Below are 55,674 nucleotides of genomic sequence, written 5' to 3'. Positions count from 1 at the left end.
ACAAGATCGAGATGAGCAAGATCGACGGCGAGTGGCGGATCACCGAGCTGCCCGCGGGTGTGGTGATGGACAACGACGACTTCGTCAAGTCCTATCACCGCTACGTCCTGCACTACATCGACCCTGGCAATTCGCTGCTCGTCCCGGATCCGCGCTGGATCTCGGTGCCGCGCGCCCAGCTCACCGAGCGACTGATCGGGATGCTCGCTGAGGGACCGCAGTCCGCGATCGCCCCGGTGGTGCGCAACCAGTTGGCGCAGCCGGTGGCGTTGCGCGGTCCGATCACCAAGGCCAACAACGAACCCGGCGATGTGGGTGTCGGCATCGGCGGGGTGCGCATCGACTTCGCCGGCCTCGGTGGGCTCGGCCAGCGCGAGCGCGAACTGCTCGCCGCGCAGGTGGTGCTCACGTTGTCCGGCGCCGAGATCCTCGGTCCGTATGTGCTGCTCGCCGACGGTAAACCGCTCGACGACCGGTACGCGGCCACCGGCTGGTCGGTGGCCGATGTCGACCAGTACAGCGCTTCGGCGCCCGGCCAGAACCGGATCGGCTTGCACGCGCTGCGCAACGGGACCCTGGTGCAGGTCACCCCCGACGGGATCGTCACGCCGAGCGGTTCGTTCGGCGAGGCGACCAATCTGCAGTCGGTCGGCATCTCGGCCGACGGCCAGTTCGTCGCCGCGGTCGCCGACTCCGGCAAACCGATCCCCGAACCGGCCCGCACGCTGCTCATCGGCAACTACGGCGCCAAGGCGTTCGCGGTCGCCGAGGGCGGCACCATCGCGCGCCCGTCCTGGACCAGCGACGGCGGCGCCGCCTGGACGGTGATCGACGGTGAACGGGTGATCAGAGCGGTCACCGATCGCACCACCGGCAACGTCTCCACCGAGGACGTCGACATCTCGGCCCTGGTCGAAGGCGCGGGCGCACCGCGGACGCCGATCAGTGAGGTGGTGATCTCGCGCACCGGCGTGCGCGCGGCACTGATCGCCGACGGCAAGGTCTACGTCGCGGTGGTGCAGCGTCGCCCCGACGGCAAGTACGCGCTCACCTCCCCGCTACCGCTGGCGCTCGGCCTGAGTTCGCGCGCGGTCTCGCTGAGCTGGATCACCGGCGACACCATCATGGTCGCCCGCGAAGGCAATGTGGACCCGGTCTTCACCGTCTCCATCGACGGCTCCCAGTTCAGCGCCGTGACCTCACAGAACCTCACCCCGCCGGTCCGGGTGGTGACCGCGGCCCCGGCCACGCAGTACGTGGCCGATTCCCGGGCCGTCCTGCAGCTACAGACCGCCGATCCCACCCGCAACGACCGTTTCTGGCGCGAGGTCCCCGGATTGACCGGAGAACGCGTCGTACCGGTCCTGCCGAGCTGAACTTGTCAGTGCCCACTGCCATACTCGCTCGCTATGAAGGCGCTGCTGGATCTGATCCTGCCCGACCGGTGTGGGGGCTGTGGTTCGCTCGGGGAGCAATGGTGTGCCGGATGCGCCGCCGAACTCGGTCGGGGTCCGATTCGGGTCCGGCCACGCGCTGATCCGGGGGTGCCGTGCTGGGCGCTCGGCCCGTACTCGGGTGTGGGTCGGCGGGCGGTGCTCGCGGCCAAGGAGCACGGCAGGCGCGATCTTGCCGCGCCCCTCGGCCTGGCACTGGCCCACGCGCTGGCCCGCCTACGGGCACCTGATCGTCCGCTGCTGCTCGTACCCGCCCCGACCAGAACCGCCGCGGCCCGTCGCCGTGGCGGGGATCCGGTGGCGCGTTCGGCCGTGATCGCGGCGCGGTGGCTGCTCGATTGCCGAACCGCGCCACTGCTGCGGATGGGCAGCGGCGTGCGTGATTCGGTGGGCTTGACGCCGCGTGAACGCACCCACAATCTGCGCGGCAAGATCATGACCGTCGCCGATCCGGACGAAGGTGCCGCTCTCGGTGCGAATGCGCAGGTCGTGCTGGTCGACGATGTGCTCACCACCGGCGCCACCGCCTGTGAATCGATACGTGTTCTTAGCCGAATCGGCATAGTTCCGCGCGCGGTTTTGGTGACCTGTGCGGCTTGACTGAGGAAAGTTCGCGTGAACAGTGGCGGACTTGCTCGTGGCGGACTAGCGTCGCGAACACACACCGAACCGCAAGTCTGGGAGGTGGTGCCGCGGATACAGGTGCCGGGCGAATCCCGATCGGCACAGCTCAATCCCGCCGCCCTTCGTTTCTGTCGAGCGGCCATATCCGGGAGGTACGCGTGACGACTTCTTCACAGGCACTACAGGACGGTGCCACCGAAACGATCGAATTCGAGACCCCGAACGCCGAAGTGGTGGTCTCCGGTCGCAACGTCGAAATTCCTGACCACTATCGAATCTATGTCGCGGAGAAGCTGTCTCGGTTGGAGCGCTTCGACCCGTCGATCTTCCTCTTCGATGTGGAACTGTTCCACGAACGCAACCGTCGTCAACGCAAGGCCTGTCAGCGCGTGGAGATCACCGCGCGCGGCCGCGGACCGATCGTGCGCGCCGAGGCATGCGCCGACAGTTTCTACGCCGCACTCGAATCCGCCGTCCAGAAGATCGAGAGCAGGCTGCGCCGGACCAAGGACAAGCGGCGCGTGCACTACGGCGACAAGACGCCGGTCTCGGTCGCGCAGGCCACCGCGACACTCGTCGACGACTCGCTGTTCGCTCTGCCGGACGGTTCCGCCGCGCACGACCACGACGACGCGGCCGACGACACCGGCCCCGGCCACATCGTGCGCACCAAGGTGCACACCGCGACACCCATGTCGGTGGACGACGCCCTCTACCAGATGGAATTGGTCGGCCACGACTTCTTCCTGTTCCACGACAAAGAGACCGATCGCCCGTCGGTGGTCTATCGCCGACACGCCTTCGACTACGGCCTGATCAAGCTGGCCTAGAACTGTCACGGATCCGGGCATCCGCTACGAGCGGGTGCCCGGATCATGCTCAGCGGCTGAAAGTTTCGTGATGCACGGCCTCGCTCAGCGAGCGTCGTGCCCGCCAGCCGAACCGTTCCAGATCCGGTACCTGCTGGAATTCGCCGACCGGCCCCACGCACAGCCAGGCCACCGGCTTGATCCCGTCGGGTAAGCCGACGAGTTCGCGCAGGAATTCCGGCTCGTAGAACGACACCCAGCCCACCCCCACCCGCTCCGCGGTCGCCGCGAGCCACAGGTTCTGGATGGCCAGCACCGTCGAGTACACACCGGTCTCGGGCACACTCGCGCGGCCGAGTACCTGCGGCCCGCCGCGCGAATCATCGTGGGTGACAACGACACCCGTGCCGCTCTCGATGATCCCGTCGATCTTGATCGGTTCGAAGGTCGCGGCCCGCTCGGCAGGCAGCGACGCACCGAATTCGACCCGCTTGTCCGCCACGTGCTCGGCGAAACGGCGCAGCGTCTCGGGCTGACGAACCACCACGAAGTCCCACGGCTGTGAGTTCCCGACGCTGGGCGCGCGATGCGCGGCGTCGAGAATTCGCAGCAGGGTCTGCTCGTCGACCGGCTCGCCGGTGAACTCGGCGCGCACGTCACGACGCAGGCGGATCGCGTCGTAGACGCTCAGTTGGTCGGCACTCACGCCGACCATACAACCGCAGCCGGGTCAGGCCACCGTGCGGCGGGCCAGCTTACGACCGGCCGCCAGCGCGGTGCGCAGACCCTGACGACGCCCGGTCACCGGGTCGATCGAGGGAGCGGTGTTGCCGGCGAACAGCCGCTCGGACTTGGTTTCCGGCGCGTCGTCGGTGGTGTGGCGCAGGTACTTGTTCGGCAGCGAGAGCTTGAGGATGGTGCGCCACGACTTGAAGTACTGCACCGGCAGCGAACCGGTGGTGTAGGGCAGGTCGTACTTCTCGGCCAGCTCACGCACCCGCACCGCGATGGCGGCGTAGCGGTTGCTCGGCAGGTCGGGGAACAGGTGGTGTTCGATCTGGTGGCTGAGGTTGCCGCTCATGAAGTGCAGCAGCGGGCCGCCGCTGATGTTGGCGCTGCCCAACATCTGGCGCAGGTACCACTCGCCCTTGGTCTCGCCCTCGATGTCGGCCTTGGTGAACTTCTCGGCGCCGTCGGGGAAGTGTCCGCAGAAGATGATCGCGTTGGTCCACACATTGCGCACCACGTTGGCGGCGATGTTGGCGGTGAGCGTGGTGACGAACGACGGGCCGGTGAGCAGCGGGAAGACCACGTAGTCCTTGAGGGCCTGCTTGCCGATCTTCTTCAGCACCACCGCGCGGTCGGCCTCGAACTGCTTCCACTCGGGGGAGTCCTTGGCCCACTTCTTCTTGGCGACCTTGCCCAGCTCGAGGTGCTGGATCGCGACCCCGTACTCGAACAGCGCCTGCAGGATGAGGTTGTAGATCGGGTTGCCCAGGTAGAACGGGATCCAGCGCTGGTCACGGGTGACGCGCAGCAGGCCGTAGCCGATGTCGTCGTCCATGCCGAGCACGTTGGTGTACTTGTGGTGCAGGAAGTTGTGGGTGATCTTCCAGTGCGCCGACGGGCCCGCGTTGTCCCATTCCCACGCGGTGGAGTGGATCTCCGGATCGTTCATCCAGTCCCACTGCCCGTGCATGACGTTGTGCCCGATCTCCATGTTCTCGATGATCTTGGCGGAGCCGAGCAGGGCGACACCCGCCAGCCAGGCCGGGGGCAGGAAGCTGGCGAACAGGACGGTGCGCCCGCTGATCTCGAGTGCGCGTTGTAGGCGGATGACATTGCGGATATAGCGCGCGTCGTCCGCACCGCGGGAGGATTCGATTTCTCGACGGATCGCGTCGAACTCCGTTCCGAGAGCTTCGACATCCGCTGCGGTGAGGTGCGCGTATTCCTTGACATCCGAGATCGCCATGGCGGCTACAGTACCGTAAGTTACGAGAGCGTAGGTTGGCGATTTTCGGGCCGAATTGTGTGATAAGTCCTATTGCGTAATCGAGACGCAAATGTTATCGGGCTCGACGAGCCATGCGACGTGCGGCTTTGTCACGCAGCACCCCGCGCTCGTGCACCGCGCGCTCGCCCAGCGCCCGCTTGGCCTCGCGCAACGCCAGCTTCTCCTGCCGCGCCCGCGCCTTGAGCGCCGACTTCGCCTCGCGCAGCACTTCCTTCTCGTGCCGTGCCTTGATCTCGAGCGAGACCTTCGCATCGTGCAGCGCCGACCGCAGCCCGAACCGCTTCCCGGTCTCCGGATCCACCCGCAGGCTCTCGGGCAGCGAGATACCGGCGAACTTGCGCTCCGAGGACGTCTCGGGCGCGTCGTCGGCGGTGCGCTTGAGGAACCGGTCCGGCAGCGCCAGCTTGTGGATGGTGCGGAAGGCCAGCAGGTACTGCTTGCCCAGCGACCCGGTGGTGTAGGGCAGGTCGTACTTGTCACACAGCTCGCGCACCCGCACCGCGACTTCGGAATACCGATTACTCGGCAGGTCGGGGAACAGGTGGTGCTCGATCTGGTAGCAGAGGTTGCCGCTCATGAACGCCATCACGGGACCGGCCTTGAAGTTGGCGCTGCCCAGCATCTGACGCAGGTACCACTCGCCCTGGGTTTCCCCGTCGAGCTGTTCGGCGGCGAACTTCTGCGCCCCGTCGGGGAAGTGCCCGCAGAAGATCACCGCGTACGACCACAGGTTGCGTACCAGATTGGCAGCCGCGTTGGCCTTGAGCGTGGACTTCCAGGCCGGGCCGGTGAGTGCCGGGTAGATCACGAAATCCTTGACGACCTGACTCCCCGCCTTGCGGTAGAAATCGAGATCGGGCGGCGAGGTGAGGGTGCCCGCCTCGATTCCGGCCAGCTCCTTCTCGATGCCGAGATCGTGCAGCGCGATACCCCACTCGAAGGTCGCGGCCAGCAGCAGATTCGCGGCGGGCTGGGCCAGATGCAGTGGGCGCCACTGCTCGTCACGCGTCATCCGCAGAATGCCGAAACCGAGATCCTCGTCCTTGCCGAGGACATTGGTGTAGGTGTGGTGCGAATAGTTGTGCGCGCGCCGCCACTGTGCCGACGGGCCCGTCTGGTCCCACTCCCAGGTGGTGGAGTGGATCTCGGGGTCGTTCATCCAGTCCCACTGGCCGTGGCTCACATTGTGGCCGAGCTCCATGTTCTCGATGATCTTGGCGACCGAGAGCATCGCGGTACCGCCGAGCCACGCCCACCGGTTACGGCTGCCGAACAGCACCGCGCGCCCGGCGACCTCGAGGGCGCGCTGGGCCGCGATGGTGCGGCGGATGTACCTCGCGTCGCGTTCGCCACGCGAGGTCTCCACCTCGCGGCGGATCGAATCGAGTTCTTTCCCCAGGGTCTCGATGTCAGCCGCCGTCAGATGGGCGAAGGCCTGGATATCGGTGATAGCCACCGGGGGTCCTCCTGTGTTTAATAGCGGCGCAGCCGCGGGTTTTCGGCCTCGTAACCTCGATCTTCCCTCCCTCCGGGCACTCCTTCGTCGCACCCTCCGGTCAGTCCAGATCGAGGCGGCCGAAAACCGCGGCTGCGCCGCATGAAAGCTCGGCGCTCACTGGCTGTGTCCTTGTGAGTGGTCCTAGCGGGTGCCCTCAGGTGTTGATCGAAGTCAAGGGCCTGAGCGATTGCCGTCGGTCAAGGGTCATGGCCGACGCATGCTTCGAGGATACCCGGTTCCGGCTTCGACAATCGGTTAGATGTCCAGCGTGCAGTCGCCCGCGGCGGCGGAGATGCAGGTTTGGACCTTGTCGCCGGGTTGACGTTCGTCACCGTTGCGCAGATCGCGGGCGTGTCCGGCGGACAGAGTGACCACGCAGGTCTGGCAGATGCCCATGCGGCAGCCGAAGGGCAACTGCACGCCGACGGACTCACCGGCTTCGAGCAGGCTGGTTGCGCCGTCGACGGTGAGGGTGCGTCCCGTGGTGCCGAAGGTCACGGTGCCGCCCTCGCCGACCGCGGAGCGTTCCACCTCGAAGCGTTCGACGTGCAGCTTGTCGGCCACACCCGCGCTCTTCCAGTGGTTCTCGATCGCGTCGAGCATCGGGGCAGGTCCGCAGGCCCAGGTCTCGCGCTCGCGCCAGTCGGGGTAGAGCTCGTCGAGGCTGGCCAGGGAGAACAGGCCCTGTGCGTCGGTGAGCTGCAGGTGCGAGACGAAGCTGGGGTGTTTGTCGTGCAGGGCGCGCAGTTCGGCGCCGAACATCACGTCGGCGTCGGTGGGCGCGGAATGGACGTGCACCACATCGTGGACGCCGTCGCGGCGGTCCATCGTGCGCAGCATCGACATCACCGGGGTGATACCGCTGCCCGCGGTGAGGAACAGCACCTTCGCCGGCGGCGGCTCGGGGAGCACGAAACCGCCCTGCGGCGCGGCAAGGCGCACGATGGTGCCCTCGGCCACTCCGTTGACAAGGTGGCTGGACAGCTTGCCCTCCGGCATCGCCTTCACCGCGATGGAGATGAGCCGCTTGCCGCCCTCCCCGGTCCAGTCGGGCGGGCAGGTGAGCGAGTAGGAACGCCAGTTCCAGCGGCCGTCGATCAGGATGCCGATGCCGATGTACTGCCCGGGCCGGTACTTGAAGTCGAAGCCCCAGCCCGGCTTGATCACCAGGGTCGCCGAGTCGGCGGTCTCCTTGCGCACCTCGACGATGCGCCCGCGCAGCTCGCGCGCCGACCACAGCGGGTTGGCCAGGTGTAGGTAGTCGTCGGGCAGCAGGGGAGTGGTCACCCGGGCTACCGCGCCACGCAACACGTTCAGCTTGCCGCCACGATCGGCGACCTGCGCCGCCGGTGCTTCGAGCCATTCCCGGAACTTATTGAGGACCATGCGCTGCGATTTCTCCCTGTCGTACATTCGAGCCACCGTGGGGGTGACTCGCTCGCAGCAAGGTTACGGCATCGTAGGTTCAGCGCCAGTTGTGAACAGTGAGCAACCGCAACGACCCGCGACAAACAGTTGTTACAACAGCTCGAGCAGGAACGGCACTTCTTGGGGCGCGTACCAGGCGAGCTGGTGGTCCTCGGCGTCGCCGAGGACGAATTCGGCGTCGGTGTCACCGAGGTCGGCGGCGTCGATGACGTCCACGGCCTTGGCCACCTGCGGCTCGGCTTCGGCCAGATCCACATGCACCGCCGCGACCTGCTTGAACGTGACCGGACCCGTCAGCTTCACCACGGCGTCGTCGAGATCGGGCCGCAGTTTCGCCCCGGCAACATCGGCCGCGATCACCGCGCGCCGATACACCGGACTACCCGGGTTCGCCGCGTCGCCTTCGCTGTCGACGACCTCGTCGAGCCCGTCGCGCTCGGCGCCGATCAGCCGCATGGAGGCCCGTGCGGCTTCCTGCATCGCCACTTCCGCGAGTTCCTCGTCGTCGCCTGCGGCGTAGGCCTCGCGCAGGGCGGGCGTCACGGCGAAGGCGGTCCCGCCGAGCGGGAACAGCTCCTGGTCGTCGACGAGCTGGCGCAGGATCGGGATCGTCGCGGGGATATAGACGCGCATCGTGTCGTTCTCAGAGACAGGCACCGAGCAACTCCTCCATCGATTCGTGTACCGAGGCCGCGAGGACATCGATGTCGGCCATGGCGTCGCGGTCGGCGTTGAGTCCGTAGAAGACCTGACCGTCGTACGAGGTGAGTCCGAAACTCAACGTCTGATTGCGCAGCAGCGGCGATACCGGATACATCTCCAGCATGCGCGCCCCGCCGATGTACATCGCGGTCTGTGGTCCCGGCGCGTTGGTGATCACCAGATTGAAACTGTTGTCGGCGAAGGTACTCGCCGCCCGCACGCTCATCGCGTGCAGGCTCGCGGGCGCGAACCCGGCCAGGTGCACGAGCGTGCGCGCCCGCACCCCGCGACGCGTGCGGCCCGCGGCCTCGGTGGCGTGCGAGATGTGTGAAAGGCGCATCGTCGGATTCGGTTCGCCCACCGGCAGATCGATGAGGAACGAGGACACCTCGCTGGCCGGGGTGAGCTGGTTGTCGCCGTCGACGTAGACCGACATCGGCACCACCGCACGCAGATTGGTCGACTCGATCAGCGCCTCGTTACGCGAGAGCAACCAGTTGCGCAGCGCCCCGGTGACCACCGCGAGCACCGTGTCGTTGATCGAGCAGTCGAAATGCCTGCGGATGGTGCGGTAGTCCTCGAGGTCGGTGCGCACCACGTCGAAGCGGCGGCTGCGTGAGGTGCGGGCGTTGAGCGGGCTGTCCGGCGCCGCGCCCGAGGTCGCCGCGCGCACCACATTGGCCGCGGCCTTCACCGCCATCCGCGTGCCGCGCACCACCCCGAAGGCGTTCGATCCGGCATCGCGCATCACGCTGTAGGCCTCGCGCGGCTGCGCGGCCAGCTGTGACAGCGCCCCCGCCAGCAATTCCACATCCGACGGTTCGCGCGGCGCCCGCCATGCGTCGTCGGCCAGCTCGCGCGGCAGCGGCGAGTTGTCGAGGATCACGTGACCGATCTCCAGGGCGGTGTCACCGTCCACCAGCGCCGAATGCGACTTCGTGAACACCGCGGCGCGCCCGTCGGCGAGCCCTTCGATCAGATACATCTCCCACAGCGGTCGCCCCTGGTCCAGGGGGCGTGACGCGAGCCGCGCGACCAGGTCGTAGAGCTGTTCGTCGCTGCCGGGACCGGGCAGTGCGGAGCGGCGGATGTGATAGCTGATGTCGAAACGACTGTCCTCGACCCAGACCGGCCTGCCCATAGCTAGGGGGATCTCGCGCACCTTGCGGCGGTAGCGCGGCACCATCGGCAGTCGGGATTCGACCAGGTCGACGAGGCGCTCGTAGTCCAGTGCCTGGCCCGATGCGTCAGGGGCGGAGTTGTTCAGGATCGCGAGAGAGCCGATGTGGATCGGATTGCTGCTCGATTCGAGCCGATAGAACGACGAGTCCTGCGGCGTCAATCTCGTGATCACGCGCTCCGATACTCCTTCCGGTGCCGTAGCACGCTTCGCGCGACATCGCGCTGATCGGGCTCGCGCTACATCCTACGTCACGGCAGTTGAACAGCAGTGCCGGGCAACGAGGCTCGCGGAGCGTCGTGACCTGGGGCAATGACTGCCCCGGTATGGCGGGCACGGGTACACGCCGCCGGGTACGGTGGTCTGCGGACTACCATCGCCGTTGAACACAACTCCGACCAGAGGACTGACGAGACCCGTGCCTGCGCTGACACTGACGAGGTTGCTACGGATTGGTGAAGGTCGCATGGTCAAGCGGCTCTCGAACCTCGCCGATGAGGTCATCGCGTACGGCGACGAGATCGAGTCGTTGACCGACGCCGAGCTGCGCGCCAAGACCGATGAGTTCCGCGAGCGCTACGCCGCCGGCGAAACCCTCGACGACCTGCTGCTCGAGGCCTTCGCCGTGGCGCGTGAGGCGTCGTGGCGGGTGCTGAACCAGAAGCACTACAAGGTCCAGATCATGGGTGGCGCCTCGCTGCACCTGGGCAACATCTCGGAGATGAAGACCGGTGAGGGCAAGACCCTGACCTGTGTGCTCCCCGCCTACCTCAACGCGATCTCCGGCGACGGCGTGCACGTCGTCACGGTCAACGACTACCTTGCCAAGCGCGACTCCGAGTGGATGGGCCGCGTGCACCGTTTCCTCGGTTTCGAGGTCGGCGTGATCCTCGGTGGCATGACCCCGGCCGAGCGCCGCGTGGCCTACGCCGCCGACATCACCTACGGCACGAACAACGAGTTCGGTTTCGATTACCTGCGCGACAACATGACTCACTCCCTGGACGATCTGGTCCAGCGCGGTCACAACTTCGCCGTGGTCGACGAGGTCGACTCCATCCTCATCGACGAGGCCCGCACCCCGCTGATCATCTCGGGCCCGGCCGACGCCTCCTCGAAGTGGTACGCCGAGTTCGCGCGCATCGCGCCGCTGCTCAAGAAGGATGTCCACTACGAAGTCGACATCAAGAAGCGCACCATCGGCGTGCACGAGGCCGGTGTGGAGTTCGTCGAGGATCAGCTCGGCATCGACAACCTCTACGAGTCCGCGAACTCGTCGCTGGTCAGCTACCTGAACAACGCCATCAAGGCCAAGGAGCTCTACCAGCGCGACAAGGACTACATCGTCCGCGACGGCGAAGTGATCATCGTCGACGAGTTCACCGGCCGCATCCTGGTCGGGCGCCGCTACAACGAGGGCATGCACCAGGCGATCGAGGCCAAGGAGAAGGTCGAGATCCAGCCGGAGAACCAGACCCTGGCCACGATCACCCTGCAGAACTACTTCCGCCTCTACGACAAGCTGTCCGGTATGACCGGTACCGCCGAGACCGAGGCCGCCGAGCTGCACTCGATCTACAACCTCGGCGTCGTCCCGATCCCGACCAACCGCCCGATGGTCCGCAAGGACCAGGCCGACCTGATCTACAAGTCGGAAGAGGCCAAGTTCGCCGCCGTCGTCGACGATGTGGCCGAGCGGCACGAGAAGGGCCAGCCGGTCCTGATCGGTACCACCAGCGTGGAGCGCTCGGAGTACCTGTCCAAGCAGTTCACCAAACGCGGTGTGGCGCACAGTGTGCTGAACGCGAAGTTCCACGAGCAGGAAGCCCAGATCATCGCCGAGGCCGGTCGCCCCGGCGCGGTCACCGTCGCCACCAATATGGCCGGTCGTGGTACCGACATCGTGCTCGGCGGCAACGCCGACATCCTCGCCGACCTGGTGCTGCGCAAGCAGGGCCTCGACCCGGTGAACACCCCCGACGAGTACGAGGCCGCCTGGCACGCGACGCTCGAGCAGGTCAAGAAGCAGACCGAGGATGACGCCGAAACCGTGCGCGAGGCCGGCGGTCTCTACGTGCTCGGCACCGAACGCCACGAATCGCGCCGTATCGACAACCAGCTGCGTGGTCGTTCCGGCCGTCAGGGCGACCCGGGCGAGTCCCGCTTCTACCTGTCGCTGGGCGACGAGCTGATGCGCCGCTTCAACGGTGCCGCCCTCGAGGCGATCATGACGCGCCTGAACCTGCCCGACGATGTCCCGATCGAGGCCAAGATGGTCTCCAAGGCCATCAAGAGCGCCCAGACCCAGGTCGAGCAGCAGAACTTCGAGATCCGCAAGAACGTTCTGAAGTACGACGAGGTCATGAACCAGCAGCGCACCGTCATCTACGGTGAGCGCAACCAGATCCTGCGTGGCGAGGACATGGAGGGTCAGGTCCAGAACATGATCACCGACGTGGTCACCGCCTACGTCGACGGCGCCACCGCCGAGGGTTACGTCGAGGACTGGGACCTGGACAAGCTCTGGACCGCCCTCAAGACCCTCTACCCGGTGAGCCTGGATCACAAGGAACTCGCGGGCGAGACCACGACGGGCGACGCGGGCGAGCTGACCCGTGACGAGCTGCGCGCCGAACTCCTCAACGACGCGCACAACGCCTACGACAAGCGCGAAGAGGAAATCGACGGCCTCGCGGGCGTCGGCGCCATGCGCAACCTGGAACGCCAGGTCCTGCTCTCGGTCCTGGACCGCAAGTGGCGCGAACACCTCTACGAGATGGACTACCTCAAAGAGGGCATCGGCCTGCGCGCCATGGCCCAGCGCGACCCCCTGGTCGAATACCAGCGCGAAGGCTTCGACATGTTCGCCGCCATGCTGGAAGGCCTGAAGGAGGAGTCGGTCGGCTTCCTCTTCAACCTCCAGGTAGAGGTCCAGCAGCCCCAGCCCGAAGGCGTCTCCATCGACAAGGGCCTGCGTTCCCCCGTCGGCGCCCCGGTCCAGGACGCCCCCGTCCAGGCCCCACCGGCCTTGCGCGCCAAGGGCATCACCGACCAGGCCCCCCGAGCCATGAACTACTCGGGCCCCGCCGAAGACGGCCACGCCGAATCCCACTCCGACGCCCAGGAATACGGCGGCCAACAGCAATCCGGCACCCGCCGCGAACGCCGCGTAGCCGCCCGCACCGACTCGAAGGGCAAGCGCCGCCGCTGAGTCGACACCGATCCGACGAAGGCCCCCGCCGTGCGGGGCCTTCGTCGTACCCGCACTCGCACAGTGAGCAACGTGCTGGAGGCGTGAAAGATGCTCCGCCCGTGGACGTGTGGTACCAATTCGAGATGCGGTGGTGGCGGGGGATTGTGGTTTCGGTGGGTGTCGGTGTTGTCCTGAGCGGGTGCTCGCCGCGCCCGTCGACGCTCGACAAACAGGTCGAGGTGTTCGCGGACTTGCCACTGACGTGTGCGGAGATCGATCCCGCGGCGACGGGTGCGCTTCGACTCTTCGGCCGTGGGCTGTCGAGGCACGCGGAAGGTCTCACCGGCGAGCCCCGATCGCATGACAGACTCGGACAGTCGTTGCGCTGCCTCCAAACCTTCGAGGATCCGATTCCCGAGGGTGCCGACCTGCCGACGACCGGGGCCATGCGGCGATCGGTGGTCATCGAGGTACAGCGCAGCACGTTCCCGCATAGACCATGGGAGACCACCACCACGATCGCTCCCGACGGGCGTTCGTCGGACGTCATCGATCGGGCACAGCTCCCGGGCGTTGGGCAGGACTCCACCACCTGGTTCACCCGCGGTCGTGAGGGCGATATGTCGGCACACACGAAGACAAGGATCGACAACCTCACGATCGGAATCACGACATCGGGGGCCGACTGGCACGACAGTTCGCTCACTGCTCGTGACTCGCCGGAACTACGCGCGGACCTGCGCACCGGTGCCGACGCCATCGCACGGGAGATGGCCGCGACCCTCCCCGCACGGCTGCCGCGTGTAACGACCGGCGCGTTCGAATTGCTCCCGACCCCGGCCGTCGAGCCGACACTCCGCGTATCGACTCCGACGATCACCGCTTGGGACCCCTGTGCTCTCGCGGGTCCGATCGCGGTGGGCGCGGGACTTCCCGGCGACCGTACCGACGTGGCCGGAATCGAAACTCGCGGGTGCTTCTGGTCGACCAGCTGGGGATTCGTGCAGGTCCGTTCGCGTGCAATGGATTTCGAACAATCCATCTACCGGTCCGAGTACTCCGGCGCGCCGAAACCCGTCACCTTCGCCACCCGCACCGCGATCCAAGTCGAGTATCCCAGCGACTCCCACGAACGCTGTACACATGCCTTCGACACGCCGTTCGGCACCACCGAGGGCCGCCTCGTCGGTGTGGTGACCATCGAGGCCCACGTCGTTCGCGGAGCCTCACGACAGCGTGCCTGCGATCTGCTCACTCCGCTCAGTGCGGGATTGACACCGCACCTTCCGTCATCACGGTGATCCGTACCGATTCGAAGGGCGAGCGCGGCAGCTGATCGCAGCCGGCGTGTTCGTATTTCGCCTGCTGATGCCTGACGGCCGACGTCGTTACGGACTGTCCAGTGCGTCCAAGGTGATCGCCAACGTCACCGGGGTGTCGAGGACGAGCGCGGTGCGGTGCACCCGATGCGGCATGTACCGCATCCCCGACCAATCGAGCCGGTACTCCTCGATCCGGTCGATCCGGTTCCAGCTCTTGTCGAAGTGGACGATCAGATAGACCGGAATTCCGGCGCGGGCATAGAGCTGGCGTTTGACTCCGGTGTCGGCATCGACTGTTGCGCGAGAGGCGATTTCGGCGACCAAGGAGATGTGCTCACGCACAGTGTTGACGTCATAGGGCTCGCAGTCGCGGACGAAGATGTCCGGGTAACGAACATTCAGCCGTTGGTCGGCGGGTGCGTCGTCGGTATCGGCAAACCGAACCGCCACGTCGGAACCCACCCGCAGGCAAGGTCCTGCCGGGTCACGCGCGTTCTCGATCGCCGCGGCCAAACGGCGCACAACCCGACTGTGGGCCTCGCTTTGGGCCATTGCCCGAATTACTAGTCCGTCGATGATCTCGAAATCGCCAAAGGTGGTGCTGAGCGAATCGGGCTCGGCCTCGAGGAACTGCTCCGGGGTAATCCGTTGCGCCTCGTCTGGGTGCGCTGCGGTCATGCTCAGCTCCTCGTCCTCGACGGCTCCGACGAGCCTACCGTGGCGTGATCGCCGGGTGCGTGTTCGATGCCTGCCGCGTCCAGCCGCATCGAGCTGGTGAGAGCCGGGTCTACTCGGCCTTGACCGTTCGATGGCGTAGATGCGGCCATCGGGGGTTTCGAGGATGAAGTCGATTTCGCGGCCGTCGCGGTTGCGGTAGTGCATGATCTCGAAGGCGTCGCAGGTCAAGCTCTTCAGTTTCAGTAGTTCGGCGAAGACGAAGGTCTCGACAAGCGCGCTCAGTGGGCGCTGACCTGGCCGACTGAGGGAGGTCGCGTCGGTGTTGGTGAGGTTCGCCGCCAGGCCTGAGTCGGTGAGAAAGACCTTGGGGGCCTTGGTGAGTCAGGTAACGAGGTTGGTCGACCACGCCGGTGCGATCGCCACGAGGAAAACGGTCTCCAGGTACTGCAGGTAGGTGCTCACCGTGTCGGCGCTCAGCGACAGGCCGCAGGCCGGTTTTCCATGCTCTGACGAGAGTACTCGGGATCTGCCGGGAACTTATTCGAGATCTGCCGGGGCTCTATTCGGAATCTGCCGGAAACCGATCGGGGATCTGCCGGGCTCGCCATCGGATATTCGCCGCAGCGAGAACAGTCATAGACTGGATGTGCATGTATTATTGCATGCATGGTCGCCTTGCAGATTCGGGACGTTCCTGAGCCGATGCGTGATCAGTTGGTGGCGTTGGCGCGGCGGCGGGGGCAGTCGTTGCAGGCTTTTCTCTTCGATCTGGTTCGTGATGAGGTTCGTCGTCAGGACAACCTGGCGGTGCTCAAGCAGTTCAGTCCGGTGACGTGGGATGTCGCTTTCGCCTCGCAGGATGTGGTGGTGGCGCTGGATGCTGAACGCGCTGAGCGTGATTCGGTGCTCGGTGGGCCGGAGATCGGGGAGTGATCGTGGTCGATGCTTCGGTGTTCGCCCATGCGCTCTTGAATCCCGAACCGCTCGGTGACAGTTGTCGCGCGGCTCTCGAAGCCGACAATCGCTGGATCACGCCTCAGCACTGGACCGTGGAGGTTCTCTCGGTGATTCGCCGTTTCACGCGTGCGGGCACGATCAGCGCCGAGCAAGCGGCCCGAGCGGTGACGGCTGTGGAGAAACTCGAACCGGAAGTCCCGGTTACCCGCGTCCTCGTGCGCAGGATCTGGGAACTGCACGACAACCTGACCGCCTACGACGCTGCTTACGTCGCGGCCGCGGAGGCCTACGGTTGTGAACTGCTCACCACTGATTCGCGATTGGCGAACGCGCCGGGGGTCAACTGCGCGGTGCGGGTCCTGACGGCGTCGGCGGGTGCTTCGCCGCGATAGCCGACCTCAACTCGCCCGGTGGATGGGGTGGACTCGGGAGAGGGCGCGTTTGGCTTCGGCCAGGGAGATCATCTGGTCTTCGTCGTCTATTTCGGCGACAGCCGCTTCGGCCCATTCTCGCAGGAGAGTGGAGACGCCTACTCGGCGTTCGTCGGCTAGGGATTTCAGGCGGGTGTGTAAGCCGAGGGGCAGGCGCATCGACGTGGTCACCATGATGTCTTCGTTGACGGGCAGACGTGGTGGGGCGTCGGTGGGCTCGTCGGTGAAACTCAGCCGATCCATGAAATCGGCGAGTTCTTCTCTGCTGGACGGAAGTCCCGGCTCGCTCATGATTGGCTCCCACTTTCCCACTGCTCGAATTGCGCCAGTTCCTCGGCGCGCATCGTGCGTGCGCCGATGATCACCCACGTCCAGTCCTCCCGCTGTCGCATCACCACGATCAGCGGGCGGCCTGCTGTGGTGCGCCCCCACACCGTCAACACGGTCACCTGGCCGTCGAAGGCCGGGCGTGGCCACCGTCGTGACGCTGCGAGGACCTGCCGAACCTCGCTGGGTTCGATGCCGATCAGGTGAGCGATCGCCCAATCAGGCCACTCGAAACCCATAAGTCCATAATACGCACGTAGTAACGCCATGTGAAAGGGCTGAGTATCGAGCGGGCATCGGTTCGCTACTCTCGCGGTGACGCAGTTGTCGACACAGGGGAGGGCTGCGGTGAGTGAGGTGATGCGGCCGTTGTCGGCGTCGGAGCGCTGGTTCTGGCTCGTCGACCAATTGTCGCCGGCGAATTGTGTGGTCCGCTTGCGGGTGCGGGGCCCGATCGGCGCCTACCGCCTCGAAGAGGCGACGGACGCACTGCTCACAGAATTTCCCCTGCTTCGGACAACGGTGGTCGAGGGCCCGCGCTTCGCCCCGTCCGCCGACCCGCACCTGCCGGTCCTGCACCGCATGGTCGAAGACCCCGACGAGTGGCGCTCGATCTTCGACGAACAACTCGCCGAACCCATCGATCTCGCGACATCACCCGGCCGTCTCATCGATTTAGCCTGGCGTCCAGGCACTTCCGACGAACACCACGACCTGATCCTCGCCCTGTCGCACGTCCTGCTCGACGGCCGCTCGATGGCAGCACTGGTCTGGCGAATCCTCGCCTACGCCTTCGGATCTCCGCTCCCGACCGCCACCCGCGAACCGATCCCGCCCCCTGACGACCTCATCCCACCCGCGCACACCCGCCTCCTACGCTGCCTGCGCACCAACATCACCGGCCAACTCACCGCCATGGCCCGCCGCCCGACCGGCCTCCCGGGCACCCCGCCACCACTACCGATTCGCCGCACCCGCACCGTGATTCGGCACATCGAGGGAGATACTCTCGCCACCCTCCGCGCCCGCTGCCATCAGCACGGCGTCACAGTCAATGCCGCCTTGACCGCCGCCCTGGCCAACGCGCTCGGCCACCTCGCCCCCCGCTCCTCCGGCGTCGCGGGCATCGGCATCCCGGTAGACGTCCGCACCCGCCTGCTCCCACCCCCGGCCGACGACGAGCCAGGCATGTTCACCGCGGTAGTCCCCACGTTCGTCCCCTACGGCCCGACCAACTTCCTCTGGGACGCGGCCCGCGCAGCGAAAACCCAACTGACTCAACAATTAGCGAAGCACACAGACCTCACCGCCCTGGCCGCGATCCGCTACGGCTGCCCCCGCTCGATTGAATCCGGCAGACGCACAATAGAACTCATAGACCGCCGCGCCCCCTGGAACGTCACCCTCAGCAACCTCGGCAACCTGACCCCACCCGAAACCCCTGAGCCACTGGACATCACCGCGCCCACAGTCGCCGGAACGAACTCCTGCGCCAGCGCCCTGACCGTAGCCGTAGCCACCCTCGACGCCACGATGTCGATCACCTTCTGCTACGTCGACACCATGCTCCCGCGCACTACCATCGAATCCCTGGCCGACCACACCATCCAGTCCGTCACCCGCTGAGTTGGCAGCTACACGGCGACAATGTTGAGTAGCGGCCCGACCCCCTTGAAGTCATCGGGATTTCGGGTATAGAGCGGCAGCGCGTGCTGGACGGCTGTCGCCGCGATTTGCAGGTCGGCGACCCGGCGGCGGGGCTTGCGGCCGATTTGTTCTACGAGCAAAGCCAGCGACCCGTAAACGTGGGCCGCGTCGACATCGAACGGGAGCGGGTCGAACGACCGGACCACCCATTGAAACCGCAGTTGGCGCTGCGCCTGGCGCACCGGATCCTTGGCGGCGTGGATTCCGGTCGCGAGTTCGGCCACGCTGACGGCGCTGATCGCGGCATCAGCGGCCGCGGGCAGGCTTGATTGAACATCGCTGTAGTCGATGAGGACCGATGTGTCGAGAAGGATATGGAGTGGTTCGGCGGACTCACTCACCGTCGGGCATCTCCGGGTCGATCATCGCGTCCAGATCGGCACGCCACTGCTGATAATCGACACGCGGCAAGCGGGCACTCGTCCGCGCCAGCTCGGAGACGGGCACGAAGGTGCGTCGGACGAGCGGCTCGAGCTTGGCTACAGGGTTACCGTTGCGAGTGATGATGAAGCTTTCGCCTGCTTCGACCGCCGCGAGCACTTTTCCGCTGTCATTGCGGAGGTCGCGCTGCTGGATTTGCTTCATAGCGCAAGTGTACGCGCGAGCGCTACGCCGTGTACAGAATGCTACAAGGGCACTCAGGCGATCTGTTCGCGCACCATGTCCCGCAGCGCCGCTCGGTCCGGTTTGTTCGTGCGGCCGCTGACCGGAATTCGATCGACCACCACGATGTCGTCGGGGACGGCGGTGGTGTCGATGAGCTGGGGCAGACGGTCGCGAAGCACGGCTGCGATGTCTGTGGAGTCCGGTTCGGCGACGACGGCGAGCACGATTCGCTCGTCGCCGATCTCGTCCGGCAGGCCGACCATGATGGCCTCGCGCACTCCGTCGATCGCGACGATCGCGGGCTCGTACAGGCCGGGGTAGATGTTGGTTTTCCCCCGGATCATCATGTCTTTCTTGCGGCCGGTGAGGACCAGTTCCTTGCCGTCCCAGCGCGCGAGGTCGCCGGTGGCGATCTCGGTCATGGGCTCGGCGCCGAGGTATCCGCGACAGAGATTCGGGCCGGACAGTACGAGTTCGCCGTCGTCGGCGATTCGTGCCTCCACGCCGCGCACGGGAGCGCCGAGGAGGTCGCCGTCGTGGGCGAGCTTGGCGGCGCCGGTCGCGACCGCCACGGGCAGGATCTCGGTCATCCCGTAGACGGCGAGAAACTCGGTGTCGGGCAACGACTTCTGTGCTCGGCGCAGCAGGGCGGACGTGACCGGAGCGCCACCCAGCGCCACCTGACGCAGATTCGGCGGCGCTGGAACCGCGGCGGCCTCGATCGCGTCGAGGGCCACGGCCAGATCGGCCGGGGTGTAGAACGCGTGCGTGGCGCTGCGCAGATTCCGGGTGAACCGCACCGGGTCGATATGTGTGCCGAAGCGCGGATACCGCGGCATCGCCCACCTGGCCCCCGCCATCAACGCGGGCAACCCCATCATGAGCTGCTCGGTGTGCAGGAACGCACCGGGTGCGAGACTGGTTTTCCCGGCCATCGCGGCGAGCCCGGCGCTGAGCGAAGCACGGGTGTGCACAACGGCTTTCGGCTCGTCGGTGGTACCTGAGGTGAACACGATCAATGCCGCCGCATCGGGATCGGCGGCGGGCAGGGCGGGCTCGCGCGCATCACCGGCGAAACGCCGCAACGGAATCGAGCCCAATGGTGTTCCGGGTACCCACACGCCACTGTGGATATGTCGAACGTCGAGGGCGCCGAACCGCGGCAGTTCCAGCCCCCTCTTCCTCCCGAACCCGGCAAGTGGCCCACTTGCCGCGTACAGCAGTGATTCCGTTGCCGCCCAACTGGGTTCGACCATCTCGACCCGCTTGGCGAAAAGCTCCGGCCCCACACCGGGGTCGACGAACACGATCGTCCCACCGGCGGCGATAGTGCCGAAGATCAACAACACCGACGACACACCGGGCCGGATCGAGAACAGCATCCGATCACCGGGCACGAACCCCGCTTCGCCGAGATTGTGCGCCACCCGCCCGATGGAATCCACCAGTTCCCGATAGGTGAGCGCCCGTTTGCCAACCGCTCCGAGCGCGGACGCATCCGGAATCCGTTCCGCCTGTGCGGCAAGCTTTTCGAGAAAATCGGTCACCGGTGTCCTCATCTGATATCGACGATGTCGGGCCGATACCGATGATCGGCGTACCAGGCGAGTGTCTTGCGAATACCCCAGGCGCGCACCCGCCGATTCGAGCCGTACACCCGCACGTCCCTGCGCAGACCGTAGTCGGTGGTGATCGTGCGCACCGCGTTGACCAGTGCTCGATCCTCGTGCAGGTCCTCGATCGCGGTGCGCGGGAATCCGCCTGCGGCACCGTACAATTCGGCGGTGATTGCCATATTGCAGCCCGGCGTCATCACATACGGCCCGAGATAGCGCGGATCCCGATTTCCCGAACGCACCTTGCCGAACGTCGACGCCACTTCCAACGCCACCCGAATGATCGTGCGGTCGATCCACGACACACCTTCGTCGGTGCGCGGAATCAGCTGACCGCTGACCAGTCGCAGTCCGGAGTCGAATCCGGCTCTGATCCGTCGTGTCCAGTCGGGGGCGGGCAGGCAGTCGGCGTCGGTGCGCGCGAGATAGGTCGCGCCTTGCGAAATCGCGTGGCGCATACCGGTATCGGCAGCAGCGCCGGTGCCCTTCACAGCCTCTTCGATCACCACGATGCGCGGTACCGGATGTGCCGCGGCGAAGGCGCGGACCACGTCGACGGTGCTGTCGGTCGAGTTGTTGTCGACCACGACCACGGTGAAATCGGTGTCCTGTTGCGCGGCAATGGCTTCCAGCGTCTTGCCGATGCCGAGTTCCTCGTTGAAGGCGGGAATCACCACCCAGAGATCACTCACGCATCCTCCAACAGTCGATCGAGCCCGCCGACCTCATCGACCCAGCGGTGGAAACTGTCCAAGCCGGTCGCGAACGGCACCGTGGGCTGATAGCCCACCCCGTCGCGCCCGTCACCAGCACTGTCATCGCGCCACGCCATGTCGTCGACGAACTCGCGAGCAGCAGGAGAACCGAACTGTCGCGCCGCGCGGGCCTGGCCCGAACCCGGCGACGGCATCGATCACCGTTCGCCCTCGCCCAGCGTCTTCCACCAGGTAGCCCCGAGCAGCATCGTCATCACGGCCGCACGACGACCCGAGATCCCCCGCTCAGCGGCCACTTTCCGGGCCGCCGGAATCTGCGCGGCGTGCACCCCGACGCTCAACACCACATCGATCCAGAACGCCACCCGCAACCACCGAGCCCGGAACGGCCGCACCACCCCGACGATCAGGAACACCCACCCGATCACCGGAATCGACCGCAGAGCCAGCACGGCCCCACGGCTGGGCACACCCGCCGGAGTGTCGGAGGACGCACGGTGCCGACCGTGCCCGGTATTCACCGGATCAGGAACAACATGCAGGGAGCGGGTCACCGCACACCAACCCCTCGATAGGTCACCGCCGCGGCGGTGGGGCCGCCATCGGCGGCGACGAACAACAACGGTCGATCGGCAAGTCCCGCGTCCCTGGTCGCCACGAACGCGGCGGTCAACGCGGAAGTGTGTGCGTCCCCGGCGAACTCATCGGTCACCACCGCGCCGACGCCGAGTTCCGCGGCCAGCGCTGAGGCGTAGTCGGGTGTCGGTTTACCGCACACCAGCACCACCTGCCCGGCGTCGAGACCGTCAGCGGCCAAGGCGTCGCGCGCGGCGATGGCGGCATGTTCGACCAGTTCAGCTGTCCCGGTGAGCAATTCGACGGTCAGCGAAGAGCGGCCCTCGGCCCCCATGGCGGACAACTTCACATACCCCTGCGGATCGGGCAGCGCGTCACCGGCACTCACATGGACTCCGCCGAAACCGGCTGCGTCAGCGTAATTCTCGAGCACGAATGCCGCCCCGACGGACTCGAAGACGAACTCCGCGTCGGCCCGCTCGGACGGATGCGCGTCACCCGACACCACCACCACGTGTCCCGACGGCAGGTCGGCGAGCAGCGAAGCGGCCACCCCGATCGCGTTCACCACCCCGCAGGCCCCGTTCATCAGGTCGAACGACAGGCACGGCACGTCACCGCGCCGATAGTCCAACCCGATCCCCGCCGCCTGCTGGATCAGCGCCGCGACCGCTGGTTCCACGAGGTTCGCGTCGCGGTAGACCCCCACGTTGATCAGCGCGTCGACCTGCTCGGGCCGACAACCGGCCCCCGCGAGGGCGTCGCGTGCGGCTTCGGCCGCCTGTCCTACCGAGCTGACCCCGCCACTGCGTGTCGTGGCCGAAGAAATGATGATTCCCATACTGTCCTATACCCGCAGATCGCCGATTGTCACCGACAAGAATCCGGCGACCACCCCGGAGGCGGCCGGTACCAGCAGTACCTTCGACCCCGGCGCGATCATTCCCTGCCGTAGTGCGTCGTGCAAGACCACGAAATGCGAGGTCGACGCGGTGTTGCCGTACTTTTCCAGCACCGCAAGGCCCGGCGGCATCGCCGCGTCGAATTCGCGCTCGGCGATCTTGTTGATCAATTCCACGGCAGGACCGCTGAATTGGTGATGGATCAGGTAGTCGTAGCCCTCGGCGGCGAAGCTCGAACCGCGCGCGGCGAGGAATTCCTGCTGGCGCGAGGTCCACAGCAGATACCGCGACTCGTTGTGCATCGCCCGGTTGTCGGTGTAGAGCGCGACGCCCGGCCCCTGATCGCTGGGCATCCCGAGGCACAGCTTCGCGAACGCGGCGCTGGTGTTGAGCTCCACGTAGTCCAGGCCCGGCCCGTCGGTGCCGTCGAGCACCACGGCCGCACCGGCGTCACCGACGGTGAGCGAGGCGAACTGCGGGTCGTACTTCTGCGAGATCTCGCGCACCGCGGTATCGGCGATCGGCGTGATGCATTCCCCCGACACCACCATGCCGCGTCGCACGGCACCGGATCGAATCATCCTGTCCAGCACCAGAACTCCGGTCATCATTCCGGCGCAGGCATTGGACACGTCGAAGTGGATCGCACGGTTCGCCCCGAGCGCGGTGCGCAGCATCAGGGCGAAGGACGGTTCCATGCAGAAGTCCTCGCCGCGGGTCCGGGTGATCGAGCAGGAGATGATCACGTCCAGATCGGCGGCGTCGTAGCGGGAGTTGTCGAGTGCGCTGCGGGCGGCGGCCATGGCGATGGTGAACGAGTCCTCGGATTCGTCGCGCACCCGGCGGGCCTTGACCCCGCTGACCTTCTCCAGATCCAGTGGCGCGTCGACGGCCAGCTGGGCCAGCAAATCCGCCGTGGTCACTTCTCTGGTCGGCAGGTACGCGCCGAGTGCTTCGATTGTCGATCTCACCATGCTCGTTCACTTCCAGATCTTGCCTGATGCACAGATCACCACCAGCGCATCTCGCAGATCCTAGCCATAGACCTTCACTAATCGGACCCGCTCGATTAGATTGTGCCGGGGTGTGGAGCGCTGCCCGACGCCATGAACTAACCCTACTCGCCGCAGGTCAACCCTGGTTGCCTGGATTATTGCTGCTGGGCAGGTTCGCGCGGCCGATCCGCAATGTGCCCAAGCTCGGCTGGTTCGTCGCCGATCCGCTGGTGGCCCGCCAGATCTACAACGACAGCACCCATTTCAGCATCGTCTCCGAGGGTGCCGCCGGGCACTGGTGGGCGCAGATCATCGGCGACTGGGTGGAGGACCTGTTCGAAGGCCCCGGTCACACCGACCTGCGGACCAAGGTGCGCGACCTGTTCACCCTCAGCCACACCGACGCCCTGGTCGCGCGGGTGATCGGCCCCGACCTGGCCGACCTGCGCGAACGGCTCGCCGCGGGGGAGACCGTCGACATCGCCGCCCGCGCGCAGATCCTGGTCGGCCGCAGCGTCTCCGACCTGGTCGGGATGCGGCCCGAAGACATCGCCGCGGCCATCGGCGGCGACGACACCGAAGACGAGGACGCACTGTTCCTGCGGCTGTTCCATCACGTGGAAGAGCTGGTCAACCTGGGTTTCGGGACCATGGCATCGACCACACTCGACCCCGTCGCGGTGGCGCGCGCCCGCGAGCTGGCCGGTCAGCTCGCCGTCAACGTCCCCGCCGCGTACGCCCGCGCCGACCCCGACACCACCCTGGGCCGCTGCCGCCAACTGGGCCTGGACGTGGAGCACGCGGGCGGCCTGGCGATCCTCATGGCCGTCGCGGGCACCGACACCCTCGCCAGCGCGATGACCAGAATGGTCGCGATCATGCACGACACCGACCAGCACCGCGCCCTGCTCGCCGCCCCCGACCGCCTGCCCGACGCCGTCCGCGAGACCCTGCGCGTCACCAGTCCGGCCTACCTCGTCGGGCGCTCGGTCACCGCGGATGTCCGGGTCGCCGACCGCGAGCTGCGCGCGGGCGAGCACGTCAAGATTCTCACCTGGACCATCAACAATGCCGCGGGCGAGTTCCGGGTCGACCGCGACTACAACCCCGAAACCCGCCAGCTCTGGTTCGGCGGCGGGCGGCACCTGTGCCTGGGCGCGCAACTGGTCCACTCCGAGCTCACCGCGCTGCTCGAGGCGCTCACCGCGGCGGGTCGCCCGTGGGAGATCGTCGAACGACGTTACCGGCGAAAGGTTTTCATCCCCACCTACGAGACCCTGCGCATCCGCCTCGCCGTCTGAGGTCACCTGATCTTCTTCGCCCGGATAGGATTCAAGTGATTTGGGGTCGGCCGATGGTGTGCCGGGCCGGCTAGGAGGGGGCATGTCGGAATCTGGCGAGCGGGGAGAATCCGGCGCACAGCCACTTCCGCGGAATCCGGTACCGCCGCAGGCGAATTCGTACGCGGCACCGTTCGCGGCACCGCCGAATCCGTACGCGCAGGGTGTGTACCCGAATGCGCAACAGAACTACTATGCGCAGCCGCCCTACGGTGGTCCGCAGCCCTACGGATATGCCCCTGGTCAACATCCGCCGCAGTTCCACGCGGTCGCACCCCCGCGTGCCAGCAAGACGCCGATAGTCCTTGCGGCACTTGCTGTTCTGGTGGTTCTCGCGGTCGGCATCGCGGTGGCAGTGGTGTTCGCGACGAGCGGGAACGAATCCTCCCCGGAGCGTCAGGCCCGCTCATCGTTGGCCACCGCGCAAATGCGTCTGCTGCACACTCCCGCGGTGCGGTACACCGGAACCGTCACCGGGGGCGCGGCCGGATCGCCGACGCTGACCGTGGATCTGATCGTCACCAACGTCGGCGAAGCCACCGGCACGGTATCGGTCGGCAACGCGCACATGGACTACCTCGGCGTCGGCGGCAAGTCGTTCCTGCAGGGGGAGGAGAGCGCCTGGATCGCGCTCGGTGTGCCTGCGGGCGTGGCCAAGGACTATGTCGGCCGACCGATCCTGATCGGTCCCGACGTGTTCGGCGTCGACCTGGCGACCACCCTGGCACCCGCCCGCCTCGCGCTGATCCTCGACCCGGCCGCGGCCCACGACAAACCGGTTCAGCTCGGCACTCTGCTGGTCATCGGCGGACACGAGTCGACCCCGATCATCAGCGGCGGTCTCACGATCTACCTGCGCGACCTGGGGGCCGACGGTACCGCCGACCAGCCGATCATCGACCGCATCGTCAACAATCCGTACGATCACCGAGTCGGCAAGGCCGACCTGCCACGGTTGACCCTCGACACCGAGCACCTGCTCTCGGCCGACGCCGCTGCCGTCTACGCCGGACTGCCCGGTCGGATCGACGCACTGGACAGGGCGCTCGATTCGCGAGTCAGCGTCGACGGCACCCTGAACGGACGATTCCTCGAGAACCCGTGCCTGGGCACCTGCACGATCGAATTCACGGTCGCGAACACCGTCGACTCCACCTCCGATATCCGCATCACCGCGCTCTCCTACGACTACACGATCACCGTGGAATCGCAGTTGAACATCAGTACCGGTGCCGATTGCGCTGGTGCGGGCACCATGGCGCCCAACAGTTCCACCACGATCCGCTGCACCGCCACCTACGACCCGTACCAGATCCCCGCGGGCACGACCCTGCCGATCAACGCGTTCGCCAAGGTGAGCATCCGTGCGTTGAACCCGGAACAGGTTCGGGCGCTGAAGGAGCAGGTCGGCGAAAACGGGTCCGCGGCGAATGGTTTGTCGCCGGAGGTCGAGGTGTCGGTCGCCGAGGATTGGACGGCCTACACCGCCGCGGGCGGCAAGCTCTCGAAAAGCGAATGGACCACTGCCCGAACTGAACTGGGCGACCGCGCGAATCGATGACTCACTCCCGGTGCAGTCGCAGTCGTCGCGAGAGATCGGAGACGAACACCCGCTCCGGGTCGACCCGATCGCGCACCCGACGCCATTCGTCGAGTCGCGGGTACATCGCCTCGATCATCTCGGGTGTGGTTCGCGATTCCTTCGCGAAGTACAGGCGTCCGCCCGCTGCGCGCACGCGCTCGTCGAGGTCGATGCAGAAGCGGTCGAGTCCGCTGGTCAGCGGGAAGTCCAAGCTCAGCATGTAGCCGGGATGCGGCCACGACAGCGGTGCCGGATTGCTCGCACCCATGCGTTTGAACACGTTGAGGAACGAGTGGTGGCCCGATTCGGCGATGGCTCGCACCGCATCGGCCAGTTGTTGCTCGGCCCCGAACGGCATAGAGAACTGGTACTGCAGGAACCCCCGCTTGCCGTAGGCCCGATTCCATTCACCGAGCAGGTCTAGGGGGTGGTAGAACTGCGTCAGATTCTGGATGCGACCGCGCGCTCGGCGGGGGAACAGGCGGTGCGCGGCCTCGGCGGCGATCCGGGTGGTCACCGAATTGACCATCCCGTTCGGGAAGATGTCGGGCACTGTGAACAGTTGCGGCGCATCGAAATTCAAGGGTCGGCCGCGTAGTTTCGCGGGCAGCTGATCGACCGTCGCGAGCGAGCCGCGACTGAATCCGGCCCTGCCGAGTTTCGCGCCGGTGGAAATGGTGTCCGGCACCGACATCGAATAGTCGTAGCCGTCATCGGAACCGCCGGTGAGCAACTCCATCGTTTCGTCGAGATCGCGTGTGCGGTCGTTGTCGACGATGAAATACGCGGTCTCGGTGTGCTTCAAGCGAACTCGGGCGCTGACGATGATGCCGGTCAGGCCCATCCCGCCCACCGTCGCCCAGAACAGCTCGGCCTCAGCGCCTTCCGGTGTCAGCGTGCGCACCGTTCCGTCGGCGGTCAGCAGGTCCATCGACACCACGTGATTGCCGAAGCTGCCCTGCGAATGATGGTTCTTCCCATGGATATCCGCGCCGATCGCGCCACCGACGGTCACCTGCCTCGTGCCTGGCAGCACCGGAATCCACAGCCCGAACGGCAGCGCGGCCTTCATGAGCGTGTCCAGGCTGACGCCCGCGTCGACCTGGACGATCCCGCTGTCGGGGTCGATGCTGTGGATGCGATCCAGGGCGGTCATGTCGACGACCAGCCCGCCCGCGTTCTGTGCCGGATCGCCGTAACTGCGTCCGAGACCACGCGCGATCACGCCGCGCGGTCCCGCGGTCCGCACCCGTTCGGCGATCACCGCGACGTCGGGCGTGCGCAGCACTTCGGCGACGGTCGGTGCGGTGCGCGCCCAGCCGCTGAGACTGCGGCATCCGCTGACTGGATTCCCCTGCGTGAATGTCACAGGGGCTCACGCTAAAACGGTTTCCTGTGGACAACCTGAGGTAATCGTGCGGTTATTGCGGAGATGCCCGCTGGGTGGTGAGTGCGCCCTCGTGCATCGTCGCGATGCGGGTGCAGGCGGCCGCGAGAAGGGGTTCGTCGTGGCTGATCAGCAGGACCCCGAGCTCGTCGGCGGCATGGGCCATGACCAGGCGGATGATGGTGGCGGTGGTGGCCGCGTCGAGCATGGCGGTGGCCTCGTCGAGGATGAGGTAGCGGGGGTGCTGGGCGAGGGCGCGGGCCAGGCAAGCGCGTTGGAGTTGACCGTCGCTGAGGGCGTGCGGACGGCGGTCCAGGAGGTCGGGGGTGAGACCGACGGTGATGGCCAGCGCTGCGAGGTCGGGGACGGTGGTGCGACGGATGCGGGCGGGTTCGGCGATGATCTGGGCGAGGGTGAAGTGCGGATTCGTTGCGGCACGGGGGGATTGGAAGACCATGGCGATGCTGCCGCGAGCCCGTCGGGGTCGGTGGCCGTCGACGGTGACCGTGCCCGACGTGGGGGTGAGCAGCCCCGCCATTGTCCGCGCGAGGGTGGTTTTGCCTGAGCCCGAATCGCCGGTGATCCCGACGATCTCGCCCGGGGCGACCCGCAGGTCCACCTCGCGGATCACGGGGTGCGCGCCGTAACCCGCGGTGAGGGAATCGGCGATCAGCATGGGGACCTCAGCTGGCGAATCATGCGCTGTCGCTGCGGAATCAGCTGCGTCGGGCCACCAGCGTAAGGGCAGATCTCGGACAGGTTCGTCAGCGTGCGCGGGGGATGCGGGAGCGGGTGGAGGCCGCGTTCGGGCAGGGCGGCGAGCAGGTCGCGGGTGTAGTCGTGCCAGGGATCGTCGAGCACGTGCGCGGCAGGGCCGACTTCCATCAGGCGGGAGGCGTACATGACCGCGACGGTGTCGGCGATGTCGGCGCGGATCAGGTGGCCCAGGTCGTGGGTGATCAGCAGTACGGCGGCACCGTCATCGGCGCACTCGCGCAACAGTTTTCCGATCTGATCGGTGCGTGCGCGATCGAGTCCGGAGGTCGGTTCGTCGGCGATGATCACCTCGGGGTCCCCGGCAAGCGCCGCCGCCACGGCTGCTCGCTGAGCCATGCCGCCGGAGAGTTCGTGGGGGTACAGGTCGAGTGCGGTGGGGGACAGGCCCGCTCGTGCGACGAGGTCGGCGGGGGTGTGCGTGGTGCCGAGCGCGGAGATCGCTTCCGCGAGTTGGGAACCGACGGTCCGTACGGGGGTGAACGAGGTGCTCGGCGATTGCGGGATCAGCGCGACACGGCGGCCACGATAGGAGTGATCGCCTGCGAGGATGTCGACCGTTTCGGCGGCTGAATTCGGCACGGTCGAGTCGGTGCGTTCGAGGGCGCGCGGGGCTCGGCCGGTGTGTACTGCGGGAAGGCGGGCGGCGGTACTGTTCGGCCGCACCCGGGAGTGGTCGTCCTCGGGCGCGCGGCGATCACCGTCGGTGTCTCGTGCGAGCAGGCAGATCGTCCCGGTCGTGACGGCTTCGCGGGGCAGCACGCCCATCACCGCGCTCGCGACAATCGACTTCCCGCAACCTGATTCGCCGACGAGCGCTGTTATCGCGCCTGCCTCGATGTCGAGGGACAAGTCGGTCACGGCGTGCACCACATCGCCGCGCCCCACCGGAATCCGCACGGTCAGTGCGTCGATCGACAAGCGCTTCATCGCGGCATCCTCGACGGTTTCGGCGGAGCGAGCAGGCCGCGCAGCGACGACCCCGCGACGGCGACCGCCACCGTCGTCAGCACCAGGAACCCCGCCGGGAACACCAGCGTCCACCACCCACCCAGCAGCAGCGACGTGCGCGCTTCCTCCAGCAGCGTGCCGAGGCTGGGTTCATGCGGCGGCAACCCGAAGCCGAGGAACGACAGCGTCGACTCGTGCCAAATCGCATGGGGCAGAAGCAGAACCACCGCGATCAACGCCTGCGGGGCGACAGCGGGCAGCAGATGCCGCAGCAGCAGATGCGTGCGAGTCGCACCGGCGAGCACCGCCGCCGACACGTACTCACGCTCGCGCAGACTCAAACTCTCCGCCCGCACGATCCGCGCCACCTGCACCCAGTGTGTGAGCCCGATCGACAACACCACCGCCACCGCGTTCCCCCGGAACAGCGCCACGATCACAATCCCCAGCAGCAGATGCGGCAGCGCGTTCGCGGTATCGGCGAACCGCATCACCACCCGATCCACCCACCCGCCTGCCAACGCGGACACCGCCCCGACCAGCACCCCGATCACCGTCGACACCGCCGCCGCGCACGCCGCGACGATCAGCGAGGTCCGCAGCGCCGCCGCGATCCGCACGAACAACGACCGCCCGGCCGAGTCGGTCCCGAACCACCACTGCCCCGAGGGCGCCTGCCGTGCGCTCGCGAAGTCGGTCAGCCGATCGTCGACCCCGTCGACCCACGGCACGATCACCGCGTACAGCACGACCGCGACCAGCACTGATAGCGCGACGTACAACCGCCGCTCAGCTGATGGCACACGGGGCTGGTCGCCTTCCGAAAGTTTCGGCTCATCCATCGGCGCGCACCCGCGGATCGAGCAGCACCACCGCGACATCGGCGAGCAGCGACCCGAGCATCACCGCGCAGGTCGTTCCGACGGTGAGAATCGCCAGCAGTGCCATGTCCAGATCCTTCGCCGACTGCACGAACGCCCCCGCGATCCCCGGCCACGAGAAGATCTCCTCCACCAGCACCGCCCCCACCACGACCTCCGGCAGTCGCGCGCCGAGGATCGTCACGAACGGGGCCAGCGACGACGGCAGGATGTGCTTGCGGGTGATCGTCGCGGTGTCGATCCCGCGCGTGGCAGCACCCACCACGAAATCCTCACCGCGATTGCCCGACACCGATTCCCGCACGGCCAGCAGCAACCACGGCACCTGCGACACAGCCAACGCGGCGGCGGGCAACACCAGATGCCGCACCACCTGCCCGAACCCGACCTCGGCGCCCGCGTCGGTGAGTCCTGCCGGTGGCAACCAGCCGAGCCCGACCGCGAACACCGCGATCGCGCCGAGCGACACCACGAACGGCGGCAGCCCCTGCATCACCACACACAACGCGGTGACCACCCGGTCGATCAGCCCACCGCGATGCATCCCCGCCCAGACGCCCGCTCCCAGGGCGACGGCGACCGCCACACTCATCGCGACGACGACCAGCAGCACTGTCCACGGAATCCGTTGGGCAAGAAGGGTACTCACTGGTTGTGCGAACCCGCGCGAAGTCCCGAGATCGCCACTGAACAGGTCGCCGATCCACCGCCCGTACAGCTGATACCACGACGCATCCAGCCCGAGTTGATCCGTGAGCAACGCCCGATCCGCACCGCTCGTCGTCTCGTAGCGGGCACCGAGATAGCCGACCAGCGGATCGAACGGCGACACCGCCGCGGCCGCGAACAGGGCGGCGGATACGGCGGCGAGCACCGGAATCAACGTCACCAGCCGCCACCCGATCATCGCCCGCAGCCCGCGCCCGCGAACGCGACTTCGCCCCATCAGCGAGTCCAGTTCTGGAGCGACCACCAGGGTCCCCAGGTGACGCCGTGCGCGTGCGGTTCGAGAATCGGCCCCGACATCTTCCAGGACGACTCCTTCACCACATAGGTGTGATCGAGATGCACGAGGAAAACATGGCTCGGCGCCTTGGCGTACAGACTCTGCACCTCTCGATACGCGGCGGCCCGCACGGCGGGATCCGTGCTGCGCCTTGCGGTTTCGAGTTGTGCGTCGATCGCGGGGTCGGCGTGCCGGCTCGCGTTGTCGTAGGGGCTGCCCGCGCTCGGGTCGAGCAGCGGCGAGTGCAGGGTGTTGTAGGCCTGGGTGTCGGGGTCGTAGGGCTCGCTACCGCCGCCGAGCAGGATGCCCGCCTGCGCGATCCGTGGCTCGATCCGATCCCAGGACAGCGCTTCGAGGTCGACCTCGATACCCACGCGTCGCGCATCGGAGGCGAAAGCCAGTGCGAGATCACGGCGCAATGTGTCGGTGGAGTTGTACATCACGGTGAACCGCGCCCGCACACCATCTTTCGCGCGCACGCCGTCGGCGCCCGTCCGCCATCCCGCGCCGTCGAGGATCTGCTCGGCGCGGGCGCGATCGAACGCGAAAGAGGCTGCGGGGTTATGTGATTCGCCGTAGACCTCGGCAAACGGGGTGTACGCGGGGCGACCGTAGCCGCCGAGAATATTGTCGATCATCCCCTGGCGATCCACCGCGTAGTTCAGCGCCAGCCGCACCGCGGAGTCCCCGGCCACGGGATCACTTTCGGGCAGGGACACACCACGCCAGTCGGCGGAAGTATTGGCCTGCACCGGCATTCGATCGCCGAACGTAGCGGCCAGTAGGGGCGGCAGCGACGTCCCGTCGAGTTCGCCACCGGCCATCCGCTGCGCACGGGTGTTGTCATCGGGCACATAGAGCACCGTCAACCGCTTGACCGAAGGCGCGCCACCCCAATAGTTTTCGTTCGCCTCGAACACTGCCCGCGTCGGTTCCAACCTGCTGAGACGGTACGGTCCGGTGCCGATCGGGGCGGAATTGAGCGGCGACTCGGTCGCGGGACCGGGCTTCGCGACAGCCTCCGACGGCACGATCCCAATCAGCAATTTCGTGCCGAACGCGGCATACGGATGGCGCAGGGTGAACCGCACCGTCAGCGGATCCACAGCCTCGACCCGGTCGATCATCGAAAACGACGACCGCACCTCCGAGGCCGACGCCGGCTCCAGAATCGCCCGATAGGTCGCCACCACATCGTCCGCGTCGAACGCCGACCCGTCACTGAATCGCACGTCCGGCCGCAGCGGCGCCGTCCACACGGTCGCCTCGGCATCGGACGTCGGCAACGCGGTCGCCAGTGCCGGGGCGAAACCGGGCACGCCCGCGCCCCCGGTCAGCCGGAGCAATCCGTCGTAGACCTTGGCCTCACCGGCCGCGCCGTACCCGGCGATCGGGTTGTATCCGCCGAGCTCATGGGCATCGGCCAGGACCAGCGAGTCGGTGGAACCGCTGTCGGGCGCACCGCACGATGTCAGCGCGACCGTGAACACCACAGCGAACAGCGGCCGAGCGCGCATTCTCCGACATCCCAACTCATGTTTATCTGAACAGATGAACAGATAATAGTCGCGAGCGGTGCCGCCGTGTCCACTCGGCGATTAAGCTGGGCACCGCCATGGGAGAGCCACGCATACTGCACGGGTCGCCGGTCGAACTCGGCCGTCGCGCGATCGGCGACGTCGAGATCAGGGCCTGGGCGCAGCGCTTCGACCTGCTGTCCGACCCCGGCCGTCTGGAAATCCTGCTGTGCCTGCACCGCTGTCCCGACATCAGCGTGGGCGAGTTGGCAGCCGCCATCGGCCGCAACGAGAACGCGATCTCCCAGGCTCTGCGCGTCCTACGTCACGAGGGTTGCGTCACCTCCAGCCGCGAAGGCCGAACGGTCACCAACCGCCTCACCGACCCGATCATCCACGACATCCTCCATACCATCGGCGCCCAGCACTGACGTCGCGCAGGCTCAGTCGGCGGAGCCGGGGCGGACGATCATGAGGACGACCACGGCCGTCCAGAGCAGGTTGTAGATGCCGGCGAGCATCGACAACATCCGCAGGCGTTTGCCGTCGTCGGGTGTGTCGAGGGCCTCGCGCTGGAGCGGGACGATCTGCACGGCGAGCAGTGCGCCCGCGATGGCGGTGGTGATCATCGCGGTGGTGATCCAGATTTCGTTCATCCGGCCCTGGATCGTGGCCAGCGCGATGCCGATCACCGGCACGATGATCGCCAGTTTCGCGTAGCTCCTGGTGATCCGGTGCATGGCGACCGCCACCGATGCGCTGCGAATCGCTGCCGGGTCCGGCCCCGCTACCGGGGCGTATCGAGGAAAAAGACTGGCGGCGACCGCTGAGCCGCCGACGAAGACGATGCCCGCGAGCACATGCACGGACAGCAAGACGTGTTCCAACTTCCGACCTCCAACCTTCAATGTGCTTGAAGCCTAGCTCGAGCTTCAGTCATGTTGAAGGTTGGATTTGTCACGCCTCGGGTCGACGGGGGATTTCTCCCGCGAAGGCGTCGACGATCGCCGCGCCGACCCGCCGCAGAATCGGATCCGATTCCGCGCCGAAAATTTGAATGTCCACCCGCGCCACAGCTTTTCGCGCTTCCGCGAGCAACTCCGTCCCCGCCGCCGTCAACTCGATCGCCGACGCCGACCCCGCCCGCGCTGTCCGGTCCTGCACCAGCCCCGCGCCGACCAAGCCCTTCACTGCGGCATGCACACTCTGCACACTCGTCCCCGACATCCGCGCCAGCTCACTGAACGAGACCCCTGGAACGCCGTTGATGTGGCCGAGCAGCCCCAGCCGGGCCACCGTCAAATCCAGCGCACCCAACTCGGCCCCCAGCGCCGCTTCCACCCGCCGCGACATGGTGATCACCAAAATGCTCGGGCTCATCGCCGGCGGTCCAGGGCGCTCGTTCTCGGTGGTCACCACAGCATTTTCCCGCACGCGACCACGATCGTCGTGGTCCGGGCGGCCGGCGACGCGAAACGGATTCGGGCCCAGCGAGTTCGCTGAGCCCGAATCTTTGTGTGGGACTACTTCACTGCGACGCGGGCTCCGTCGGAGAACGCCGAGTCGTGGAACTCGATCGCGGCGGGGACGGTGCCGACCGGGACATCGAAGACCAGAACCATCGAGGTCTTGTTGCCGGGGTTGATCTCGGCGGAGAGCTGGTCGTTGACGTTCATCTCCGCAGCGGTGTCGTTGGCGAACTCGCGGCCCTGATCGTCGATCAGCTTCTGATTCGAGCCGAAGTAGCTCTGGGCGACATTCGAGGTATTGACGACATCGACAGAGACCAGAATGAATTCACCCTGCGCGGTCTTCTGCAGGAACTGGTTGTCGCCGACGGTGGTGACCGGCGGATCCACCTTCGTCACGGTGAACCCGAACTTGCCGTCACGCACCTCGGTGCCGGCGGGCGCCGCGACCGACCGGCTCTCCTCGGCCTTGGCGACTTCGTTGGCGGCGGTGCCGATCAGCGCCGCACACCCACCGAAAAGCGCGAGCACGGCGAGCGCGAACCCGCCGAGCACCCACGGCCACACCTTCTTCTTGCGCGGCGGCTGCGAGTAGTGAGGCTGCTGCGGGGCAACGGGATTGGGGTACTGGGGCTGGGACATGACGTTCTCCTGATCAGTTGTTGAAAGAACGCTACATCAGCGCAACACGTATGGCAACAGGGAAACAATGTTTTCAGTGTGAACCGTGGTGGTTCACAGGTAGGTGCCGCGCATTGTTAACCGACGCATGTAAAGTTGGCGCTTGACCAGAGGAGAGCCATGCCAGACTCGACGCCCACCGTCGCCGCTGCCGAGATCTCCCGGCTGGCCGGTGTCACCCGCGCCACCGTCAGCAATTGGCGGCGCCGACATGCCGACTTCCCCGCTCCGGTGCCCGGCGGGTCGGAATCTCGCCCACTGTTCGACCTGGCCGAAGTGCAGCAGTGGCTGCGCGGACACGGCGTCACCGCGGCGGACTCCCCGGTGCAGCACCTGCGCACGGTCCTGCGCTCCGAGGTGAAGCCAGAGGCGGTCACCGAGTTGATGGAGTTCGTGGCCGATCCGGCCGCGAAAGCGACCGATTCGGTGCGCACGGCTGTCCGGGCGGCGATCGGCGCGGTGGGTGTGCAGCAGACCCTGGCCGTCCTGGCCGAGCGTGGCCTCGACGGCCCGAGTACCGGCGTCTACCCGACCGAACAACCCGTGGCTGCGCTGATGGCCGACATCCTCGCCACCGCCGCGTCGCCCGCGCCGAAGTCGGTGCTCGACCCGTCCTGTGGCAGTGGCACATTGCTGCTCGAGGCTGCCAGGATCGGCGCGACCCGGCTCGACGGTCAAGACATCCTGCCGGTGCAGGCGAGTCGCACCGCCGCCACGCTCAGCACACTCGCCGCTGACGCCGAAGCCGACATTCGAGTGGGCGACGCCTTGCTCGCCGACGCGTTCACCGATATCGAGTTCGATGCGGTGCTCTCCAATCCGCCCTATTCGCAACGTGATTGGGGTGCAGACGATCTAGCTCTCGATCCGCGCTGGGTGTATTCGATCCCCCCGCGCAGCGAATCCGAACTCGCGTGGGCGCAGCACGCGCTCGCACACCTGCGTCCCGGCGCGACGGCGGTTCTGCTGCTGCCCCCGGCCGTCGCGGCCCGCTCCTCGGGTCGGCGGATTCGCATGGAACTGTTGCGCGCCGGTGTATTACGTGCCGTGATCGCCTTGCCGCCCGGGGCGTCGACGCCCCGCCAAGTCGGTCTGCAACTGTGGGTGCTGCGTCGGCCGGGTGTCAGCAATCCCACCGACACGCTGTTGTTCGCCGACACCACCCGACTTCCGAGTCGCGGTGGGGAGCAACCGGATTGGCAGGTTCTGGCCGAAACTGTCGTCGATGCCTGGCGCGCGTTCGACCGAGGCGACACCGAGGCGGCGACCGTTCTCGATATCACCGCGGTGGTTCGGGTGATGGACGTTCTCGACGAGGATGTCGACCTCACTCCGGCGCGTCAGGTGCGCGCGGCCGTCGACCCCGACAGTGCCTCCGCCTCCGCGCACGCCGCGATCGACCAGCTCAGCGAAAACCTCACCGAACTGCACTCCGCCGTCGACGCGGTCCGCGAATGGAATTCCACTCCGGGCACGACCTGGCGCTACGTGGCGGTCGGAAACCTCATCTCGGGCAAGGCTGTTCACGTCGTCGTCATCGATCCGACCCCCTCCGACACGCAACGCCCGGTCGTGACCGGTCGCGACCTACTCGGTAGCCGTGGTCCGTCGGGCCTCACCACCCCCGGCGCCCCGGTCGGCGCCCCGATCGAGGAAGGCGACGTCCTGGTCTCCCGCATCCGCGACGACCACGGCGCCGCCCAGGGCGCCCGCGTCGCCGAGGGATCCGACATCGGCGCCGTCCCAGGCCCCGGCGTCCTCGTCTTCCGCACCGACCCCACCCGCATCGACCCCTGGTTCTTCGCCGGCTTCATCGGCAGCCCCGACAACGCCGCCGCCATGTACGGCACCACCACCATCCGCCTCGACCCCGCCCGCCTCCGCATCCCCATGCTCGGTCTCCCCGCCCAAAAAACCTACGGCGCCGCCTTCCGCCGCCTCCACCACCTCCGAGTAACCGCCCACACCACCGCCGCCACCGCCCACCAAGCCGCCGACCTCATCTCCACCGGCCTGACCGCAGGCGCGCTGGAGCCCCACAGCGGAGACCTGTCATGACCCATAGTCGATGGCGGGCCGGAGTTGCCGAGCGGTGGTGCTTTCCGGTGGAACGTATTCTGTATCACAGTGATCCGAGTACCTACCAGCCTGTCGGGTCGTCGACCTTCCAGGAGATCCGATGAAACAGCAACCCTCAGGTGCCGTGATCGTTCTCAGGGTGCTTGCGGCCGGCTGGTTTTGTCTCATGGTGATGGGGGCGGTGGCCAACGCATTCGACCCGTCGAGTTCTGTTCATGATGGTGACCTCGTCGAGAGCCTGACGGCTCTGATGCTGGTCGTGGTCGTAGTGGGATTGGCCCCGGCAGCCGGAGTGCTCATCCACGAACGTTCCCTGGCTCGCAAGAGTCGACTGGGCCCGCCCGGCCGATTCCCGCCCAGCCCGCTTCCCCCGCCTCGGTTGGTCAATCGCTCGCCGCCGCCCGCGATCGTGTACGCACCGCAGTTGCCGAGTCGGTTACAACCCCACTGGAATCGGCTCAGTCAGGCGTGGGGCGTGATCACCGAATTGCAACGGCAAGGCTGGGTCGATGCGGACAGCACACGCGGCGTTCCACAATCGATGGCCCGCCTGCACCAGTTGGGTGTCGCTGACGGTATGACCGACAACCTCGGCGGACGCAGGTCGAGTGCGGTCGAGCAGCAGCTCAACCGTCTCGCCGACCTCCTCGTGGCTCTGGCAGACGAAGCAGTCGACCATCAAGCCATGATCAGCGCCACCGACTTCACCCCGGCCACGCTGACCGCCGCCGCCCAGCGCCTTGCCGCAGACAGCGCGGCCTACCGCGAACTGATGGAACTCGGCGGGGTGTGGGCGGCGGAATAGCCGCGAGCTATCGACATCACACCCTATCCGTGCGAAAATCGCACAATGTCCAGTGACAGTGTGTGGCTCGAAATCGGCGAGCGTATTCGTGAGAGCCGACTCGCTGCGGGGCTCTCTCAGGAACAGTTGGCGAAACTGATCGAATCCGAGCGGAGCAAGATCGCGAAGATCGAAGCCGGGGCACGTCAGATCAATGCGGTGGAACTGACCAGGTTGGCTACGGCGTTGGGGATGCCGCTCGGGCACTTCTTGTATTCGCGGCCTGCCGTCATTTCGCGGCGAACTTCGCTGGACCACGACATCGCGTCATCTGCGGCACAAGAGGCCTATCGGATCGAGGCGGCACTGACCGGGTGGCTGCGGGATGTGCGTAGCGTCATCGAACTCGGTGGGCTGCGTCCACGTCCGCCGTTGCGATATGCGGCGTCGGTCGCCGACGTCGATGACGCCAGGGAAGCTGCTCGGTGGACTCGGACGCAGCTTTCGCTCGGGCAGGACCCGATTCCGACCATGATGTCCGCATGCTCGGCGGCGGGACAGTTACTGCTGGTTGTCGAGCTGCCAGGTGACGGTGCGTCGGTGGTCGATGCGGACTTGGCGGTCGCCGTCGTCAGCCGAGCGGGTGATCCAGGACGGCGGCGCTCCACCGCAGCACACGAGCTTGGTCACCTGATTTTGGGCGACGAGTACTCCAGCGATCTCGGTGGCGGGATAGCCGCATCGCGAGACGCGCGCGAAGCCGTCATCGACGCCTTCGCCGCAGAGTTCCTCCTTCCGTCGAAAGCGATGCAAAACGGGGTTGTTGGTGATCTACGCACGTATCTGGTCACCCACGCCGCCACCTACCGGGCTTCGTGGGCTGTTGTGATCCGCCAAGCCGAAGTCGCCGGGCTCATCGACGGAGCCGATGCCAAACGCTGGCGGTCGGCTCCCAAGCCGACTCACGCAGAAATGATGCAAGCGGTCGGCTGGGCACCACAGCCCGATTTCGAGAGCGTCCGTGTCCCGCCGACGTACGCTGACGCTGTCCTATCGGCCTGGCGCAACGACCGAATTACCGCAGGTCGGGCAGTGGAACTGATGTACGGCCAGATCGAGACCGAGGATCTCGGGCCACTTGATGAGGATGTCGAGCCATGACATCGGACCTGAGATTGGTCGTCGATGCAATGTGTCTCAACCATTTCTCGCGGATCGACCGGATCGATGTCCTCGGCTAGATGCTGCATGACTGCGAATGCACTACAACGGAATTCGTGCGAAATGAGTTGCGTAACGGCTTGTCGCTGCACCCTGAACTCACTGCGGCGCTGGAGGCCGACTGGCTGGGTGTCGATGAACTCGGGACCTTCGAAGCGCTCTCTGCCTTCGAGCGGTGGACCACCCGAATCGGAGCCGGGAAGCATGACATGGGTGAGGCAAGTGTGTTCGCGGCGGCGGAACTGAACCACGCGATTGCGATTACCGATGACGGGGCCGCGACCAAGGTCGCTCGGAAGTACGGGCTCGAGGTGCACGGGACGTTGTGGCTGCTGGCCAGGTCGTGTCGTTCGGGCAAATTGATGATCGGTGAGGCAGCGACAATTGTGGAGATGCTGGTCGATACGGGAATGCGGTTGCCCTGTAGCGGCTCGGGATTCGCAACGTGGGCGCGGAGCCATCAGTTGCTTCCGCGCGAATAGGACGTCGGGTCTCGGGACCAGAGTGTCGGCGCCGTTCGAGGCGGACAGTTCGAAGGGTGGGGCGCAGTATCGTTCGGGGGTCGGGTCGGGCGTTGGGTGGAGGTTTGGGGTGCGTGAGGTTGTTGATGGGCGGTATGAGATCACCGGGGCGTTGGGGGCTGGGGGGATGGGGGAGGTGTTGTTGGGGTATGACGTTGTGTTGGACCGGCCGGTGGCGGTGAAGCGGATTGCGGTGGGGCAGTTCGCTTCTCGGGAAGATTTGGCGGGAGAGTTTGTTGCGCGGTTTCGGCGGGAGGCCAGGGTGACCGCGCGGATTCGGCATCAGGGGGTGCCGCAGGTTTATGACGCGGTGCTCGACAAGGGTGCTGAGAGTGTGTATTTGGTGATGGAACACATCGAGGGGATGACCCTGCGGGACTATTTGTCCGGGGTGGGGGAACTGTCGATCGACTGCGGGGTCGCGATTGCGGCGCAGATCGCGACGGTGTTGTCGCACGCTCATGTGTTGCCGGTGGTGCATCGGGATCTGAAACCGGCGAATGTGCTGGTGGCGGGGGATGGGACAGTGAAGGTGATCGACTTCGGGATCGCGGCGTTGCTCGACGGGAGTACGAGCCGGATCACCCGGACCGGATCGGTGCTCGGGACGGCGGCGTATATGTCACCGGAATTGGTGAACGGTCAGGATGTGGGACCGCGGGCGGACCTGTATGCGCTCGGCTGCGTCATGCACGAGATATTCAGTGGGCGAGGAGTATTCGAGGCTCGGTCGGAGTTCGATACACACAATCGGCATCTCTCGGACGCGCCGACACCTCTGCGGACACTGCGCCGGGACGTCCCCGTGCAGATCGAACAGCTGGTGCTGGACTTGCTGGCGAAGGATCCGGGTGACCGACCGGCGACAGCGCGCGACGTCTACGACCGCTTGCTGCCCTTCCTTCCTGGGCCCGGATCACCTGAAAATCCTTCTCCAGCAGGCTATCCCGACCCGACAAGAATCTTCCGCCGTCCCAACCCGCCCGCCGACACCGCACCCGCAGCGCCGCGGCCCGTCCCGAGCAAGCCCGCGACAGGCGGCCTCGTCGACGTCGCCACTCGCTACCGCGAACTGTGCGAACTCGGCCGCTTCGCCCAGGCCGCCGAAGCCTTGGTCACGGTCGTCGACGAAGCCGAGCGACGCTACGGCCCACACAGCCCCCAACTCGGCGAACTGCACCGCGACATCGCCACCGCCTTCGCCCACAGCGGTGAACACCGCCGAGCCCTGGGTGAATGGGAGCGCGTCGAGGCGATCGAACTGCGGGCGGGCGCCACGTCCGGCAGTCGGATCTGGCGGGCGCGAATCGCCGCGATCGAATGTCGCGCCACCCTGGGTGACATCGGCGCGCCTGCGGCAGTCGACGAGCTGTACCGACTGTTCGGTGAAATACGTTCCGTCGAAGACGAATTCAGCCCCGATGCCGTGCAGGTCCGGCTCGCTATCGCGGAAATGCTTCCCGCAGTAGGTGATCGGTCGCGCGCGGAGCGGTTCCTCACGCAGCTGCGCACCGACCTCGCGGTGCTCAGGCCCCCGGAGGATCCGGTGCGGTTGCGCGTGGAGCAACTGGCCGCCGAACTCCACCGCTGACCGGGTCCGCACGGACGCGGACCTGTCGGGCCCGCCGAGTATGCTCCTCGCATTCGCCGACGGGGGAGCGCGTCGGGTGTCGGTGCGGGCGGGTTCGCACGGAAGTGGAGTGGACCAGGTGCAGTGGTTCGGCAGGATCGGATGGGTCGTCGGGTTGATAGCCGGCGTCTTCGGCGTGCTGCTCGGCGCGGTCGGCTACTTCAGCGGTATCGGTAACGCGAGTACGCCCGAGATCGTCCTTGCCGTCGGATTCCTGGTCGCGGGCACCGCACTCGCGAGCGTGTCGATCTGGCAGCTGGTGGCAAGTGACCGGCACAAGCGCCGAACCTTCACCCGCAGCAAGCAACGCAGGGATCCCGATCGCGGGTACGGACAGCCGCCCAATCCTGGTGCGCCCCAGCACGGCTACGGTACGCATCCTGGTGTGCCGCACCAGAGTTACGGCCCACCGGCACCATCGCACCCGCAGCTTCCGAACCCGACCCCGCCGACCCCGTACCCACAGGCCGCATACACCCCACCATCAGCCCCGATCGCCCCCACCGTCGCCCAAACCCCCGAATGGCAGACCCGCACCCGCACCGCCCATCACTGGCTCCCCACCGGCATCCCCTACGCCGGCGCACCTACCGGCGTCCTCGGTTCCCCCGCCGACCTCGACCGCGACAGTTCCGCCACCATCCCGCTGCGGATCCGCGAGGCCGTCCGCGAAACCATCGCCATCGAAGGCCCGATCGAGCGAAACCAACTGGTAGCACGGGTCGCCCAGCGATTCGGTGTGCACAAACCGTCGGAGAAGCAGCAGATCTGTGTGCTCGGCGAAGTCCCGGAGTCGCTCATGCGCGCAACCTCGTCGGGCGTTTTCGTCTGGCCGTCGGATCTGGATCCAGCGGCCTGGCGCGGCTTCCGGTTCACCCCGCCGACCGTGTCACGCGCCATCGACACGATCTCCGCCGAGGAGATCGTCAACGCGATAACCCATGTGGCCCAACGCAACAGGTCCACCTTCGACGAGATCGTCTGGGCGACACTCACGCAATTCGGGCACGAACGCACCGGCGCCGCCGAGGATCGACTCGAAGCCTGTCTGACGATGGCGGTCCGGCGTGGACGCCTGGCCCGCGACCCCGACGGACGCTACCGCGCGCTGACCTAAGCGGGCAGCGCGGGCAAGGTTCGGGCGTGGGTGACTTCGGGGGAGACCGTGATGATGTCGCAGGCGGCGACGATGCGGTGGGGCAGGTCGGAGTCGAGGTGCGCCAGGCTCGGGGTGACGATCGCGGCGGCCTCGGTGGTGGTGACCACGTCGAGCAGGCGGCCGATCGGGTCGGTGGTGCGATTGCTGAAGACCACGGTCTTGGTGAAGCGGTAGCCGAGACGCTCGGCTAGGGAACGGATCTGCGTTTCGTCCCAGGACTGAGCGACACCTGAGATGTCGCGGCGCAGGTATCCGATCGCCGGTGGCTTCATGGCCATGACGGTACCGGCGGAGGGCGCCGAGGTCGTGAACGCGAGCTGACGCGAGTCGAATTCGCAACCGGACCGTTGCTTATTTCACCTCTCCGGAGCTGCCGGACGGCTTCGACCATGCGTCGTTGGAGATCAGCGCGGTCAGCAAAGTGCGAATCGCCGACACCCGACGCTCGGTGCCGGGCAGCTGGTCGAGCGCGCATTCCGGATCGGCGGGCGGGCCCAGATGCGTACAGCCACGCGGACAGTCCTCGATGGCGCCCGCGAGGTCGGTGAACGAGGCGATCACATCGTCGGGGGTGATGTGGGCCAGACCGAACGAGCGCACGCCGGGAGTGTCGATCACCCAGCCGCCCTCGGGCAGCGGCAGCGCCACCGACTGAGTGGAGGTGTGCTTGCCCTTGCCGACCCCGGACACCTCGCCGACGGCCCGATAGGCATCGGGCACAAGACGATTCACCATCGTCGACTTGCCGACACCGGAGTGTCCGATCAGCGCGGTGAGCCGGTGGTTCAAGATCTCGAGCACCGGCTCCATCGGGTCGTCGATGCCCGCGTAGAGGATCTTGAGATCGAGACCGTCGAAGGCAGAAGCGAATTCGGATTCCGCCACCAGGTCGCGCTTGGTGAGCACCAGAATCGGTTCCAGCCCACCGGCATACGCGGCCACCATCGCCCGCTCGACGAAGCCGGTGCGCGGCGGTGGATCGGCAAGCGCGACAACGATGAACAGCTGCTGGGCATTGGCGACGACGATGCGTTCGAACGGATCGGTGTCGTCGGCGGTGCGGCGCAAGACGGTGCTGCGCTCGGTCACCCGCACGATTCTGGCCAGGCTGTCGGGCCTGCCGGTGAGGTCGCCCACCACGTCGACCTGGTCACCGACGACGATCGGGGTGCGGCCGAGTTCGCGGGCGCGCATGGCGACGATGCGCCGGTCGGCGTCACCGTCGAGGACACACCCCCAGCGGCCGCGGTCGACGGCGACCACCATGGCGGCCTCGGCGTCGGCGTGCTGCGGGCGGGTTTTGGTGCGGGGACGCGACGACGCCTTGCCCGGGCGGACCCGGACATCGGATTCGTCGTAGCTGGCTGAGGAGCGCCCCTGGCGGCTCAGCGCGCCACCCCCTCGCCGGACAATGCGGGCGCCAGCATCTGCTCCCAGAGGGCGACGAACGTCGGCAGCGTTTTGGCGGTGGTGCTGATGTCCTCGATCTCGACACCGGGCACCTTCAAGCCGAGAATCGCACCGGCCGTTGCCATTCGGTGATCGGCGTAGGAGTGCCACTGACCGCCGTGCAGCGGGGCGGGCACGATCTCGAGGCCGTCCTCGGTCTCGGTGACATTGCCGCCCAGGCGATTGATCTCGGCGGAAAGTGCTGCGAGACGGTCGGTTTCGTGGCCGCGCAGGTGGGCGATGCCACGCAGGCGCGAGGGCGAGTCCGCCAGCGCCGCCAGTGCGGCGACGGTGGGGGTGAGTTCGCCGACGTCGTGCAGGTCGATGTCGATGCCCGCCAAGCGTTCCGGGCCGGTGACGGTGAGGACACCGTCGAAGATGCGGGCCTCGGCGCCCATCCGGACCAGGATCTCGCGGATCACGTCACCGGGCTGGGTGGTGCCGCGCGGCCACATCGGGATGCTCACCTCGCCGCCGGTGACCGCTGCCGCCGCCAGGAACGGGGTGGCGTTGGACAGGTCGGGCTCGATGTCCCAGTCGACCGCGCGAATCGGGCCGGGGGCCACCGTCCAGGTCTGGGCATTGCCGGAATCGGCGGGGGTCGCCACGTTCACGTCGGCGCGGCGCAGCATTTCGACCGTCATCTCGATGTGCGGCATCGACGGCAGTGCCTTGCCGTCGTGGTGGACGGTGATGCCCTCGTCGAAACGGGCGGCCGAGAGCAGCAGGCCCGAAACGAACTGCGAGGAACCCGACGCGTCGATGGTGACGGTGCCGCCGCGCAGCGCGCCGGTGCCGTGCACGACGAACGGCAGCGCGTCACCGTCGACATCGAGACCGAGCTTGCGCAGGGCGTCGAGAATGGTGGACAGCGGGCGCAGCTTCGCCTGCTCGTCGCCGAAGAACGCGACATCGCCCGAGGCCAGCGCGGCGGCGGGCGGCAGGAATCGCATGATGGTGCCCGCGAGCCCGCAGTCGACGGCGGCGCTGTGCAGGGGGGCCGGGGTGATCTCGAGGGTCTCGGCATCGCCGCTGATCTCGGTGCCCAGCGCACGCAGCGCCTGGATCATCAGGTCGGTGTCGCGGCTGCGCAGCGCGCCGGTGAGGGTGGACGGCCCATCGGCCAGTGCGGCCAGGATGAGCGCGCGGTTGGTGATGGACTTCGATCCGGGCAGGGTCACGGTCGCGTGGACGGGGACCTCGATATGGGGCGCAGGCCAGAAACTCACGCCCCCATCTTCGCTTATGTGCGCTTCGAACACACCGGTGGTGCGAAGTTCGGCGTGGAGCGGGGGCTCCGAGGAGGACTTTCTGTCGGTCCCCGGGCGTATCTTGACCATTATGTGTGGACGATATGCGACGACCACGAATCCGGGCCGGTTGGCGGCCGAGCTGGACGCTGTCGACGAAACCGGGCTCGACGAGCCCGATGCCGCCGTCAGCTACAACGTCGCGCCGACCACCCAGGTGCTCACGGTTGTCGAGCGGCATGAACACGGCGCACCCGACGGCGACCCGCGCCTGCGGATCCGGCGGATGCGCTGGGGGCTGATCCCGCACTGGACCAAGGCGGCCGAGCCGGGCGTCCCCGCCAAGGGCAAACCGCTGTTCAACGCCCGCGCCGACAAGGCGGCCACCGCGCCCTCGTTCCGTGACGCGGTCAAGCACAAGCGCTGCCTGGTGCCGATGGACGGCTGGTACGAGTGGCTGGTCGAGCCCGCGCCGACCGGCAAGGGCAAGGCGGTGAAACGGCCCTTCTACATGTCACACAGCGACGGCTCGCTGCTCTACATGGCCGGACTGTGGTCGGTATGGCGTGACCGCAGCGCGCCCGATGCCGAGCCGCTGATGTCGTGCACGATCCTGACCACCGACGCGCAGGGCGAGCTGGCCGACATCCACGACCGGATGCCGTTGCCGATGCCACGCGAACACTGGGACGCCTGGCTCGACCCCGACCACCCCGCCCCCGCCGACCTGCTGCAACCGCCCTCGCAGGCCGAACTGGCGACGATCGTGGCGCGCCCGGTCTCCACGCTGGTCAACAACGTGCGCAACAACGGGCCGGAGCTGCTGGTACCGGACGGGACCTGTGACGACGAGGCCGGGCAGACCACACTGCTGTGATCGTGCCCGGCCTCAGCGTCCCTACAGCGAGCAGGGCACCGAATCGGTGGCGATGTTCAACCCGCACTTGATGATTCCGGTGACCAGATCGATCACCTCGGTGGCGACCCCACCGCCGAGCTTCTCCGACTTCTCGGCCCGCTCGTCGGTTTCGGGCGCGGTCTTTGGCGAATTACTCGGGGCGGTGCCCTGGCCGTTGAGCGGATAATCCGGGGTGGTGCCATGGCCGTTGAGTGGGTAGTCGCCGGGTTCGGCCTGGGACGGCGGAACCACCTGCGGTGCCGCGGTGGCGGGGGCTAACGCGGCGGCGCCGAAAGTGATTACCAGCGCACCGGACAGGGCGGCGATCGTCGAACGTGCGGACATTCTTCGCATCACATCCTCGGGTCGAATCGGTCGTACCGGACGCAGAGTGCGTCGCAGTGAATTCGGAACCAGAGCTCGCCCGGATGGTCCTCAGCTGGTGATCGGGGCGGTGACCGCCGCGCAGGCGCGCACCAGATCCGCAGGTGCCAGCTCGATTTCGAGCCCGCGTTTACCCGCGCTGCACAGCACCCGATCCCAGTCGAGCGCCGAGGCGTCGACAACAGTGGGCAACTTCTTGCGCTGACCCAGCGGCGAAACCCCGCCGAGCACATAGCCGGTGGTGCGCTCGGCCTTGGTCTTGTCGGCCATGCTCGCCTTCGGCGCACCGAGAGCGGCGGCCGCAGCCTTCAACAACAACCGCGCCGGTACCGGCAGCACCGCGACGGCCAGGGCGCCGGTCGAGAGTTCGATCACCAAGGTCTTGAAGATCTGCTCGGCCCGCACATCCAGCTCGGCCCCGAGCGCGTCGACCGCCTCGTCGCCGTAGGACTCGGCCCGCGGATCGTGGGAATAGGAGTGCACCCGATGCGCGATTCCACTGAGGGCCTTGATCGCGGGAGTCGACATAGCCCGTCACCTTAATCGCGACCACACCCCGCGCGGCAACCACATTTGCGCCGGTGCGGGAACACGAATGCGGGGGTGCATGTTGCACAGAAGTGACAAGCCAACCCGACGAGAAGACGTGAAGGAGAGATAGTGACACTGCTGCTCGAGGAGCGTCCTCTCCTGCCACAGGGTGCGCGAGTGCCACTCGATTCCGTGCTGCCGGTAGATTCGGTGACTACGGCGATCGAAGGGATTGGTGTGACGAGCGACGACGACGTGGCGTCCGGCACAGAAGTCGACGAAGCCGAGCTGGCGGCCCGGTTCGAGCGCGATGCGCTCCCGATGATCGACCAGCTCTACGGCGCTGCCCTGCGCATGACCAGGAACCCGGCCGACGCCGAGGACCTGGTGCAGGAGACGTTCGTGAAGGCGTTCCAGGGGTTCAAGTCCTTCCGGGAGGGCACCAATCTGCGTGCCTGGCTGTACCGGATCCTGACCAACACCTACATCAACTCCTATCGCAAGAAGCAGCGTCAGCCCGCGCAGTACCCGACCGACGAGATCACCGACTGGCAGCTGGCGGCCACCGCCGAGCACTCCTCGGTGGGCCTGCGTTCGGCCGAGGTGGAGGCGCTCGACGCCCTGCCCGACGACGAGATCAAGTCCGCGCTGCAGCAGCTGCCGGAGGAGTTCCGGATGGCGGTGTACTACGCCGACGTCGAGGGCTTCCCGTACAAGGAAATCGCCGACATCATGGGCACCCCCATCGGTACCGTGATGTCTCGGCTGCACCGTGGACGCAAGCAGCTCAAGGGCCTGCTCGCCGACGTGGCGCGCGAACGTGGATTCGACCGTGGGGAACGCCAGGAGGTAGTCAAGTGAGTGACGATCCCGATCTCGACATGGACTGCACCGCGGTCCTCGCGGATGTGTGGCTCATGCTCGACAACGAGTGCGATCAGGCCACCCGCCAGCGCCTGCAGGAGCACATGGATCACTGCAGCCCCTGCATCGAGGCCTACGGCATCGAGGAGAAGATCAAGGGCCTGCTCAGCCGCAAATGCGGTGGCGAGCACGCGCCCGAAGGCCTGCGCGACCGGTTGAAGTTCGAGATCCACCGCTCGATCACGGTCACCAGGATCGAGACCACCGAGGGCTGATCACCCCCGAAAACGACAACAGCACGCTCTCATCGAGAGCGTGCTGTTGTGTCTGTGCGCAGCGGCACGACTCAAGCGTTAGGACGCTTGCCGTGGTTTGCGGCGTTGCCCTTGCGGCTGCGCTTCTTACGTCCACGCTTACCCATGAGAGCTCCCTTCTATGTCTGGTCGAGAGCCATTGTTTCACGTGTGGTTGGCTGTAGCTTCGGCGGATACTAACGAAGGGGTGCCATGCCTGAAGAAGTGCGCGCGGAGATGGTCTCGACCGTGCTCGCTGTCGAGGTCACCGTGGGCGATCACGTCCGGGTAGACCAGACACTGGTGCTGCTGGAATCGATGAAGATGGAGATCCCGGTGCTCACCGAGGTCGAGGGTGACATCACCTCGGTCGACGTCGCCCCGGGTCAAGTGCTCCAGGCGGGCGACCTCATCGCCACCATCGCGTAGGTCACACGAGAACGAAGCGGTAGATCCAGCGTGGCAACACTGAGCGAGCTCCTGGCCGAACACACCGACCTTCCCGGCATCGCCGTGGACCATCTGCAACGGGTGGTGGGCGATTGGCAGTTGCTCGCCGACCTCTCGTTCTCGGATCTGCTGCTGTGGGTGGGCGCGGGCCCGGTCATCGACGGATCCGATGTGGTGTGCGTGGCCCAGATCCGGCCCACGACCGCACCCACCGTGCATCTCGAGGACAAGGTGGGCAGCACCGCCTCGCGCACCGACTTCCCGCAGGTCTTCGACGCCCTGCTCACCGGTGACACCGCGCGCACCGACGCCGAGGTCGAGGTGAGCGGGGTCTACCACCCGAGCCCGGTGCACGCGGTGCGCGAAGCGATTCCGGTGCGTTGCGGCGACGATGTGATCGCCGTGCTCAGCCGCGATTCCGACCTGGCCCGCTCGCGCGTGCGCAGCACCCTCGAAACGGCGTACGTGTCGTGCGCCGACGATCTGTGCCAAATGATCGCCGACGGCAGCTTCCCGGTGCCCGAGGACCGCGCGGCCACGCACTCCAGCCCCCGCGCGGGCGACGGCTTCATCCGCCTCGACACCGAGGGCATCGTCGTCTACGCGAGCCCGAACGCGCTCTCGGCCTATCACCGGATGGGCATGCAGGCCGATCTCGTCGGCCAGGATCTCGCCGTGACCACCCGTTCCCTGATCACCGATCCGTTCGACGCCCAGGAAGTGGTGGCCGACATCCAGGCCGCGCTGGCCGGGCGCACCGGACGCCGGATGGAGGTCGAAGCACGCGGCGCGACGGTGCTGTTGCGCACCCTGGTGCTGCGACCGGGCGGGGAACTGGCCGGGCCTGCGGTGCTGGTGCGCGATGTCACCGAGGTGAAGCGGCGCGACCGCGCGTTGCTGAGCAAGGACGCGACGATCCGCGAGATCCATCACCGGGTGAAGAACAATCTGCAGACGGTGGCCGCGCTGCTACGACTACAGGCCCGCCGCACCGAGAACCCGGAAGCCCAAGTGGCACTGACGGAATCGGTGCGCCGGGTCACCTCCATCGCCTCGGTGCACGAGATGCTGTCGATGTCGGTGGACGAGGAAGTCGACCTCGACGAGGTCATCGACCGGCTGCTGCCGATCATGGCGGATGTGGCGACGGTGCACACCGCGCGGATCAAGGTGCGCCGCGCGGGTTCGCTCGGAGTGTTCTCCGCCGAGCGCGCGACACCGCTGGTGATGGTCCTGACCGAACTGGTGCAGAACGCGATCGAGCACGCCTTCGACGCGGGCGAGAACGGTACCGTGACGATTCGCTCGGAACGTTCGGCCCGCTGGCTCGACGTGATCATCTCCGACGACGGCCGTGGGCTACCGGCAGGGTTCAGTCTGGAAGGTTCCGACCGGTTGGGATTGCAGATCGTGCGCACCCTGGTCACCTCGGAACTGGGCGGCTCGATCGGATTACATCCTGGTGCCGATGTGGGCACGGACGCGGTGCTGCGCGTTCCGCTCGGACGTCGGTCCGGTCGCTGAAAGCTGCAGTAGGGCAACAATAAACCCGGCACCGCGAAGGTGCCGGGTTCTCACACATGCGTTACCGGGCCGGGGCTGATGGCCCGGCAACGCCGACTCCGTCGACTAGACGGAGGTACGCGTACGGGTGCGCGCGTTGCGACGCTTGAGCGCGCGACGCTCGTCTTCGCTCATTCCACCCCACACGCCGGCATCCTGCCCGGACTTCAGTGCCCAGGACAGGCAATCGGCCGTGACGGGGCAGCGGGCGCAGACCAGCTTGGCATCGGCAATCTGCGCGAGCGCAGGACCACTGTTACCCACCGGGAAAAACAGTTCGGGATCCTCATCGCGACAGATGGCCTTGTGGCGCCAGTCCATTCCTCTGCTCCTTTGCGCGGGCGCCACAAAGGGCGCCAGTAGTTTGTGGATCGTTCACTTGTGCGACTCGAATGTTTCCGCACGGTTGCTTGTGAATGCTTTCACGATCACCGTAGATGTCAATAGGTCTCCGGCGCACCGTGGGGGAGATCACGCTCTAGGCCCCCGCAAGGGGAACCTGCCCGGTCCTTTGTACTCGCGTCGCCGGGTTTTCGCAGCGCAACCTGGAGATTTTTCTGCGAGTGCGGCGCTCAGGAGGGTTTGGGAGCCACCACATCGAGCACGCTCGGCACAGATGTGAAATGCACCATCTTGCGTTTTCCGATGAAGTCGCCATCGATTTGCAGGCCGATCTCCGACCCCGTCTCGATGCGCACCGACGGCACGTCGTCGGCCCGGAAAAGCATGGGCGACTTGGGGTTTCCGTTCTCGGACAGCAAATGCCGGGCAAGCAGCAGGGTACGGGTCACGCTCATCGACTTCACCGCGAACACCCCGAGACCCGATTCGAAGGTGGTGGTGGGATTCGTGCGAATCGGACGGTCCTCGAGATAGGTCCACGGACTCGAATTCGTGACGAAGGCGTAATAGACCTCCTCTACCGGATCTCGTCCTTGGACCTCGACAACGACGGTCGGATCCTGGCGCTTGGCCCGGAAGAACTGGCGCACCGTCGTGGCGAGGTACCGCGTCGGTGTGGCCTTGCGGCCTTTGGCGCGGGCGGCATCGATGGCCTCGCACACGTCGGCGTCGAGGCCGACGCCCGCACTGAAGGTGAACCACCGGTCGTCGGCCAGGCCGAGCCCGATCCGGCGGTCGGCGTCGCGGCCGAGCAGATCGATGAGCTGGTTCGTCGCTGTCACCGGATCGGGGGAGATGCCGAGGGCGCGCGCGAAGACGTTCGCCGAGCCGCCGGGGATGATGCCCAGCCGTGGGCGCCAGACCTGGTCGTCGCCGACCTGGGGCACCGGCAGGAAGCCGTTGATGGTCTCGTTGACCGTCCCATCGCCACCGTGCACGACGATCAGGTCCATTTCCTGGGTCGATGCCCACTGGGCCAGTTCGGCCGCGTGGCCGCGATGCTGGGTGTGCGCAACGGTCAGCTGCGTTCGGCTCTCCAGGGCGTGCGCGAGCAGATCCCGGGTGGCCGGGGTCGTCGAGGTGGCATTGGGATTGACAATGAGCAGCGTCCGCACAATGCCTCAGGGTAATGCGCGCCGACGAACAACCGGTGCGCGCTGCGGCCACGACACGGCGTCGTAGGCTGGGGCACGTGGCAGAGCAGGACGTGACAGACGGTGACCGGCCCCTGGACGGCGAGCAGGTGTCGACCGGTATCCCGATGACGGTGCGGCTCGCCGGTGGGTTGGCTTCGCTGGAGGGGCTGGCCGGGGTGGTGACCGCGATCGTGCTGATCGTGCGGGCGCTGACCGGGCACGATCAGTCCGAGGCCAGCGGGGTCGGCATGGCGATCTGGCTCGGGGTGCTGTTCGGCGGGGTGCTCGCGGCGGGCATCGGGCTGCTGCGTGGCAAACGCTGGGGACGGGCCATCGCGGTCCTCGCGAATCTGCTGTTGCTGCCGGTCGCCTGGTCGTTGCTGACCGACTCGCATCAGCCGCTGTGGGGGAGTTTGCTCGGGGTTGTCGCGGTCGGTGGGTTGGCGCTGTTGTTCGCGCCGGCGACCAGTCGTTTCATGGCTCATGACTACGCCGAAATCCCGGAAGACGACCAGACCCGGTACTGACCGTCAGGTTGTTGCCGCGCGTAGTGCCTCTCGGCACAGGCGATCAGCTCGCCGGGTCGTTTCGGGTTGACGAAAGCCCTGCGTAAGGGCCAGAACTTGGGCGCAGGCGGTGTCGAGGTCGATGAGGTGGCCGACCGAGACGAACAGTGGTTTCACCTCGTCGCGGGTGCGCAGCGCGCGGCCGACGATCTCGCCGTCGATGGTGACATCGCTGGTATCACCGCGGCGCGGCCCTGGTTCGGTGTATTCACCCCACACTGATTTGGCGACACCGATCGTCGGAATTCCGGTTAGCAGACCGACATGGCACGCGAGCCCGAAACGCCGGGGATGTGCCAAACCCTGTGCGTCACACACAAGCAGATCCGGTGTGGCAGTGAGTTTTTCCAATGCGGCTACCGTTGCGGGCAGTTCGCGGAACGCGAGCAGACCCGGTACATAAGGGAATTCCGAAATCCCGTGCGCGACGGCCGATTCCACTGTTTTCATGGTGGCGATATCGATAATTACCGCGGCCGTCGCGACGGTGCCGTCCTCGGCGTAGGCCGAATCAATTCCAGCCGCCGTCGAAAATTGTTGCGACACAGGATTGTTCGTGGACACCAGCGGGCGGAGATCGTCCTGTAGCGCGACAGCCTCTTCGGGCGTCCGCGGCCAATCATGGGGTAGCGCAATACGCATACGGCTCAGCCCGCGGCCACGGCGGCCAGCTCCGCACCCGACAGTCGGTACCCGATCCACTCGTCTTGTGGTACGGCACCGAGGGATTCGTAGAAGGCGATCGACGGGGTGTTCCAGGTGAGCACCGACCACGAGACCCGGCTGTAGCCGTGTTCGACCGCCTCGGCGGCCAGCGCCGCGATCAACGCGCGGCCAAGGCCGGTGCCGCGGGTCTCGGGGCGCACGTAGAGGTCCTCGAGCCAGATGCCGTGCACGCCATCCCAAGTCGAGTAGTTCAGGAACCAGATCGCGCAACCCACGACCTCACCGTCGAGCTCGGCGACGTGGGCGAACAGCGCGGGCGCGGGCCCGAACAGCGAGGCCTGCAACTGCTCCGTGGTGAGCGTGCATTCGGCGGGCGCCTTCTCGTACTCGGCCAGATCGTGCACGAGACCCACCAGCGCGGGCACATCGGCGGGGGTGGCACGGCGGACGCTCATCGCTGGGCTCCTTCGATCGGTTCGGTACGGGTGGTGAGATTGTGGCCCCAGATGGAGTGGGCGTCGTGGTCGAAGCCGAGCACGCTGACCGCCCCGGTGGACATCGCGAACCGGCGGCCCTCGCGCACCGGGAACTCCGCCCAGCGCGCGATCAGCACCCGCGAGAAGTGCCCGTGGCCGACCAGGACCACATCGCGCACCGGCAGTACCGGTTCGACCCGGGCCAGCACCCGGTCGGCCCGTGCGCCCACCTGTTCGGCCGTCTCGCCGCCGGGGACGGGCGCGGTCCACACCGTCCAGCCGGGCACGGTTTCGCGGATCTGGGCGGTCGTGATGCCCTCGTACTCGCCGTAGTTCCACTCGACCAGGTCGTCGTCGACCTCGATGGGGGACAGGCCCGCCAGTTCGGCGGTCTGCCTGGCGCGCAGGCGCGGACTGGTGAAGCAGAGCGGATCGCGCAGGTCGAGGGATTTCAGCACCAGCCCGGCCGCGACGGCCTGGGCTTCGCCGTGCTCGGTCAGTGGCAGGTCGGTGAAGCTGGTGTGCCTGCGTTGACTGGACCACTCGGTTTCGCCGTGGCGCAGCAGGACCAGGCGGGCATCGGGGGTGGACATGGGTCCATCATGGCAGTGCCGGTTCAGCCGAGCGCGTAGAGCTGTCCGCCGCGTCGTTCGAAGACCGTGTTGCCGAGGACGGCGGTCGAGATGGTGTCGCCGCGGTAGTCGGTGCGCTCGACCGGAATCCGGGCGACGATCGCGCCGTTGCCGCTGTCCACCGCGAGTTGACCGCCCGCGAACGGGACCAGCAGTCTGCCCGCCATCAGCGCGGGCGTGCCGAGCGCGCCGCGAACCGTCCAGACCGGCTGTAATGTGCTGGAGCTCAAGGCGATCAGGCTGTCGCCGGTGAAGACGTAGATGGCCGAACCGAGGCGGGTCACCGTGGTGCGCTCGTCCCAGGGGGCGGCGAGCTGGTGGGTCGCGATCTCGTTGCCGGTGCCGTCGTGCACGGCGATCCGCGCGGGCAGGCCGAGCTCGGTGGCGGTGGGTGCGGTCGGCGGGTAGTAGACGGCGATCTTGTTGTCCGACACCGCGATTACGCGGACCTCGGGGGAGTCGGCGCCGGGTGCGGTGAGGACTCGTGAGCCGTGTTCCTCGGGGGCGGTCGATTCCTTCGGTGCCGGGTTGAGGACGGTCAGCCGGGCGGTCGCGTCGCCGGGGCAGCGTTCGAGCACCGCCAGGCGTGAAGAACTCGACGCGGCCGAGCGCAGCTCACATCCACTGCGCGGCTGGGTATTCGGGTTCACCGGGGCGTCGACGTAGCCGTACTCGAGGGTGCGCACCAGGTCCGAGCGCCACATCTCCAGTCGCTCTGGTCCGAGTGCCAGCAGATAGGTGCCGTCACCGGTCACCCGGATCTCGTCGTCCATGTAGCTGCTGCGCGCGACTCGGCGTTGACCGGTGTCGGCTTCGAGCATCACCGACTGACTGCACCCACGCTGATCCCGATAGGTGGCGATCGCGGTACCGAACTGCGACTCCACCGCGCACAGGGGCATATCCCGGCGATACCACCACAGCTGCGTGCCGGTGACCGGATCGCGCCCGCTCACGGTGCCGTGATCGCCGGTCACCACCACATTCCCGGAGGTGAGCGCCCGCTTGCTGGACTCGTCGGCGGCATGCCACTTCTCACTCAGTGTGGTGGGCAGTTGCGTCGCCGCGGTGACGGTCGGGGCGGGGGAGGTCGCGGTGACCGAATCCGTGCCGGTGGCGTCGGCGCGCGCCCAGACGACGAACGCCGCCACTACGAGAGTGACGGCGATCGCGATTGCTACGAAGATGTCGGCGCGCGTCCGCCGTTCGGGTGCGAGCACGGGAGCGAGTGTATTTGCCGTGGCGGCTGTTGTGTGCGCGGGGCGGCGGATTGTTCTGGGCTTGGACGTGATGTCTGGTAGTCCCAGATGGTTTGACGCTGTGTTTATTGGAGCGCTGGCGCGCTCGAGTCGCGGCCCCAAGGGGCGGTCTCTTCTACCCGGCTGAAGCTGCCG

Annotated in this window: 61 protein-coding genes and 1 pseudogene (1 of these 62 only partly in view); 23 read left to right on the top strand and 39 right to left on the bottom strand. The window is 66.8% G+C overall.

Translation table 11 applies throughout. From position 1 onward, the window contains the following. The 3 genes from lpqB to hpf form a co-directional block, all read left to right on the top strand. Window positions 1–1,376: the 3' portion of an MtrAB system accessory lipoprotein LpqB gene (gene lpqB / locus ACFWUP_RS05630; RefSeq protein ID WP_379231117.1), read on the top strand. The gene continues 442 nt to the left of window position 1, outside the view; 1,376 of the gene's 1,818 nt are visible here — the last part of the coding sequence; its start codon lies off the left edge, out of view; its stop codon occupies window positions 1,374–1,376. A 33-nt stretch (window positions 1,377–1,409) separates the two neighbouring features. Next, window positions 1,410–2,054, top strand: a complete 645-nt coding sequence (locus ACFWUP_RS05625) for a ComF family protein (RefSeq protein ID WP_379231115.1) — start codon at window positions 1,410–1,412, stop codon at window positions 2,052–2,054. A gap of 182 nt (window positions 2,055–2,236) precedes the next feature. Beyond that, window positions 2,237–2,908 carry a ribosome hibernation-promoting factor, HPF/YfiA family gene (hpf, locus tag ACFWUP_RS05620; RefSeq protein WP_379231113.1) on the top strand — a complete coding sequence of 224 codons (672 nt, stop codon included), beginning with the start codon at window positions 2,237–2,239 and terminating at the stop codon, window positions 2,906–2,908. A 49-nt stretch (window positions 2,909–2,957) separates the two neighbouring features. Here the strand turns inward: hpf and bluB are convergent, their stop codons facing one another. The 6 genes from bluB to ACFWUP_RS05590 all read right to left on the bottom strand — a co-directional run bounded on the left by bluB (window position 2,958) and on the right by ACFWUP_RS05590 (window position 9,886). After that, entirely contained in the window at window positions 2,958–3,602 is a 645-nt protein-coding gene (gene bluB, locus ACFWUP_RS05615) for a 5,6-dimethylbenzimidazole synthase (RefSeq protein ID WP_379231111.1), read from the bottom strand. A 15-nt stretch (window positions 3,603–3,617) separates the two neighbouring features. Further along, complete coding sequence (locus ACFWUP_RS05610; RefSeq protein WP_379231109.1) at window positions 3,618–4,862, bottom strand: fatty acid desaturase family protein; 1,245 nt, start codon at window positions 4,860–4,862, stop codon at window positions 3,618–3,620. Window positions 4,863–4,956: 94 nt separating this feature from the next. Beyond that, a complete protein-coding gene (locus ACFWUP_RS05605) occupies window positions 4,957–6,360 on the bottom strand; it encodes a fatty acid desaturase family protein (RefSeq protein WP_379231107.1) in 1,404 nt (467 codons plus the stop codon). 297 nt (window positions 6,361–6,657) lie between these two features. Further along, window positions 6,658–7,788, bottom strand: a complete 1,131-nt coding sequence (locus ACFWUP_RS05600) for a ferredoxin reductase (RefSeq protein ID WP_379231105.1) — start codon at window positions 7,786–7,788, stop codon at window positions 6,658–6,660. Between the two features lie 132 nt (window positions 7,789–7,920). Then, on the bottom strand, window positions 7,921–8,463 hold the full coding sequence (locus ACFWUP_RS05595; RefSeq protein WP_379231729.1) for a DUF6912 family protein: 543 nt from the start codon (window positions 8,461–8,463) through the stop codon (window positions 7,921–7,923). Window positions 8,464–8,473: 10 nt separating this feature from the next. Then, on the bottom strand, window positions 8,474–9,886 hold the full coding sequence (locus ACFWUP_RS05590; RefSeq protein WP_379231103.1) for a wax ester/triacylglycerol synthase family O-acyltransferase: 1,413 nt from the start codon (window positions 9,884–9,886) through the stop codon (window positions 8,474–8,476). A gap of 244 nt (window positions 9,887–10,130) precedes the next feature. Between ACFWUP_RS05590 and secA the strand changes: the two genes are divergently transcribed. After that, the gene (gene secA / locus ACFWUP_RS05585) at window positions 10,131–12,923 is read left to right on the top strand and encodes a preprotein translocase subunit SecA (RefSeq protein ID WP_379231101.1); all 2,793 of its coding nucleotides are present in this window, start codon (window positions 10,131–10,133) and stop codon (window positions 12,921–12,923) included. Between the two features lie 101 nt (window positions 12,924–13,024). Beyond that, on the top strand, window positions 13,025–14,206 hold the full coding sequence (locus ACFWUP_RS05580) for a hypothetical protein (RefSeq protein ID WP_379231099.1): 1,182 nt from the start codon (window positions 13,025–13,027) through the stop codon (window positions 14,204–14,206). A gap of 87 nt (window positions 14,207–14,293) precedes the next feature. Here the strand turns inward: ACFWUP_RS05580 and ACFWUP_RS05575 are convergent, their stop codons facing one another. After that, on the bottom strand, window positions 14,294–15,037 hold the full coding sequence (locus ACFWUP_RS05575) for a Uma2 family endonuclease (RefSeq protein WP_379231727.1): 744 nt from the start codon (window positions 15,035–15,037) through the stop codon (window positions 14,294–14,296). 6 nt (window positions 15,038–15,043) lie between these two features. After that, a pseudogene (locus ACFWUP_RS05570) lies at window positions 15,044–15,274 on the bottom strand (DUF4143 domain-containing protein); the annotation flags it as partial. Window positions 15,275–15,571: 297 nt separating this feature from the next. On the opposite strand from ACFWUP_RS05570, the gene ACFWUP_RS05565 reads away from it, so the two are divergent. Both ACFWUP_RS05565 and ACFWUP_RS05560 read left to right on the top strand, forming a co-directional pair. Next, window positions 15,572–15,838 (top strand): hypothetical protein, encoded by a 267-nt coding sequence (locus ACFWUP_RS05565; RefSeq protein ID WP_379231098.1) that lies wholly within the window; start codon window positions 15,572–15,574, stop codon window positions 15,836–15,838. Window positions 15,839–15,840: 2 nt separating this feature from the next. Further along, the gene (locus tag ACFWUP_RS05560) at window positions 15,841–16,254 is read left to right on the top strand and encodes a type II toxin-antitoxin system VapC family toxin (protein ID WP_379231096.1); all 414 of its coding nucleotides are present in this window, start codon (window positions 15,841–15,843) and stop codon (window positions 16,252–16,254) included. 6 nt (window positions 16,255–16,260) lie between these two features. Here ACFWUP_RS05560 and ACFWUP_RS05555 read toward each other — a convergent pair whose 3' ends face one another. Then, on the bottom strand, window positions 16,261–16,584 hold the full coding sequence (locus ACFWUP_RS05555; protein WP_379231094.1) for a hypothetical protein: 324 nt from the start codon (window positions 16,582–16,584) through the stop codon (window positions 16,261–16,263). Beyond that, window positions 16,581–16,859, bottom strand: a complete 279-nt coding sequence (locus ACFWUP_RS05550; RefSeq protein WP_101466053.1) for a hypothetical protein — start codon at window positions 16,857–16,859, stop codon at window positions 16,581–16,583. Before ACFWUP_RS05550 ends, ACFWUP_RS05555 begins: the two co-directional genes overlap by 4 nt. 109 nt (window positions 16,860–16,968) lie before the next feature. Between ACFWUP_RS05550 and ACFWUP_RS05545 the strand changes: the two genes are divergently transcribed. Beyond that, the gene (locus ACFWUP_RS05545; RefSeq protein WP_379231092.1) at window positions 16,969–18,246 is read left to right on the top strand and encodes a hypothetical protein; all 1,278 of its coding nucleotides are present in this window, start codon (window positions 16,969–16,971) and stop codon (window positions 18,244–18,246) included. Window positions 18,247–18,254: 8 nt separating this feature from the next. Here ACFWUP_RS05545 and ACFWUP_RS05540 read toward each other — a convergent pair whose 3' ends face one another. Genes ACFWUP_RS05540 through ACFWUP_RS05505 form a run of 8 tightly spaced genes read right to left on the bottom strand, consistent with a single transcriptional unit; the run spans window position 18,255 to window position 23,717 of the window. Beyond that, window positions 18,255–18,668 carry a type II toxin-antitoxin system VapC family toxin gene (locus ACFWUP_RS05540; protein ID WP_379231090.1) on the bottom strand — a complete coding sequence of 138 codons (414 nt, stop codon included), beginning with the start codon at window positions 18,666–18,668 and terminating at the stop codon, window positions 18,255–18,257. After that, window positions 18,661–18,912 carry a type II toxin-antitoxin system Phd/YefM family antitoxin gene (locus ACFWUP_RS05535; RefSeq protein ID WP_379231089.1) on the bottom strand — a complete coding sequence of 84 codons (252 nt, stop codon included), beginning with the start codon at window positions 18,910–18,912 and terminating at the stop codon, window positions 18,661–18,663. Before ACFWUP_RS05535 ends, ACFWUP_RS05540 begins: the two co-directional genes overlap by 8 nt. Before the next feature lie 53 nt (window positions 18,913–18,965). Beyond that, entirely contained in the window at window positions 18,966–20,480 is a 1,515-nt protein-coding gene (locus tag ACFWUP_RS05530) for a class I adenylate-forming enzyme family protein (protein WP_379231087.1), read from the bottom strand. 8 nt (window positions 20,481–20,488) lie between these two features. Then, on the bottom strand, window positions 20,489–21,241 hold the full coding sequence (locus tag ACFWUP_RS05525) for a glycosyltransferase family 2 protein (protein WP_379231085.1): 753 nt from the start codon (window positions 21,239–21,241) through the stop codon (window positions 20,489–20,491). Next, window positions 21,238–21,459 (bottom strand): hypothetical protein, encoded by a 222-nt coding sequence (locus ACFWUP_RS05520; protein ID WP_379231083.1) that lies wholly within the window; start codon window positions 21,457–21,459, stop codon window positions 21,238–21,240. The genes ACFWUP_RS05525 and ACFWUP_RS05520 overlap by 4 nt, the downstream gene beginning before the upstream one ends. A 3-nt stretch (window positions 21,460–21,462) precedes the next feature. Further along, complete coding sequence (locus tag ACFWUP_RS05515) at window positions 21,463–21,819, bottom strand: hypothetical protein (protein WP_379231081.1); 357 nt, start codon at window positions 21,817–21,819, stop codon at window positions 21,463–21,465. Next, window positions 21,816–22,682 carry a hypothetical protein gene (locus ACFWUP_RS05510; protein ID WP_379231080.1) on the bottom strand — a complete coding sequence of 289 codons (867 nt, stop codon included), beginning with the start codon at window positions 22,680–22,682 and terminating at the stop codon, window positions 21,816–21,818. The genes ACFWUP_RS05515 and ACFWUP_RS05510 overlap by 4 nt, the downstream gene beginning before the upstream one ends. Window positions 22,683–22,688: 6 nt before the next feature. Next, window positions 22,689–23,717 carry a 3-oxoacyl-ACP synthase III family protein gene (locus ACFWUP_RS05505; RefSeq protein WP_379231078.1) on the bottom strand — a complete coding sequence of 343 codons (1,029 nt, stop codon included), beginning with the start codon at window positions 23,715–23,717 and terminating at the stop codon, window positions 22,689–22,691. 167 nt (window positions 23,718–23,884) lie between these two features. On the opposite strand from ACFWUP_RS05505, the gene ACFWUP_RS05500 reads away from it, so the two are divergent. Next, the gene (locus ACFWUP_RS05500; RefSeq protein ID WP_379231074.1) at window positions 23,885–25,039 is read left to right on the top strand and encodes a cytochrome P450; all 1,155 of its coding nucleotides are present in this window, start codon (window positions 23,885–23,887) and stop codon (window positions 25,037–25,039) included. Window positions 25,040–25,121: 82 nt separating this feature from the next. Beyond that, window positions 25,122–26,639 carry a hypothetical protein gene (locus ACFWUP_RS05495; RefSeq protein WP_379231072.1) on the top strand — a complete coding sequence of 506 codons (1,518 nt, stop codon included), beginning with the start codon at window positions 25,122–25,124 and terminating at the stop codon, window positions 26,637–26,639. 1 nt (window position 26,640) lies between these two features. Here the strand turns inward: ACFWUP_RS05495 and ACFWUP_RS05490 are convergent, their stop codons facing one another. The 6 genes from ACFWUP_RS05490 to ACFWUP_RS05465 are packed head-to-tail and all read right to left on the bottom strand — an operon-like array spanning window position 26,641 to window position 33,176. Beyond that, window positions 26,641–28,029, bottom strand: a complete 1,389-nt coding sequence (locus ACFWUP_RS05490; RefSeq protein ID WP_379231070.1) for an FAD-binding protein — start codon at window positions 28,027–28,029, stop codon at window positions 26,641–26,643. A gap of 52 nt (window positions 28,030–28,081) precedes the next feature. Further along, entirely contained in the window at window positions 28,082–28,723 is a 642-nt protein-coding gene (locus ACFWUP_RS05485; protein WP_379231068.1) for an ABC transporter ATP-binding protein, read from the bottom strand. Then, window positions 28,717–29,751 carry an ATP-binding cassette domain-containing protein gene (locus tag ACFWUP_RS05480; protein WP_379231066.1) on the bottom strand — a complete coding sequence of 345 codons (1,035 nt, stop codon included), beginning with the start codon at window positions 29,749–29,751 and terminating at the stop codon, window positions 28,717–28,719. Before ACFWUP_RS05480 ends, ACFWUP_RS05485 begins: the two co-directional genes overlap by 7 nt. Next, entirely contained in the window at window positions 29,748–30,614 is an 867-nt protein-coding gene (locus ACFWUP_RS05475; RefSeq protein ID WP_379231064.1) for an ABC transporter permease, read from the bottom strand. The genes ACFWUP_RS05480 and ACFWUP_RS05475 overlap by 4 nt, the downstream gene beginning before the upstream one ends. Continuing rightward, window positions 30,607–31,599 carry an ABC transporter permease gene (locus ACFWUP_RS05470; protein WP_379231725.1) on the bottom strand — a complete coding sequence of 331 codons (993 nt, stop codon included), beginning with the start codon at window positions 31,597–31,599 and terminating at the stop codon, window positions 30,607–30,609. The genes ACFWUP_RS05475 and ACFWUP_RS05470 overlap by 8 nt, the downstream gene beginning before the upstream one ends. Next, window positions 31,599–33,176 carry an ABC transporter substrate-binding protein gene (locus tag ACFWUP_RS05465; protein WP_379231062.1) on the bottom strand — a complete coding sequence of 526 codons (1,578 nt, stop codon included), beginning with the start codon at window positions 33,174–33,176 and terminating at the stop codon, window positions 31,599–31,601. Before ACFWUP_RS05465 ends, ACFWUP_RS05470 begins: the two co-directional genes overlap by 1 nt. A gap of 98 nt (window positions 33,177–33,274) precedes the next feature. Between ACFWUP_RS05465 and ACFWUP_RS05460 the strand changes: the two genes are divergently transcribed. Next, window positions 33,275–33,607, top strand: a complete 333-nt coding sequence (locus ACFWUP_RS05460; RefSeq protein WP_379231060.1) for an ArsR/SmtB family transcription factor — start codon at window positions 33,275–33,277, stop codon at window positions 33,605–33,607. 12 nt (window positions 33,608–33,619) lie between these two features. Here ACFWUP_RS05460 and ACFWUP_RS05455 read toward each other — a convergent pair whose 3' ends face one another. From ACFWUP_RS05455 to ACFWUP_RS05445, 3 genes are all read right to left on the bottom strand, one after another. Further along, the gene (locus tag ACFWUP_RS05455; protein ID WP_379231058.1) at window positions 33,620–34,063 is read right to left on the bottom strand and encodes a hypothetical protein; all 444 of its coding nucleotides are present in this window, start codon (window positions 34,061–34,063) and stop codon (window positions 33,620–33,622) included. A gap of 70 nt (window positions 34,064–34,133) precedes the next feature. Further along, entirely contained in the window at window positions 34,134–34,592 is a 459-nt protein-coding gene (locus tag ACFWUP_RS05450; protein WP_379231056.1) for a MarR family winged helix-turn-helix transcriptional regulator, read from the bottom strand. A 107-nt stretch (window positions 34,593–34,699) separates the two neighbouring features. After that, window positions 34,700–35,287, bottom strand: coding sequence for a DUF4352 domain-containing protein (locus ACFWUP_RS05445; RefSeq protein ID WP_379231054.1), 588 nt, complete (start codon window positions 35,285–35,287; stop codon window positions 34,700–34,702). Between the two features lie 159 nt (window positions 35,288–35,446). Here ACFWUP_RS05445 and ACFWUP_RS05440 point away from each other — a divergent pair, with 159 nt between their 5' ends. The 6 genes from ACFWUP_RS05440 (at window position 35,447) to ACFWUP_RS05415 (ending at window position 42,678) form a co-directional block, all read left to right on the top strand. Continuing rightward, window positions 35,447–37,384, top strand: a complete 1,938-nt coding sequence (locus tag ACFWUP_RS05440) for an N-6 DNA methylase (protein ID WP_379231052.1) — start codon at window positions 35,447–35,449, stop codon at window positions 37,382–37,384. A 202-nt stretch (window positions 37,385–37,586) separates the two neighbouring features. Continuing rightward, entirely contained in the window at window positions 37,587–38,210 is a 624-nt protein-coding gene (locus tag ACFWUP_RS05435) for a hypothetical protein (protein ID WP_379231050.1), read from the top strand. Window positions 38,211–38,255: 45 nt separating this feature from the next. Then, window positions 38,256–39,350, top strand: a complete 1,095-nt coding sequence (locus tag ACFWUP_RS05430) for a helix-turn-helix domain-containing protein (protein ID WP_379231048.1) — start codon at window positions 38,256–38,258, stop codon at window positions 39,348–39,350. Window positions 39,351–39,466: 116 nt separating this feature from the next. Then, window positions 39,467–39,892 (top strand): hypothetical protein, encoded by a 426-nt coding sequence (locus ACFWUP_RS05425; protein WP_379231046.1) that lies wholly within the window; start codon window positions 39,467–39,469, stop codon window positions 39,890–39,892. Next, on the top strand, window positions 39,780–41,522 hold the full coding sequence (locus ACFWUP_RS05420) for a serine/threonine-protein kinase (RefSeq protein WP_379231044.1): 1,743 nt from the start codon (window positions 39,780–39,782) through the stop codon (window positions 41,520–41,522). The genes ACFWUP_RS05425 and ACFWUP_RS05420 overlap by 113 nt, the downstream gene beginning before the upstream one ends. 109 nt (window positions 41,523–41,631) lie before the next feature. Then, on the top strand, window positions 41,632–42,678 hold the full coding sequence (locus tag ACFWUP_RS05415; protein WP_379231042.1) for a DUF3320 domain-containing protein: 1,047 nt from the start codon (window positions 41,632–41,634) through the stop codon (window positions 42,676–42,678). Here ACFWUP_RS05415 and ACFWUP_RS05410 read toward each other — a convergent pair. The 3 genes from ACFWUP_RS05410 to aroA all read right to left on the bottom strand — a co-directional run bounded on the left by ACFWUP_RS05410 (window position 42,675) and on the right by aroA (window position 45,398). Next, window positions 42,675–42,992, bottom strand: coding sequence for a hypothetical protein (locus ACFWUP_RS05410; RefSeq protein WP_379231040.1), 318 nt, complete (start codon window positions 42,990–42,992; stop codon window positions 42,675–42,677). The two genes, ACFWUP_RS05415 and ACFWUP_RS05410, sit on opposite strands and share 4 nt — an antisense overlap. A 79-nt stretch (window positions 42,993–43,071) precedes the next feature. After that, window positions 43,072–43,986 (bottom strand): ribosome small subunit-dependent GTPase A, encoded by a 915-nt coding sequence (rsgA, locus tag ACFWUP_RS05405; RefSeq protein ID WP_379231038.1) that lies wholly within the window; start codon window positions 43,984–43,986, stop codon window positions 43,072–43,074. Window positions 43,987–44,105: 119 nt separating this feature from the next. After that, entirely contained in the window at window positions 44,106–45,398 is a 1,293-nt protein-coding gene (gene aroA / locus ACFWUP_RS05400) for a 3-phosphoshikimate 1-carboxyvinyltransferase (RefSeq protein ID WP_379231036.1), read from the bottom strand. A gap of 112 nt (window positions 45,399–45,510) precedes the next feature. Here aroA and ACFWUP_RS05395 point away from each other — a divergent pair, with 112 nt between their 5' ends. Continuing rightward, window positions 45,511–46,296: an SOS response-associated peptidase gene (locus tag ACFWUP_RS05395; protein WP_379231034.1), complete on the top strand. Its 786-nt coding sequence runs from the start codon at window positions 45,511–45,513 to the stop codon at window positions 46,294–46,296. A gap of 21 nt (window positions 46,297–46,317) precedes the next feature. Here the strand turns inward: ACFWUP_RS05395 and ACFWUP_RS05390 are convergent, their stop codons facing one another. After that, window positions 46,318–46,662: a hypothetical protein gene (locus ACFWUP_RS05390; RefSeq protein WP_379231032.1), complete on the bottom strand. Its 345-nt coding sequence runs from the start codon at window positions 46,660–46,662 to the stop codon at window positions 46,318–46,320. Window positions 46,663–46,752: 90 nt separating this feature from the next. Continuing rightward, window positions 46,753–47,229, bottom strand: a complete 477-nt coding sequence (locus ACFWUP_RS05385) for an aminoacyl-tRNA deacylase (RefSeq protein ID WP_379231030.1) — start codon at window positions 47,227–47,229, stop codon at window positions 46,753–46,755. Between the two features lie 234 nt (window positions 47,230–47,463). Here ACFWUP_RS05385 and ACFWUP_RS05380 point away from each other — a divergent pair, with 234 nt between their 5' ends. Then, window positions 47,464–48,093, top strand: a complete 630-nt coding sequence (locus tag ACFWUP_RS05380; protein WP_379231723.1) for a sigma-70 family RNA polymerase sigma factor — start codon at window positions 47,464–47,466, stop codon at window positions 48,091–48,093. A 20-nt stretch (window positions 48,094–48,113) separates the two neighbouring features. Further along, complete coding sequence (gene rsrA / locus ACFWUP_RS05375) at window positions 48,114–48,371, top strand: mycothiol system anti-sigma-R factor (protein ID WP_067450959.1); 258 nt, start codon at window positions 48,114–48,116, stop codon at window positions 48,369–48,371. Between the two features lie 71 nt (window positions 48,372–48,442). On the opposite strand, the gene ACFWUP_RS05370 is transcribed toward rsrA, so the two are convergent. After that, complete coding sequence (locus ACFWUP_RS05370) at window positions 48,443–48,517, bottom strand: 50S ribosomal protein bL37 (protein ID WP_022597109.1); 75 nt, start codon at window positions 48,515–48,517, stop codon at window positions 48,443–48,445. An 85-nt stretch (window positions 48,518–48,602) separates the two neighbouring features. Here ACFWUP_RS05370 and ACFWUP_RS05365 point away from each other — a divergent pair, with 85 nt between their 5' ends. Next, the gene (locus tag ACFWUP_RS05365) at window positions 48,603–48,818 is read left to right on the top strand and encodes a biotin/lipoyl-binding carrier protein (protein ID WP_379231028.1); all 216 of its coding nucleotides are present in this window, start codon (window positions 48,603–48,605) and stop codon (window positions 48,816–48,818) included. Window positions 48,819–48,848: 30 nt separating this feature from the next. Continuing rightward, window positions 48,849–50,363 (top strand): sensor histidine kinase, encoded by a 1,515-nt coding sequence (locus ACFWUP_RS05360; RefSeq protein ID WP_379231026.1) that lies wholly within the window; start codon window positions 48,849–48,851, stop codon window positions 50,361–50,363. A 105-nt stretch (window positions 50,364–50,468) separates the two neighbouring features. Here the strand turns inward: ACFWUP_RS05360 and ACFWUP_RS05355 are convergent, their stop codons facing one another. Continuing rightward, complete coding sequence (locus ACFWUP_RS05355) at window positions 50,469–50,723, bottom strand: WhiB family transcriptional regulator (RefSeq protein ID WP_022567051.1); 255 nt, start codon at window positions 50,721–50,723, stop codon at window positions 50,469–50,471. Between the two features lie 251 nt (window positions 50,724–50,974). After that, window positions 50,975–51,919 carry a diacylglycerol/lipid kinase family protein gene (locus ACFWUP_RS05350; RefSeq protein ID WP_379231024.1) on the bottom strand — a complete coding sequence of 315 codons (945 nt, stop codon included), beginning with the start codon at window positions 51,917–51,919 and terminating at the stop codon, window positions 50,975–50,977. Window positions 51,920–52,032: 113 nt separating this feature from the next. Here ACFWUP_RS05350 and ACFWUP_RS05345 point away from each other — a divergent pair, with 113 nt between their 5' ends. Then, window positions 52,033–52,467 (top strand): hypothetical protein, encoded by a 435-nt coding sequence (locus ACFWUP_RS05345; protein ID WP_379231721.1) that lies wholly within the window; start codon window positions 52,033–52,035, stop codon window positions 52,465–52,467. Between the two features lie 3 nt (window positions 52,468–52,470). Here ACFWUP_RS05345 and ACFWUP_RS05340 read toward each other — a convergent pair whose 3' ends face one another. The 4 genes from ACFWUP_RS05340 to ACFWUP_RS05325 are packed head-to-tail and all read right to left on the bottom strand — an operon-like array spanning window position 52,471 to window position 55,500. Further along, window positions 52,471–53,148, bottom strand: coding sequence for an endonuclease V (locus ACFWUP_RS05340; protein ID WP_379231022.1), 678 nt, complete (start codon window positions 53,146–53,148; stop codon window positions 52,471–52,473). 5 nt (window positions 53,149–53,153) lie between these two features. After that, window positions 53,154–53,627 carry a GNAT family N-acetyltransferase gene (locus ACFWUP_RS05335; RefSeq protein WP_379231020.1) on the bottom strand — a complete coding sequence of 158 codons (474 nt, stop codon included), beginning with the start codon at window positions 53,625–53,627 and terminating at the stop codon, window positions 53,154–53,156. Then, a complete protein-coding gene (locus tag ACFWUP_RS05330; protein WP_379231018.1) occupies window positions 53,624–54,241 on the bottom strand; it encodes an acid phosphatase in 618 nt (205 codons plus the stop codon). Before ACFWUP_RS05330 ends, ACFWUP_RS05335 begins: the two co-directional genes overlap by 4 nt. A gap of 23 nt (window positions 54,242–54,264) precedes the next feature. Continuing rightward, complete coding sequence (locus ACFWUP_RS05325; protein WP_379231016.1) at window positions 54,265–55,500, bottom strand: hypothetical protein; 1,236 nt, start codon at window positions 55,498–55,500, stop codon at window positions 54,265–54,267. Window positions 55,501–55,674: the final 174 nt, after the last annotated feature.

This window comes from Nocardia sp. NPDC058658, from assembly GCF_042716665.1.
GTDB lineage: Bacteria > Actinomycetota > Actinomycetes > Mycobacteriales > Mycobacteriaceae > Nocardia.
This window is presented reverse-complemented; position numbering and strand designations above follow the sequence as displayed.

What these genes read in the sequence shown, in the direction of transcription:
- ACFWUP_RS05625 (WP_379231115.1), top strand. Translation starts at nt 1,410, where the DNA reads ATGAAGGCGCTGCTGGATCTGATCCTGCCCGACCGGTGTGGGGGCTGT.
- bluB (WP_379231111.1), bottom strand. Translation starts at nt 3,602, where the DNA reads ATGGTCGGCGTGAGTGCCGACCAACTGAGCGTCTACGACGCGATCCGC.
- ACFWUP_RS05610 (WP_379231109.1), bottom strand. Translation starts at nt 4,862, where the DNA reads ATGGCGATCTCGGATGTCAAGGAATACGCGCACCTCACCGCAGCGGAT.
- ACFWUP_RS05600 (WP_379231105.1), bottom strand. Translation starts at nt 7,788, where the DNA reads ATGGTCCTCAATAAGTTCCGGGAATGGCTCGAAGCACCGGCGGCGCAG.
- ACFWUP_RS05595 (WP_379231729.1), bottom strand. Translation starts at nt 8,463, where the DNA reads ATGCGCGTCTATATCCCCGCGACGATCCCGATCCTGCGCCAGCTCGTC.
- ACFWUP_RS05565 (WP_379231098.1), top strand. Translation starts at nt 15,572, where the DNA reads ATGGTCGCCTTGCAGATTCGGGACGTTCCTGAGCCGATGCGTGATCAG.
- ACFWUP_RS05555 (WP_379231094.1), bottom strand. Translation starts at nt 16,584, where the DNA reads ATGAGCGAGCCGGGACTTCCGTCCAGCAGAGAAGAACTCGCCGATTTC.
- ACFWUP_RS05550 (WP_101466053.1), bottom strand. Translation starts at nt 16,859, where the DNA reads ATGGGTTTCGAGTGGCCTGATTGGGCGATCGCTCACCTGATCGGCATC.
- ACFWUP_RS05535 (WP_379231089.1), bottom strand. Translation starts at nt 18,912, where the DNA reads ATGAAGCAAATCCAGCAGCGCGACCTCCGCAATGACAGCGGAAAAGTG.
- ACFWUP_RS05520 (WP_379231083.1), bottom strand. Translation starts at nt 21,459, where the DNA reads ATGCCGTCGCCGGGTTCGGGCCAGGCCCGCGCGGCGCGACAGTTCGGT.
- ACFWUP_RS05510 (WP_379231080.1), bottom strand. Translation starts at nt 22,682, where the DNA reads ATGGGAATCATCATTTCTTCGGCCACGACACGCAGTGGCGGGGTCAGC.
- ACFWUP_RS05505 (WP_379231078.1), bottom strand. Translation starts at nt 23,717, where the DNA reads ATGGTGAGATCGACAATCGAAGCACTCGGCGCGTACCTGCCGACCAGA.
- ACFWUP_RS05495 (WP_379231072.1), top strand. Translation starts at nt 25,122, where the DNA reads ATGTCGGAATCTGGCGAGCGGGGAGAATCCGGCGCACAGCCACTTCCG.
- ACFWUP_RS05485 (WP_379231068.1), bottom strand. Translation starts at nt 28,723, where the DNA reads ATGCTGATCGCCGATTCCCTCACCGCGGGTTACGGCGCGCACCCCGTG.
- ACFWUP_RS05480 (WP_379231066.1), bottom strand. Translation starts at nt 29,751, where the DNA reads ATGAAGCGCTTGTCGATCGACGCACTGACCGTGCGGATTCCGGTGGGG.
- ACFWUP_RS05475 (WP_379231064.1), bottom strand. Translation starts at nt 30,614, where the DNA reads ATGGATGAGCCGAAACTTTCGGAAGGCGACCAGCCCCGTGTGCCATCA.
- ACFWUP_RS05470 (WP_379231725.1), bottom strand. Translation starts at nt 31,599, where the DNA reads ATGGGGCGAAGTCGCGTTCGCGGGCGCGGGCTGCGGGCGATGATCGGG.
- ACFWUP_RS05465 (WP_379231062.1), bottom strand. Translation starts at nt 33,176, where the DNA reads ATGCGCGCTCGGCCGCTGTTCGCTGTGGTGTTCACGGTCGCGCTGACA.
- ACFWUP_RS05460 (WP_379231060.1), top strand. Translation starts at nt 33,275, where the DNA reads ATGGGAGAGCCACGCATACTGCACGGGTCGCCGGTCGAACTCGGCCGT.
- ACFWUP_RS05445 (WP_379231054.1), bottom strand. Translation starts at nt 35,287, where the DNA reads ATGTCCCAGCCCCAGTACCCCAATCCCGTTGCCCCGCAGCAGCCTCAC.
- ACFWUP_RS05440 (WP_379231052.1), top strand. Translation starts at nt 35,447, where the DNA reads ATGCCAGACTCGACGCCCACCGTCGCCGCTGCCGAGATCTCCCGGCTG.
- ACFWUP_RS05430 (WP_379231048.1), top strand. Translation starts at nt 38,256, where the DNA reads ATGTCCAGTGACAGTGTGTGGCTCGAAATCGGCGAGCGTATTCGTGAG.
- ACFWUP_RS05410 (WP_379231040.1), bottom strand. Translation starts at nt 42,992, where the DNA reads ATGAAGCCACCGGCGATCGGATACCTGCGCCGCGACATCTCAGGTGTC.
- rsgA (WP_379231038.1), bottom strand. Translation starts at nt 43,986, where the DNA reads ATGGTGGTCGCCGTCGACCGCGGCCGCTGGGGGTGTGTCCTCGACGGT.
- ACFWUP_RS05395 (WP_379231034.1), top strand. Translation starts at nt 45,511, where the DNA reads ATGTGTGGACGATATGCGACGACCACGAATCCGGGCCGGTTGGCGGCC.
- ACFWUP_RS05390 (WP_379231032.1), bottom strand. Translation starts at nt 46,662, where the DNA reads ATGTCCGCACGTTCGACGATCGCCGCCCTGTCCGGTGCGCTGGTAATC.
- ACFWUP_RS05385 (WP_379231030.1), bottom strand. Translation starts at nt 47,229, where the DNA reads ATGTCGACTCCCGCGATCAAGGCCCTCAGTGGAATCGCGCATCGGGTG.
- rsrA (WP_067450959.1), top strand. Translation starts at nt 48,114, where the DNA reads ATGGACTGCACCGCGGTCCTCGCGGATGTGTGGCTCATGCTCGACAAC.
- ACFWUP_RS05365 (WP_379231028.1), top strand. Translation starts at nt 48,603, where the DNA reads ATGCCTGAAGAAGTGCGCGCGGAGATGGTCTCGACCGTGCTCGCTGTC.
- ACFWUP_RS05355 (WP_022567051.1), bottom strand. Translation starts at nt 50,723, where the DNA reads ATGGACTGGCGCCACAAGGCCATCTGTCGCGATGAGGATCCCGAACTG.
- ACFWUP_RS05340 (WP_379231022.1), bottom strand. Translation starts at nt 53,148, where the DNA reads ATGCGTATTGCGCTACCCCATGATTGGCCGCGGACGCCCGAAGAGGCT.
- ACFWUP_RS05335 (WP_379231020.1), bottom strand. Translation starts at nt 53,627, where the DNA reads ATGAGCGTCCGCCGTGCCACCCCCGCCGATGTGCCCGCGCTGGTGGGT.
- ACFWUP_RS05330 (WP_379231018.1), bottom strand. Translation starts at nt 54,241, where the DNA reads ATGTCCACCCCCGATGCCCGCCTGGTCCTGCTGCGCCACGGCGAAACC.